Here is a 55553-nt window from a genome sequence, read left to right as displayed (position 1 = left end):
CTATCGCGAAGAAGAGCGCGAGATGATTCCGTTCTGCCGCGATCAGGGCATCGGCGTCTCGGTGTTCAGTCCGCTGGCGCGCGGCCTGCTGACCGGCGACGTGCAGTCGACCCGCAACCAGACCGACTTCTTCACCCAGCAGATGTACAGCGACGAAGCCTCTTTCGAAATCGCGCATTCGGTACAACGCGTGGCCCGCGCCCGTGGCGTGTCGAACGCGCAGATCGCCCAAGCGTGGGTGGCCAACCATCCGGGGGTGGATTGCATGCTGGTCGGCGCGGACACCACCGCGCAGTTCGACAGTGCCCTGGCAGCGCTGGAAACCAGACTCGACGCTGATGAATTGCATGAGCTGGAGCGCAATTACACCCCGTGCGACGTGATCAACGATTACACCGCCGGCAAACGCATCCTGCGCACCGCGCGTCCGGGGCTGGAGCGCTTCACTTTGCAGGGAGCGGTGGCATGAGCGATCTGATCCGTCACGGCCACTTCATCGACGGCCAGTGGGGGCAGGGCGGCGCGACCTATGCGGTGCGCAACCCGGCCAATGGCGAACTGATTGCCGAGGTGCAAAAGGATGGCGCCGAAGCAACCCACCTGGCCATCGATGCGGCCAATCGTGCGCTGCCGGCGTGGCGCAAGCTCACCGCCAAGGAACGCAGCCAGCGCCTGAAACGCTGGAGCGATCTGATGCTCGCCAACCAGAAGGAACTTGCGACGCTGCTCAGTCGCGAGCAGGGCAAACCGCTGGCCGAGGCCATGGGTGAAGTGGTCTATGCCGCGAGTTTCCTCGAGTGGTTCGGCGAGGAAGCCAAGCGTGCCTATGGCGACGTGATCCCCAGCCACAAGGCCGATGCGCGGATCATCGTGGTCAAGGAAGCCATCGGCGTGGTCGCGGCGATCACCCCGTGGAACTTCCCGTTAGCGATGGTCACCCGCAAGGTCGGCCCGGCGTTGGCGGCCGGTTGCACGATGATTCTCAAACCGTCCGAGGAGACGCCATTGTCGGCGTTCGCCCTGGCGGTGTTGGCGGAACAGGCGGGTATTCCGGCAGGCGTATTCAATATCGTTTCCGGCGATGCGGTGGCGATTGGCGGTGCGCTGCAAGCGTCAAGCATCGTGCGAAAACTGTCGTTCACCGGCTCGACCCGCACCGGCAAACTGCTGATGCGCCAGGCTGCCGACACCCTGAAAAAAGTCTCGCTGGAACTGGGTGGCAACGCGCCGTTCATCGTCTTCGACGATGCCGATCTGGACGCGGCAGTCAAAGGCGCGATGGCCTCGAAATTCCGCAACACCGGGCAGACCTGCGTGTGCGTGAATCGCTTCTTCATTCAGGACAGCGTCTACGAAGCCTTCACCGGCAAGCTTGCCGAAGCGGTTGCGGCGATGCGCGTCGGCAGTGCGCTGGACGGTGAAACCGAGCAAGGCCCGCTGATCAACACCGCCGCATTGGCCAAGGTCGAAAGCCATGTCAGCGATGCCCTTGAGAAGGGCGCCACGCTGTTGTGCGGCGGTCGTCGTCACGCACTTGGCGGCACCTTTTATGAGCCGACCATCCTCACCGAAGTCAACGGCGACATGCTGATCGCCCAGGACGAAACCTTCGGCCCGGTGGCTGCGTGTTTCCGCTTCAAGGATGAAGCCGAAGTGCTGGCGCGGGCCAACGACACGCCGTTCGGTTTGTCGGCGTACTTCTACAGCCGCGATATCGGTCGGGTCTGGCGCATGGCCGAAGGGCTGGAAGCCGGCATGGTCGGGATCAATGAAGGGATCATTTCCACGGAAGTGGCGCCGTTCGGTGGCATCAAGGAATCGGGCCTTGGGCGCGAGGGTTCGAAGTACGGTCTGGATGACTATCTGGAGATCAAATACCTGTTGATGGGTGGCCTCTGACCCCCACCGGATCTCCATGTGGGAGCGGGCTTGCTCGCGAAAGCGTTGTATCAGTTGGAGCAAATGGTGACTGACACACCGCATTCGCGAGCAAGCCCGCTCCCACATAAACCAAGCAAGAGCTCTGCGTTTCTCCGTCAATAACAACAATTGGAGACGAACATGTCCGCTCAATCGGTAAAAATCGATGACCTGCCCATCGGCCGGTTTCACCTCAAGATCGCCGGACTGACCTTCGGCGCACACTTCACCGACGGCTACATCCTCGGCCTGATCGGTATCGCCTTCACCTTGCTCAGCCCGCAGATGCACCTGGATGCGTTCTGGCAGGGATTGATCGGCGCATCGGCGTTGATCGGGCTGTTTCTCGGCAGCCTGTTTTTCGGCTGGATCTCGGATAAGGTCGGCCGGCAGAAGATATTCCTGGTCAGCTTCGTGCTGATCACCATTGCCTCGGTGATGCAGTTCTACGTCGAAAGCGCGATGAGCCTGTTCCTTTGCCGGGTGCTGATCGGCATTGGTCTGGGCGGCGATTTCAGCGTCGGTCACGCGATGCTGGCGGAGTTCTCGCCGAAGAAACATCGCGGTGTGCTGCTCGGTTCGTTCAGCGTGATCTGGACCTTCGGTTACGTCGCCGCGACCTTCGTCGGCACGGCCATGCTCAGCCTTGGCGACGATGCCTGGCGCTGGATGCTTGCTTCGTCGGCGATCCCGGCGGCGCTGATTCTGATCGCCCGCATCGGCACCCCGGAATCGCCGCGCTGGCTGGTCAATCAGGGGCGCATCGCCGAGGCGCGGGCGATCGTCAAAAAGCATCTGGGTGACAATGTCGAACTGGATGAAACCCGCACCACGGAAACCCGTTCCGGCTATGCGGTGCTGTTCAGTCGTGAGTACCGCAAGCGCACGGCGTTCAACTGCCTGTTCTTCGTCTGCATCGTGATGCCGTACTTTGCGATCTACACCTTTTTGCCGTCGATCCTGCAGAAGATGGGCCTGGCCGAAGGCTTCGGCACCGAGCTGATGTTGAACATGCTGCTGATCCTCGGCGCGTTGATCGGCATCTGGTGCACGATCAAGTTCAGCCGTCGCGGCTTCCTGATCAACTCGTTCATCATCCTCGCGGTGGCGCTGTTTCTGCTGGCGGTGTTGCCGGGCAGTGCAGCGTGGCTGATGGTGCTGGTGTTCGGCGTGTTTACCCTGGTGCTGTCGGCAGTGAGCAATCTGGTCGGGGTGTTCCCGGCCGAGAGCTTCCCCACCGAAGTCCGCGCCAGCGGCATTGGTCTGGCGACGGCGGTCAGTCGTCTGGGCTCGGCGATCAGCACCTTTCTGTTGCCGGTGAGTGTGGCGGGCATCGGCCTCAGTCCGACCATGGGCATTCTTGCGGCGATCCTGGCGATTGGCGCATGGCTGTCGTGGGCGTGGGCGCCGGAGACCAAGTCGCTGACCTTGAGTCAGGCGTGCAAGGCGCAGAGTCCGGTGGAGGGGAGTTCGATTGCGGTGAGTAAAGTCGCCCCGATCTGACGGCGTGCCATCGAACCCTGTAGGAGCTGCCGCAGGCTGCGATCTTTTGATTTTGCTTTTGAAGATCAAAAGATCGCAGCCTGCGGCAGCTCCTACATGTCAGGGATTGCTCACCAGACTCAGCCACTCGGTAAACAGCTTCACCTTCGACAAACCCTGCTTGTCATTCGCCACATCCAGCCAATAACCATAAGGGCCGATCACTTCAATCGGGGTGATCGGCAGCAGGCTGCCGTTGGCCAGTTCCTTTTCGATCATCTGCCGGTCGATCACTGCCAGACCACCGCCGGCCAGTGCGGTGTGGATCACCTGATCCAGGGTGCTGAATTCCAGGCCTTGTCCGGCATCGACATCATCGCGGCCCATGGCCGCCAGCCAGTTCTCCCAGACCTGCAAACGCTTGCCGTCGTGCAGGATGTGCAGCAGCGGAAATTGCCGCAGATCCGGTGGCTGAGCGCCGTTGAACAACTCCGGGCTGGCGACGGCGATGTGCCGTTCCATCACCAGTAACTGGCTGGCGCACTGGGGGGACGCCGCGAGGCCGAAACGGATGTGGCAATCGATCTCGGCGAGGCTGTCGTGGCTGGCCTGATTGGTCACGCTGAGGCTGATGTCCGGGTAGCGCTGGCAGAAGGCGCGCAGGTGCGGCGACAGCCAGCGCGTGGCCCAGGTCGGTGGCGCCAGCACCCGCAGGCGCTGACGCAGGTTGGGCACGCGAATGGCTTGCAGGGCGCGTTCCATGTGGTCGAAGGCTTCGGCCAGATGCGGCTTTAGATTGCTGCCGGCCTCGGTCAGCGACAGGCCTTGCGGCGTGCGCACGAACAGCGCGACACCGAGGTAGTCTTCGAGTTGTTTGATCTGGCGACTGACTGCGCCCTGGGTGACGTTCAGGCCGAGTGCGGCCTGACTGAAACTGCGATGCCGCGCGACTTCTTCGAACACGCGCAGGGTGTTGAGCGAGGGCAGTTGACGCATGGAGGTGGGACCCCAGGTCGAGCGTGTGGCTCGGTTTTATTTTTGTAGGTTTTGTTGGTAGGGGTTATCTGACTATTGGTGAGGAACGGATGCAAGTGTTGTTTGGCAGGACGCCTTCGCGAGCAAGCCCGCTCCCACAGGTTTTGTGCCTGACATAAATCCATTGTGGGAGCGGGCTTGCTCGCGAAGGCTGACTTTCAGGCGCAGTAAAATCCGGATCAGAAGTAATACCCGACGTTCACATACACCTGATTCTCCCACTGATCCAGCCCGCCCGCGCCCAGGCTCTGGGTGTAGCTGCTGCCACCGATGTACGGATCGTTCTTGCCAAACAGCCACTCGGTCGCCACCCACAATTTGCTCACTGAAAACGAGCTGCCGAGGATCATTCGCTGGGAGGTCTTGAAGCCGCTGGCGGATTTGTCGAAGGCGCTGTAGTTGGCGTAAAGCTTGACGCCGCTGATCTGATCGAACAGGTATTTGCCGGCCACGTCGTAACTCAGATCCGCCACGTACAGATTGCCGCGACTGGCGACGTTGTAAGTGCCGTCGTAACCGCCGAGGGTCACCAGCTCATCGGTGCCGGCATTGCGCGGCGACATCTGCTGGCGTGCCGCCTGCAACTGCACGCCCCACGGGCCGTTCTTGCCCAGGTAGTGCACGGCCACCGCGTTGCGCCGACCGTCGTTATCGGTGTCCTTGTTTTCCAGAGTTGAGGTCAGCCCGGAGATCCCCACTTCGGATTTCCATGGGCCCAGATCCAGGGCTTTCGCCACGCGCAGCACCACGGTGTTGCGTTCCTGGTTGGCGCTGCCGTCAGCCACGTAGCTGTCGGCTTCGGACACGACGCTGGAGTAGGTCACGCCCTTGCTGGTGCCTTTGCCTTGCCACGCCGGGCGCAGGTAGTAACCGGCCTGGATGTTCCAGTCGCCGCTTTGCTGAACGTATTTGGCGCCGACCTGTTGCACGTCTTCGAGGCCGATGACGTTGCCCAGGGTCTCGTAGAAGGTGCTGCCGAAGTACGGCTGCAAGCCGAACGGCACGGTGTTCAGGCCGACTTGCACCTGCTGGTCCGGGTTGAATTTGTAGCCGACCCAGGCGAATTTGGCGAACTGAATGTCGCCGTAATTTTTCGTGTACTGGTAGGGGTAGGAGCGACCATAGAAGCGGTATTGCGCCTCGCCGATCCAGGAATCGGAGTTGTACTTGGCGCTGAGAAAAACCGTATCGAGACCGAACTTCTGAATGTCGCGATCCGGGTCCAGATCCCAGCGCGCACGAATGGCGCCACCCAGGTCGAGGTTGTCGGTAACTTGCACGGCCATCGCCGGAGCGGCAACGCTGCAGAACAGGACGATAGAGGTGGTGCGCAAACGCAAGGAAGCAGAGAAGGGCATGGAGCGGCTCTCGATTGTTTTTATTAGAGATGCCGCGCAGTCTTGCCATCCGCCGGACGTGGGACAAACGATAAAAACGATGCGCAAACCTGCATCGAATGCATGTTACTCAAAAAATCCTGTAGGACAGTCCGGTACGCGCATGGGATGCTCTGCAACTTGTCAGTGGTTTTCGAGTGCCTTGATATGAAACGCAAAATGCCCGGCCTGAACGCGCTCAAGGCGTTCGAAGTGGCCGGCAGCACCGGCAGCTTCACCCGCGCCGCCGAGCTGCTCAATGTCACCCAGAGTGCGGTCAGCCGTCAGGTGCGGCAACTGGAAGAGCAGCTCGGCGAAAGTCTGCTGGAGCGCCGTCATCACCATCTGGAGCTGACCGCCGCCGGCAAGATCCTGCTGCGGGCACTGCATCAGTCGTTCGACAAGATCGAGCTGACGGTGCGCAGCATCCAGCAGAAAACCCATTCCAACCGTCTGCACATCAACGCACCGCCGACGTTCACCAGTCGCTGGCTGATGCCGCGCCTGGGGCGCTTGCGCGAGCAACACCCGGAGCTGGAGCTGAGCATCACCACGCGCTTGCAGGACAGCCTGGCGGAAACCAGTACCCTCGATTGCGCGATCCGCTTTGGCGACGGCGAGTGGGACGGTCTCGACAGTTCGCTGTTGATCCAGGAGCGGCATATCGCGGTGTGCGCGCCATCGCTGTATGCACGGGAGGGAAGCGAACAGGGCATCGACCTCAATCGCCTGACCCTGCTGCATGTGCTGGCCAAGGAAGATCAGCGTTACCTGACCTGGAAACACTGGCTGGACGCGGCGCACATCAGTGGCGTCGATACCCAGGGCGGTTACGAATTCGATTTGCTGGACCTGGCGATTCAGGCAGCGACCGATGGTCTGGGGATCACCATTGCCGACTGGCACATGGTTGCGGCGGAACTGGCCAGCGGGCAATTGACGCAAGTGCTGAATGTGCATGTGGAGGGGCATCAGTCTTATTGGCTGGTGACCCGCCCGGAGCAGACCGAGATGCCGCAGTTGCAGGTGTTTGCGCAATGGCTGCAGGAGGAAATCTGGCTGGCGCAGCGCCAACTGGAGCCTTCGACCGCAGCCACCTGACACACCCCCAATCCCCTGTGGGAGCGAGCTTGCTCGCGAAAGCGTTGGATCAGCCACCATCATCTGTGAATGACACACCCTCTTCGCGAGCAGGCTCGCTCCCACAGGAGTTTGCGGTGGAATCAGGGGTAACCTGCATTTTTCGAATGTTTCCCCGCCCTTTAAATCGTTTGTTCAACCCGCCACCGATGACAAGACTGGTGGCATTGATAAAAACAAACGATGGGCGATGCACATGCGAATCGAGCGAAACTTTGTAAACGGCCACTTCATCGAGCCGGCCAGCGCGGCAATGATCGCGGTGTACAACCCCGCCACTGAAGCGCTGCTCGGCAATGTCTCGGCTGCCACCGCCGAAGAAGCCACCGCAGCCGTCGATGCCGCGGCGGCCGCACAAAAAGTCTGGGGAAAACTGACCAGCATCGAGCGCGCCGAGCACTTGCGCGCATTCGCCGCCGCACTGGAAGAGCGTGCCGAGTCCATCGGCGCCGCGCTCGCCGCCGAGTCCGGCAAGAGTCTCAGCGACGCCAGCAACGAAGCACGCTATGCCGCGCAGATCACCCGTTACCACGCCGAGTGGGCGCGGCGCATCGAAGGCGAGATCATCCCCAGCGACAGCCCCGACGAAAACCTGTTTCTGCACCGCGAGCCGATCGGCGTCGTCGCGTGCCTGATTCCGTTCAACTACCCGGTCTACACCTTGCTGCGCAAAATTGCCCCGGCGCTGATTGCCGGCAACACCGTGGTGGTGCGCCCGAGCAACAACACCCCGACCTCGGCATTCGAAATCGCCAAAGCGGTTCAGCAGTCGGGCATGCCGGCCGGGGTGATCAATATTCTGACCATGGATCACGCCACCGCTGCCACGGTGTGCACGCACAAGGCTGTTGGCTTGATTACGCTGACGGGCAGCGTCAACGCCGGGCGCATCGTGCTCGATTACTGCAAGGCCAACATCGCCAAGCCGTCGCTGGAACTGGGCGGCAAGACGCCGGCCATCATCGAAGCCGATGCCGACCTCGAAGCCGCCGCCAGCGCGATCATCGCTTCCAAGACCACCCACTGCGGGCAGTTGTGCACGGCGGTGGAAAGAGTCTACGTGCAGGAAAGCGTCCACGACCTATTCCTCGCGCTGCTCAAGGCCAAAATCGCCGAGGTGAAATTCGGTGACCGCGCCACCGATGCGAGCCTGATGGGGCCACTGGTCAACGCCAGTTCGCAGCGGAACATTCACGCCATGGTCGAGCGTGCCATGGCCGACGGCGCGGTGCTCGAAAGTGGTGGTGTGTTGCCGCAAGGCCCGGGGCATTTCTATCCGCCGACCCTGCTCAGCCACTGCCGCCAGGACATGGAAATCGTCCAGGAAGAAATCTTCGGCCCGGTGCTGCCGGTGCTCAAGTACCGCGACATCGACGAAGCATTGGCCATGGCCAACGACCATCAGTTCGGCCTGTCGTCGGTGCTCTACACCGAGAACTACCGCACCGCGCAGAAAGTCGCCAACGCCATCGAGGCCGGCGAGTTGTACGTCAATCGCACCCCGGCCGACCCGTATCAGGGCTACCACGCCGGCTGGAAACGCTCGGGCCTGGGCGGTGATGACGGCAAGCACGGCATGCTCGAATTCACCCAGACCCGACTCGTGGTCATGAAGTACTGAAACACCGCAACACGCCTCACGCTGCACCTATAAAAACAATTATCAGGGGCGCCCGGAGCACGGGTTGCCCGAGGTCACTTCAATGTCCAAGCATGCATCCTCTGCTGCCGCTGTTCAGGGTTCCAACTCGGCTGTGAAAAGCCGGAGCGACAAGGGAAGTCGCTATTTCCAATTGATGTTGCTGGTGCTGGCCGCCGGTGCGATCTACCCGATTCTGTACCTGCGTCAGGTCTACCAGACCACGATGCTCGAAGTGTTCCAGATCAACCACAGTGAACTGGGCTATCTGTACTCGATGCTCGGCACGATTTTCCTCCTCAGCTACTTGCCCAGCGGCTGGTTGGCGGATCGCATTGCGCCACGCTTTCTGATTTTCTTCTCGCTGGTGGCGACCGGCGCCTTAGGCCTGTGGTATTCGACGGCGCCATCGATGACCGGGCTGATGATCATCTTCGGTTGCTGGGGCCTGACCACCGGTTTGACCTTCTGGGCGTCGGTGCTCAAGCGGGTGAAGATGATTGCTCACCCTACCGAGCAAGGGCGCTTTTTCGGCATCCTCGACGGTGGTCGCGGTCTGGTCGAGGCGTTGCTGGCGACGGTTGCCCTGGCGCTGTTCGCCTTCGCCACCGAAACCCGTGGTGAGTCCACTGCCGAAGGCTTCAGGCATGTGGTCTATCTCTATGCCTTCACCTGTATCGCCATCGGCTGTGTGCTGGTGCTGATCAAGGATCCGAAGTCGATGGCGGACACGCCTGCGGTGGAGAAGGGCAAGTTCAACCTGCTCACCGATCTGGCGACGCTGGTGAAAATTCCCGAGCTGTGGCTGGTCACCGCCATCGTGTTCTGCGGCTACCACATCTTCTGGGCGACCTACAGTTTCTCGGACTACCTGCAAGGCAGCGGCCTGACCGCGGTCATGGCCGGCACCATCACCACCATCAAATTGTGGATGCGCCCCATCGGCGGCATCGGTGGCGGCTGGCTGGGGGACAAGTTCTCGAACATCTCGGTGCTGATCGTCGCGCTGTTGCTGGCGAGTCTGGCGATTGTCGGGCTGATCGTATTCCCGGCGCTCAACAGCATGGGTTTGCTGATCGCCACGGTGATTTTCATTGGCCTGATGACTTACGCGATTCGCGGTTTGTACTGGGCGATTCTCGACAGCTGCAACATTCCGCTGCGCATCACCGGCCTGGCCATCGGCATCGTCTCGGTGGTCGGCTACATGCCGGATGCCTTCATCCCGTTGATCAATGGCTACCTCACCGAGCAGTTCCCCGGCGCCCTCGGCTACAAGCTGTACTTCGGTTACATCGCCTCCGTTGGTCTGATCGGCACCCTGGCGGCCGTGACCCTGCGTGCCCGAATCAATCGCAAAACTTCAGATAAAGCAGGTGCCTGACATGAAAATCATCGCCCTTGAAACCCATATCGTCGCCGTACCGCCACCGCACATCGGCGGCATGTACTGGCTGTTCGTCAAGCTCAAGACCGATTGCGGCATCGAAGGCGTGGGCGAGATCTACGCGGCGACGTTCGGCCCCAAAGCCATGCTGCCGATCATCGAAGACGTGTTCGAGCGCTACCTGCTCAACCAGGATCCGCACCACATCGAACGCTTCTTCCGTCAGGCCTATTCCAGCGGTTTCACCCAGCGTCCCGACCTGACCATGATGGGCGTGGTCAGCGGTCTGGAGATGGCCTGCTGGGACATCATCGGCAAAGCGGCGAACAAACCGGTCTACGAGTTGCTGGGTGGCAAGGTCAACGAACGCCTGCGCTCCTACACCTACCTGTACCCGGTCAACAGCCGTGGCGAATACGACTACGACGACCCGGATCTGGCGGCTGAATGCGCCGTCGAGAACATGAACAAAGGCTTCACCGCGCTGAAGTTCGACCCGGCCGGCCCATATACCGCGTACTCCGGGCACCAGATCTCGCTGCAGGTGCTGGAACGCTGTGAAACCTTCTGTCGCAAGATCCGCGAAGCGGTGGGCAACCAGTGCGACCTGCTGTTCGGGACTCACGGGCAGATGGTGCCGTCGTCGGCAATCCGTCTGGCCAGGCGTCTGGAAAAGTACGACCCGCTGTGGTTCGAAGAGCCGGTGCCGCCGGGGCAGGAAGAGGCCATGGCGCAAGTCGCGGCCAAGACCAGCATTCCGATTGCCACTGGCGAACGCCTGACCACCAAGTACGAATTCTTCAAGCTGCTGCAGGCCGGCGGCGCGTCGATTCTGCAGATGAACGTCGCCCGCTGCGGCGGCCTGCTCGAGGCGAAGAAGATCGCCAGCATGGCCGAGGCCTACTACGCGCAAATTGCTCCGCATCTTTACAACGGCCCGATCGGCGCGGCGGCGAGTTTCCAGTTGGCGACCTGCACACCGAACTTCCTGATTCAGGAAAGCATCGAGACCTGGGGCGGCTTCCACGCCGAGATCCTGAAGAAGCCGCTGCAGTGGGAGGACGGCTACATCATCCCGTCCGCCGAGCCGGGGCTGGGCGTGGAGCTGAACATGGATGTGGTGCGCAAGCATTCGCCGTACACCGGCGAGCGCCTGCACCTGCAAATGGCACCGACTCCGGTTGACGTCAAAGACACCTCGCCGGCCAAGGGCTGACAGAGGCCCATTGTGGGAGCGGGCTTGCTCGCGAAGGCGCTCGGTCAGCTGACATTTGTGAACCTGACACACCGCTTTCGCGAGCAAGCCCGCTCCCACAGGGGACATGCGTTGCTCATCCGATTTTTTGTACAACGACTTACGCGGTAACCGTGCATGACATACGACTACATCATCGCTGGCGCCGGCGCAGCAGGTTGCGTTCTGGCCAATCGGCTTTCGGCCTCCGGGCAATACACGGTGCTGCTGCTGGAAGCGGGTGGCAAGGACAGCTCGCTGTGGTTCAGGATCCCGGTCGGCTTCGCCAAAATGTATTACAACCCGACCTTCAACTGGATGTACTACAGCCAGCCGCAGAAGCAGTTGGGCAATCGCGAAATCTACGCTCCGCGCGGCAAAGTGCAGGGCGGTTCGGGTTCAATCAACGCGATGATTTACGTGCGCGGCCAGGCCCATGACTTCGATGACTGGGCGGCCAACGGTAACGACGGCTGGGGCTTCAAGGACGTGCTGCCGTACTTCCGCAAACTGGAAAACCATCCGCTGGGTGACAGCGAATACCACGGCGCTAGCGGCCCGATCAGCATCACTCCGATGAAGGGCCAGACTCACCCGATTTGCGATGTGTTCCTCGAGGGCTGTTCAGAGTTGGGCTACCCGCGCAGCGACGATTTCAACGGGGCAAAATTCGAAGGCGCGGGCCTGTACGACGTCAACACCAAAAACGGCCAGCGTTGCTCCAGCAGCTTCGCGCATTTGCATCCGGCACTGAGCCGGCCGAACCTGACCGTCGAGCATTACGCATTGGTCGATCGCGTACTGTTTGACGAGACGCAGCAGCGCGCCACAGGCATCTCGATCACCCAGCATGGTGTGGTGCGGACGTTCACCGCGCGCAAGGAAGTGATCCTGTGTGCCGGCGCCGTCGACACGCCGAAAATCCTGCAATTGTCCGGCGTGGCTGATCGCGCGTTGCTGGAAAAGCACCAGATCCCGCTGGTCAGGCACCTGCCGGCAGTGGGGCAGAACCTGCAAGATCACCTGTGCGTCAGCTACTACTACAAAGCCAATATCCCGACGCTGAACGATGAACTGAGCTCGCTGTTCGGCCAGCTCAAACTGGGCATCAAATACCTGCTGACCCGCAAGGGCGCACTGGCCATGAGCGTCAATCAGGCGGGCGGTTTCTTCCGTGGCAACGCGCAGCAGGCGCATCCCAATTTGCAGCTGTACTTCAACCCGCTGTCGTACCAGATTCCGAAAAACAACAAGGCCAGCCTCAAGCCGGAGCCGTATTCGGGCTTCCTGCTGTGCTTCAACCCGTGCCGGCCGACCAGTCGCGGCTACGTCGAAATTGCGTCGAAGAATCCGCGTGATGCGGCACTGATCGATCCGAACTATCTGAGCACGCAAAAGGACATTGACGAAGTGATTCAGGGCAGTCGCCTGATGCGCAAGATCATGAACGCCCCGGCGCTCAAGAGCATCACCGTTGATGAAGTCCTGCCGGGACCGGCAGTGGAAACCGACGAGCAGATGTTGCAGTACTTCCGCGACAACTGTGGCTCGATCTATCACCTCTGTGGTTCCTGCGCTATGGGGGCGGATGAGCAGACTTCGGTGGTCGACAAGCGTCTGAAGGTGCATGGCCTTGCCGGGTTGCGGATTGTCGATGCGTCGATCTTCCCGAACGTGACCTCGGGCAATACGCATGCGGCGGTGCTGATGGTGGCGGAGAAGGGCGCTGATCTGATTTTGCAGGATGCGTAGGTTTTAGCGGCTGGCGTAATGCGCTGTGACAGTTGCGCGGCGGCATTTTTTCAGCGTGCGCTAGGCTTTGATTGCCGGTCACTTATCGGGCCGGCAAGTCTTTCAAGGAGCCACGGATCATGGATGATCTGGTCAAGGAAGTTATTCCGTTGTTGCAGTATCTGATTCCCGGATTTGTTTCTACCTGGATTTTTTACACGCTCACTTCGTTCAAGCGGCCTGACACCTTTGGGCAGATTGTGCAGGCGTTGATTTTTACGTTTGTGATTCATGGGGTGATAACAGGTATTGGCGTGATCTTTTTGTGGGTGGGGACGAAGGGATTTTCTGTAGGAATATGGGATGGCAAGGCGCAGACGTCATGGGCATTCTTTTGTTCGCTGGTACTTGGATTGCTGTCCTGTTTTTTAGCGACCAATGACAAGTTGCATGGATGGTTGCGTAGCAGAAACGTAACGAAACAATCTTCTTACCCAAGCGAATGGTTCTGCGCATTCGCGCAATTTGATCGGCTCATCACCCTGCATTTGCATGACGAAAGGCGCGTTCTTGGCTGGCCGGCCGAGTGGCCGCCGGAATCATCCAACGGCCAGTTCGTGATCCATAAGCCGCGTTGGCTGCACGAAGATGGCAAAGTGGCGCCTTTTGGCGCTGAATATTTGTTGATAGATTCCGCGAAGGTTAAATGGGTTGAGTTCAGCCCGGCATCAGAGGATTGATTATGAGCGCCCGAGCACCACAACCAATGCCAAAGAAATATGAACACCTGTTCTTTGGGCCAGACGGAAAACCGTTGGATAGTCCGCTGTTGAAAGGGCCGAGTGCGCCTCCACCGTTAAAAAGGCACTGCTGCTGTTCAGAGCGTATCCACCAACCAATCCCTGAACGCTTTCAGTGACGGTAACGCCTCATTCCGCGGCGGATACACCAGGTAATAGCTGCGCCGGCTGGTGATCGGCTCCCCCAGTTGCAGCAGCTCGCCGTTAAGCAATTCATCCTCCACCAGAATCCGCGGCACCAGCCCCACGCCGATATTCGCCCGCACCGCTTGGATCAGGTGCGAAGTCATTTCAAAGCTCGGCCCGATGCGCATGCTGCGGTGTGGCAAGCCATGATGGGTGAACCATTCCGCCCAGGCCTGGGCATTGCTGCTGACATTGAGCAGTAACTGCCCGGCGATGTGTTGTTCCGCTTCATCACGTTCGGCCAATGACAACTGCGCACTGGCAATCACCACCAGTTCTTCAGTGTGCAGGGGCAGGGCGCTCAAGCCCGGCCAGTCTCCCGCACCGACACAGATCGCCGCATCGATCTCGCTGGTGTCGAAGTCAATCGCTTCGATCCGTGAATGCAAGTGCACGGTCATGCCGGGGTGCGCGGTGTAGAAGTCCTTGAGTCGCGGCAGCAGCCATTTCGAGCCGAAGGTCGGCAGCGTCGCCAGACGCAAACTGTGGATGCCTGAACCGAACGCCATGGCCTGCAGGGTCGCGCTGCGGATCTGCCCGAGGGCTTCGGCCAGTTCACGCTGATACATGCGCCCGACGTCGGTCAGCACCACTTGCCGACCTTCGCGGCTGAACAGGCGCATGCCGAGCATCTTTTCCAGAATCTGCACCTGACGGCTGACCGCGCTTTGCGTCAGCGACAGTTCGTGGGCGGCGCGGGTGTAGCTTTCATGGCGTGCGGCGGCCTCGAAGGCCAGCAATAACGACATGGAAGGGGTGAGGGTTCGCGGATTCATTCGTTTTAGTCATGGATTGCGGGTCGATTTTACGTTTGTCCCGACGGCACCAAGCAATGAACATAAGCACCATGAGATGGCGGGAGCGTGACGCAATCATTCATTGCGCACAACTGTTCACCGCCACACGGCCCGATTTTGACCGAGATTTCCTCACCGATGATTGCCCAGCTGTCACCCGCCGCTGCATTGACCACCGATTACCAACTGTTCCTCAACGCCCTGAAAGCCAGTGGTTTTCGTGGCGAGATCAGTGCCGATTACGCCAGCCGCGTAGTGCTCGCCACCGACAACTCGATCTACCAGCGTCTGCCGCAAGCGGCGGTGTTTCCAATGGATGCGGAGGATGTGGCGCGGGTGGCACGGCTGATCGCCGAGCCGGCGTATCAGCAAGTGGTGATTACCCCGCGTGGCGGTGGGACCGGCACCAACGGCCAGTCGCTGACCGACGGCATCGTCGTCGACCTGTCGCGGCACATGAACCGCATTCTGGAAATCAACGTCGAGCAGCGCTGGGTGCGGGTACAGGCCGGGGTGGTCAAGGATCAGCTCAACGCCGCGCTGAAATCCGCCGGGCTGTTTTTCGCCCCGGAACTGTCGACCTCCAACCGCGCCACCGTTGGCGGCATGATCAACACCGACGCCAGCGGCCAGGGCAGTTGCACCTACGGCAAGACCCGCGACCATGTGCTGGAACTCGACATGGTTCTGCGCGGCGGTGAACGCCTGCACGGCGCCGCGCTGGCGGAAGACGACCTGACAGCGCTGTGCGCCCGTGAAGATCGAGTGGGTGAAGTTTATCGCTGTGCGCGGCAGATCATCGACGAGCAGGGCGAGCTGATCCAGCAGCGCTTCCCCGATCTCAACCGCTGCCTGACCGGCTACGACCTGGCGCACCTGCGCGAGGCCGACAACCGCTTCAACCTCAACAGCGTGCTGTGCGGCGCCGAGGGCTCACTCGGCTTTGTGGTCGAGGCAAAGCTCAACGTGCTGCCGATCCCCCAGCACACGATGCTGGTGAACATCCGCTACGCCGGGTTCATGGATGCGCTGCGCGATGCCCGGGCGCTGATGGCGCTCAAGCCGCTGTCGATTGAAACCGTGGATTCCAAGGTGTTGCTGCTGGCGATGCAGGACATCGTCTGGCACGGCGTCGCCGAATACTTCCCGGAAAGTGCCGAGCGGCCAACGCTGGGGATCAACCTGGTGGAGTTCTGTGGCGACGATCCTGAAGATCTGCAGCACCGGGTTCAAGCCTTCCTTGAGCACTTGAGCAGTGACACCACGGTCGAACGCCTTGGCCATACGCTGGCGGTCGGCCAAGCGGCGGTGAACAAGGTATATGGCATGCGCAAGCGCGCCGTCGGCCTGCTCGGCAACGTTGCCGGCGAAGCGCGGCCGCAGCCGTTTGTTGAAGACACCGCGGTGCCGCCGCAGCATCTGGCCGAGTACATCGCCGAGTTGCGCGAACTGCTCGACAGCCACGGTTTGCAGTACGGCATGTTCGGCCACGTCGATGCTGGTGTGCTGCACGTGCGGCCGATTCTCGACATGAAGGACCCGCAGCAAGCGGCGCTGGTGCGTCCGGTGTCCGACGGTGTCGCCGCGCTGACCCAACGCTACGGCGGCCTGTTGTGGGGCGAACATGGCAAAGGTCTGCGCTCGGAATACGCGCCGGCCTTTTTCGGCGAGCTGTACCCGGCGTTGCAGGCACTGAAAGCCGCGTTCGACCCGTTCAACCAGTTCAACCCGGGCAAGATCGCCACCCCGGCCAACACCGCTGCGGCATTGCTGAAGATCGACGAAGTGACCCTGCGCGGCGAACTCGACCGGCAGATCGACGAAAAGGTCTGGCAGAGCTACGGCGCCGCCATGCATTGCAACGGCAACGGCGCCTGCTACAACTTTGATCCCGACGACGCCATGTGCCCGTCGTGGAAAGCCACCCGCGAGCGTGCGCAATCGCCCAAGGGCCGCGCCTCACTGATCCGTGAATGGCTGCGTTTGCAGGGCGAGGCAGGGGTGGATGTGCTGTCGGATGCGATCCGCCGCCCGGCGTTTTTCCGCAACCTGTGGACGCGCTGGCGCAACAGCCGTGGGCAGGCCGCAGACTTTTCCCATGAGGTGTATGACGCCATGGCCGGATGCCTGGCGTGTAAATCCTGCGCGGGGCAATGCCCGGTCAAGGTCAACGTGCCGGAGTTTCGTTCGCGGTTTCTGGAGTTGTATCACAGCCGTTATTTGCGCCCGGCGCGGGATTATCTGATTGCTTCGCTGGAGTACAGCATTCCGTACATGGCGCGAATTCCGGCGCTGTACAACGGTTTGATGGGCGCTTCATTCGTGCGCCAACAGTTGGAGCGTCTCGGTGGAATGGTCGATGTGCCGTTGCTCAGCCGCTTTGACTTCCACGCGGCGATGCGCCGCTGGAAGGTGCAGCCGGCGACGGTTGCCGCGCTGTCGACGCTGACCCAGGCCCAGCGCGAGCGCAGTGTGGTGCTGGTGCAGGATGCCTTCACCCGTTACTTCGAAGCGCCGCTGCTGGCGGATCTGGTGGAGCTGATTTCGCGGCTTGGCTATCAGGTTTATCTGGCGCCTTTCAGCGCCAACGGCAAGCCGCTGCATGTGCAGGGCTTTCTGTCGGCGTTCAACCGCGCGGCACTGCGCAATGCGCGGCAACTGCGAGAGCTGGCGGATGTTGGCGTACCGTTGCTGGGGCTGGATCCGGCGATGACCCTGGTCTATCGCCAGGAATACTTGAAAGTGCCCGGCATGAACCAATGCCCGGAAGTCGCGCTGGTACAGGAATGGCTGCTCAAGGTGGTGCCGGAGCAGGCGAATAACAAATCGGCAAGTGCATTCCGACTCCTGGCGCATTGCACCGAGAAAACCAACGCGCCGGCCGCCACCCGTCAGTGGGAGCAAGTGTTCGAACGGGTCGGCTTGAAACTGGCGACGCAGGCCACCGGTTGCTGCGGCATGTCCGGCACCTACGGCCATGAAGCACGCAACCGTGAAACCTCGGCGGAGATCTACGAGCAATCGTGGGCGCGGCAGGTCGAGGCACCGGCGGAGCAGGGCGAAGCACTGGCCACCGGCTATTCGTGCCGCAGTCAGGTCAAGCGCCAGTCGGATCGGGCGCTGCGCCATCCGTTGCAGGTGCTGCTTGAGGTGGTACGTCGCTGAGCGGTTCGTCGTCCGGGGCGTTGTCCCAGATCAGCCGTGGGTCGAAACTCATCGCCGAGAGCATGGTGAACACCACCACCATGCCGAAAAACAGGATGCCCGGGCGTGGTTCGATATCGCCCAGCGCCTGGAACTTCACCAGCGCCGCGACCAGCGCGACCACCAGCACGTCGAGCATCGACCAGTAGCCGATCAGCTCGACGAAACGGTACAACTTCGAGCGCTCACGGCGCGCCCAGTTGCTGTCGCGCTGCACGGTGATCAGCAGCAGCGACAGGGCCACGAACTTGATGCCCGGCACCGCGATGCTGGCGATGAAAATGATCAGCGCGATGTCCCACGCGCCGCCCTCCCAGAATTCCAGCACGCCGCTCATGATCGTGCTGTCGGCGCCGTTGCCGAGCATCATGGTGTTCATCACCGGGAGCAGATTGGCCGGCACGTAAAACGCCAGCGCGGCAAACAGGAAGGCCCAGGTACGCGCCAGGGAATTGGTCTTGCGCCGATGCAACGGCGCGTCGCAACGCGGGCATTGGTGCGGCTCATCGGTCATGTCGCAGGCCAGCCCGCAGCTGTGGCACAGGCACAGATTCAGTTCGCTGGCGGTCGCTGGACGCTTCATAGGATGTCCCAAAGGTCACGAATGTCGCGCCCGGCAATGCGGATCATCATCAGGCTCAACACGGCCAGGGCAAACAGGCCGATACCCGGCAGCACATCGAGCAGCCCGGCCAGTTTGAACACCGCGACCATCGCCCCCAGCAGACACACTTCGAGCATGCTCCACGGACGCAGGGTTTCCAGCCAGCGCATGCACAGCTTGAACCCCGGCGCGCGGCGCGACGACAGGGCGAAACTCAGCACCCAGATCAACAGCACCAGTTGAAACGCCGGGGCGATGATGATCGAAATCGCCGCGACCATCGCCATGAACGTGATCGGCCCCTGACTCAGCGCCAGCACCGAATCCCACAGCGTCGCGCTGTTTTTCAAACCCTTCATGCTGATGCTCATCACCGGGTAGAAATTGGCGAACAGCCACAGCATCGCCGCGGTGAAACTCAAGGCCAGGCGCTGCTCGACGGTCAAACCGTTATAGCGCTGCAGCACGCCGCCGCAACGTACGCAGAGGGTTTTCTGGTGTTTGCCGAGCACGACTTTTTCGTACACGCAGTCGCAATGCTCGCAGATGATCAGGTGTTCGGTTGAGGTCATGGGCAACGCTCGACGCCAGGGCACAAGACCTGATCACTATAGACCTCACTGTCTGCTCCTGCAGTAAAGCGGATTTTGTTGATGTCAGGTATTGCCGGTAACAATAAGAAAGTTGTCGCGGATCTGAATAAACTCGCGACCGTAAACATGAAATCCCTATTCTGTTTACCCTTTGGTTTTGGCCACCTGTTATCAGGCGGCCTTTTTTTTGCCCGGTTTTTAATGTTGTTATCAACTTGACGGATATCGCAAATGCAAACAGGCCGCTTGAGCGACCTGTTTCTTCGAGCCCTTCAATCAAGTTGTTTTAGTTGTTCCATATGTTTGCTGTACAGCGCCGCTTCTTCTGTCAGCGCCTTGTGCACCGAAGGGCGGGCATCGATGCGATTCTTCCACGCCATCAGGTGTGGCAGGTGTTCGATCTGTGCGCCGGAGCGTTCGTGCCACCAGGTGGCGAAGACGTACGCATCGGCCACGGAGAACTGGTCACCGGTCAGCCAGGTACGGCCGTCGGCCAGGCGTGCGTCGAGTTGGGCATAGGCGCTGACGATCTTGTTGCGTGTCCACTGTGTGCCGTCTTCAGTCAGCAATTTGCGCATCAACGGAATGTGTTTCTGGGCGATCTCGGTGGCGACGAAGGTCAGCAACTGGTCGACCTTGACCCGTTCCAGCGTGCCGCGCGCCGGGATCAGGCCGGACTCTGGATGCTGGTCGGCGAGGTAGGAGGTAATGACGATGGTTTCCGACAGGATATCGTTGAAGGTGTTGTCGAGCAGCAGGGCGGGTACATACAGCAGTGGGTTCACCGCCGCGAAATCTTCGCCGCTGGAGGTGGTCCGGCCGAATACGTCGAAGTGCACCAATTCCGGGGTCAGGCCCAATTCGTTGGCGATGATCTGGACGGCCTGGGAGCAAGTCTGGTTGGCAATGTAGAGCTTCATGGTAGTCACCTTTGGGAGAAAGTCGGGGCCCTGGAGTGGACCGGCAAATCCAGTCTGCACGCCGCGGTTAAGGCGATAAATACCGTGAAAGGTGATGCTCTGTAGCTTTTATGGAGACAATTGGGCCGCACAGCTATCCCTCCGCCAAACCCGCCGGGGCGGGCATTCAGGCCTGATTGTCTCCGCTGGAGCTACTAAGAGTAGCGTCCGGTGTTGTTTATCCGGCGTCAGGTCTCGGCCACCATTCGCTCAACGGCAAATGCCCACCGCAGAGACCACGGCGATGTTGACGAAACAGTTGATCAGCTCAGGCGCTTATCTGGAGAAGTTCAGCGACGTTCCCCCGGAACTGTTGTGGACGCTGGAGCGGATCGGTCAGTCGATGGAAGACACCCTGAACGCGCGTCCCGGCGAGGGCGACATCTGGGTCTTCGGTTACGGCTCGCTGATCTGGAACCCGCTGTTCGAATTTGCCGAGCACCAATTGGCGACCCTGCACGGTTGGCATCGCAGTTTCTGCCTGCGGATGATCGCCGGGCGCGCGACAGTGGCACTGCCGGGTCGGATGCTGGCCCTGCAGCGCGGCGGGGAAACCCACGGCGTCGCGTTCAAGATCAGCCAGGCGGTGGCTCGCGACGAACTGATTTCACTGTGGATCCGCGAAATGCCCACCGGTGCCTACCGGCCGATCTGGACCGGCGTGCAACTGGCCGATGGTCGTGACGTACTGGCGCTGGTGTTTGTCGCGGATCCCGATCACCCGCTGTTCGAGGCGGATGCACGGATTGAGACCATCGCCGGTAGTGTGGCACTCGCCGAAGGACCGATGGGGACGAACGCAGATTATGTGCACCGACTGTGTTGCGCGCTGAGTGAAAGCGGCATTGTCGATGAATACATCGGCGCCTTGTCGGCAGAACTCATGGATTGAACTAATCGCGTATCGGGAAGTTATGCAGTGAAGTTTTATTGCAGGGATGCGTGCGTCTTGAAGTTGCAGTTTTTTAATAAGTTTTGAACATCATCAATAGTTTCGGGAGAAGTGAAATGGTCGCCAGTCGTAAACGGCTTTCCGTCGCATTAAGTGCGCTCTTAGTGGCCGGCACGGCCGGCATCGTCGTCAACTATGGCGATCATTTCGGACCGATAGCCAACGCTCATGCCGACACCGCGCCAGCCGCCAAAGCCGAGGTGGATGTTGCCACCGTCGTGTTCAAGACGATCAGTGAATGGCAAAGCTATTCCGGGCGCCTGGAGGCGGTCGACAAAGTGGATATCCGACCGTTGGTGCCGGGCACCATCGTCGGCGTGCACTTCAAGGATGGCACGCTGGTGAAGAAGGGCGATCTGCTGTTCACCCTCGACCAGCGTCCCTATCTGGCGGAAGTCGATCGCGCCGCCGGGCAACTGGCTGCTGCCGAGTCCCGTGCCGGCTATACCGCCACCGACGCCGGACGTGCCGCCCGGCTGGTGGAACAGAACGCGATCGCCAAGCGTGATTTTGACGAGAAACAAAACGCCGCCCGTGAAGCCGTGGCTCAGGTCAAGGTGGCGAAAGCAGCGCTGGATGCCGCTCGGGTCAACCTGTCGTACACCGAGATCAAGGCACCGGTGGCCGGTCGAGTTTCCCGCGCCGAACTGACGGTCGGCAACGTGGTGTCGAGCGGCGCAACGGCGCCGCTGCTGACCCGCCTGGTATCGGTCTCGCCGATCTACGCCTCGTTCGATGTCGATGAACAAACCTACCTGCGCTACCTCAATCAGGCGTCCGGCAGCGGCGCCCCCGTGTCCCTGGGGCTGGCCGACGAAGACGGCTATTCGCGTCAGGGCGCAGTGGATTCGATCGACAACCAGCTCGACACCCAGTCCGGCACCATCCGCGTCCGGGCGCGTTTCGACAACGCCAACGGCGCGCTGCTGCCGGGTCTGTATGCGCGGATCAAGGTCGGTGGCGGCAAGCCGTTCGAGACCGTGCTGGTTGACGACTCGGCGATCGGCACCGATCAGGCGCGCAAGTTCGTGCTGGTGGTCGGCGCCCAGGATCGCGTCGAGTACCGCGAAGTGACGCTGGGCAACCTGCATGAAGGGCTGCGCATCGTCACGTCCGGCCTCAAGGCAGGAGACCGGGTGATCGTCAGCGGCGTACAGCGTGTACGCCCCAACGACGCCGTTCACGTCAATACCGTCGACATGGTCAGCGTCAATCGCGCCGCCAGGCCTGCGGCTTAATCCGGGAATCGCCATGAACATCTCAAAATTCTTTATCGACCGGCCGATCTTTGCCGGTGTGTTGTCGATGGTAATCGTGCTGGCCGGGCTGATCGCCCTGACCCGGCTGCCGACTGCCGAATACCCCGAAGTGGTGCCACCCTCGGTGGTGGTGCGTGCCGAATACCCTGGCGCCAACCCGAAAGTCATCGCCGAAACCGTGGCCTCGCCAATCGAAGAACAGATCAACGGTGTCGAGGACATGCTGTACATGCAGTCTCTGGCCAACAGTGACGGCAAGATGACCACTACCGTGACGTTCAAGCTCGGCACCGATCCGGACAAGGCTCAGCAGTTCGTGCAGAACCGCGTGGCCCAGGCCCTGCCGCGCTTGCCTGAGGACGTGCAGCGCCTTGGTGTGACCACCATCAAGTCGTCGCCGACCCTGACCATGGGCGTGAGCATTCTTTCGCCCAATCAGCGTTATGACCTGACCTATCTGCGCAACTATGCGCTGATCAACGTCAAGGATCGCCTGGCGCGGATTCCCGGCGTCGGTGAAGTGGTGATGTGGGGTGCGGGCGATTATTCGATGCGCATCTGGCTCGATCCGCAGAAAGTCGCACGTCTGAACATGACCGCGCTGGACGTGGTGAAAGCCATTCGCGAGCAGAACGTACAGGTCGCTGCCGGCATTGTCGGCGGTGCACCGATGCTCACCGACGTGCCAATGCAACTGAGCGTCAACGCCCAGGGCCGACTGAAGACCGAGCAGGAATTTCGCGACATCATCCTCAAGAGCAGCGCCGGCGCGGTGGCGCATCTGTCGGACGTGGCACGGGTGGAAATGGCCGCCTCCGAATACACCTTGCGCGCCATGCTCGACAACAAGCCTGCAGTGCAGATGATCATCTTCCAGCAGCCGGGTGCCAACTCGCTGCAGATTTCCGATGACGTGCGCAAGGTCATGGAGGAAATCAAACAGGACATGCCGGACGGTGTCGATTACGGCATCAAGTACGACCCGACCCAGTTTGTCCGCGACAGCATCCACGCGGTGATCCAGACCCTGCTTGAGGCCATCGCGCTGGTGGTGCTGGTGGTCATCGTGTTCCTGCAAACCTGGCGTGCGTCGCTGATCCCGTTGCTGGCGGTGCCGGTGTCGATCATTGGTACGTTCGCGCTGCTGCTGGGGTTCGGTTACACCATCAACGCCTTGTCGCTGTTCGGCATGGTGCTGGCCATCGGCATCGTGGTCGACGACGCGATCGTGGTGGTGGAGAACGTCGAGCGCAATATTGCAGCCGGTCTGTCGCCCCGTGATGCGACCTATAAAGCCATGCAGGAAGTCAGCGGGCCAATCATCGCGATTGCACTGACGCTGGTGGCGGTGTTTGTGCCGCTGGCGTTCATGTCCGGACTCACCGGGCAGTTCTACCAACAGTTTGCGATGACCATCGCGATTTCGACGGTGATTTCCGCGTTCAATTCGCTGACCTTGTCGCCGGCACTCGCGGCCATCCTGCTCAAGGGGCATGACGCGCCGAAAGATCGTCTGACGCGGATCATGGACACGCTGCTTGGTGGCTTCTTCAACGTCTTCAATCGAGTGTTCAATCGTGGCTCGGACAATTACGGCAAAGGCGTGCGCCATGTGGTCAACCGCAAACTGGTGATGCTGGTGATCTATGGCGTGTTGCTCGGCGCGGCGGTGTGGATGGGCAAAATTGTGCCCGGCGGTTTTGTGCCGGGGCAGGACAAGGATTACGTGGTAGCGATCGCGCAACTGCCGAGCGGCGCGACCCTGGACCGAACCGAGAAAGTCGTGCGCGACATGGGCGATATCGCCCTGGCGATTCCCGGGGTGAAGAACTTGCCGCAGTTCCCCGGTCTGTCGGTCAGCCTGGCCAACTCGCCGAGCAGCGCCCTGGTGTTTCCGGTGCTGGAGCCCTCGAAGTACCGCAGCAAGGAGCAATCCGCCTCGGCGATCGTTGCCCGGTTGAACGCTGAATACGCCGGTATCAAGGACGCCGCGATTGCCGTGTTCCCGCCCCCGCCAGTGGCCGGTCTGGGCACTGTTGGCGGCTTCAAGCTGATGATCGAAGACCGCGGCGCGCTGGGTTACGAGGCGCTGAACAAGGCGACGCGGGACTTCCTCGCCGCAGCCGCCAAAGCGCCGGAACTCGGCCCGGCGTTCTCGACCTTCCAGATCAACATGCCGCAACTGAATGTCGAGCTGGATCGGGTCAAGGCCAAGCAGTTGGGGGTGTCGGTGACGGATGTATTCGACACCCTGCAGATCTATCTGGGCTCGATGTACGTCAACGACTTCAACGCCTTTGGCCGTGTATATCAGGTACGGGCTCAGGCCGATGCCCCGTTCCGTGCCAACGCCGAAAATATCGGCGTGCTGAAAACCCGCAACGACAAGGGCGAGATGGTGCCGCTGTCGTCGCTGATCAAGGTCACCACCACTTACGGCCCGGAAATGGTCGTGCGTTACAACGGCTTCACCGCTGCCGATATCAACGGCGGGCCGGCCCCGGGTTATTCGTCCGGTCAGGCGCAGGCTGCGGTCGACCGGATTGCGAAAGAGGTGTTTCCGCGCGGTATCAGGTACGAATGGACGGACCTGACCTACCAGCAAGTGCTGGCCGGCGATTCGGCGCTGTGGGTGTTCCCGATCAGCGTATTGCTGGTGTTCCTGGTGCTGGCGGCGCTGTACGAAAGCCTGACCTTGCCGCTGGCGATCATCCTGATCGTGCCGATGAGCATTCTCTCGGCGCTGGCCGGGGTGTGGTTGACCCATGGCGACAACAACATCTTCACCCAGATCGGCTTGATGGTGCTGGTGGGGCTGTCGGCGAAGAACGCAATCCTGATCGTCGAATTCGCCCGTGAACTGGAGATGCAGGGCCGCAGCGTGGTGCAAGCCGCGATCGAGGCCAGTCGGCTGCGGCTGCGACCGATTCTGATGACCTCCATCGCGTTCATCATGGGCGTGGTGCCGCTGGTGTTCTCCACCGGCGCCGGTGCCGAGATGCGCCAGGCCATGGGCATCGCGGTGTTCTTCGGCATGCTCGGCGTGACCCTGTTCGGGCTGATGCTGACGCCGGTGTTCTACGTGCTGCTGCGCAAGCTGTCCGGTGTCGAGCATCTGGTCGACACGCACGGCAGGCATCCGCACCCGGGCGCCGACGCAACGGCCCACGATCACAGCATTGTCACTCACGGCGTTTCGACCCACCCGACTTTGCCGCGCACGCCGCAAGCGGCCTACGAGAAGTAAGGAGAACGACATGAAAGTATTTGCCTTGAATCGTTTGCTGGTGGGCAGTGTCTGGCTCGCCGCGGTACTGGCCACCGCCGGTTGCTCGCTGGCGCCGACTTACCTCAAACCCAATGTGTCGATGCCACCGGCCTACAAGGAAGAGAAGACCCAGGAGCCGCGTACCGCGTTGTCTGCCGCTGAAGCCGGGTCTTGGAAAACCGCGCAGCCGTCGGAGGGCATCGCTCGTGGTGAATGGTGGACGGTGTTCGGCGATCAGCAGTTGAACGACTTGCAGCAACAAGCGCGCGATGCCAACCAGAGTCTGCTGGCGGCAGCGGCGCGGTTGAAGGAGGCGCGGGCGTTGAATCAGGCGGAGCGCTCACAACTGTTCCCGACGGTGGACGCCGGTGTCGGTCCGACCCGGCAACGGGTCTCGCCAGCCTCGCAATATGAATCCGATAGCGGCAAGGGTGCCAGCCAGACCTTGTGGCGTGCGCAGGCGGGCGTGTCTTACGAGGTCGACCTGTTCGGTCGGGTGGCCTCGACGGTAGAGGCTGCCGATGCACAAACCCAACGCAGCGAGGCACTCTACCGTTCGGTGTTGCTGGCGTTGCAGGCGGACCTGGCGCAGAACTACTTCACCTTGCGCCAACTCGATGCCGAAAACGAGGTTTATGCCTCGACGGTACGGTTGCGCGAACAAGCGCTGAAGCTGGTGCAGCAGCGCTATTCGCTGGGCGACATCAGCGAACTGGACGTGGCCCGGGCCGAGACCGAGCTGGCCACGGCGCGTTCAGATGCGATGACCGTGCAGCGCTTGCGCGCAGTGTCCGAGCACAGCCTGGCGGTGTTGCTGGGCAAAAGTCCGGCGCAGTTTTCCCTGGCGGCCAGTCCGCTCGATCCAGTGACCTTGCGCATTCCCGCGGGGCTGCCGTCGTCGCTGCTGGAGCGGCGGCCGGACATCGCTGCGGCCGAGCGGGAAATGGCGGCGGCCAATGCGCGGATCGGTGTGGCGAAAGCGGCATTCTTTCCGTCGCTGACATTGACGGGCTCGGCCGGGTTCGAGTCCGGCTCTCTGAGCAATCTGTTCCACTGGAGCAGCCGGACCTTCCTGCTCGGGCCGCTGGCCGGCACTGCGCTGAACTTGCCGATCTTCGACGGCGGCTTGCGCAAGGGCAATCTGGCCAAGGCCAACGCCGAGTATGAAGAGGACGTGGCCAACTATCGGCAGCAGGTGCTGGTGGCGTTCCGCGAAGTGGAAGACAACCTGTCCGACCTGCGGGTGCTGGAAGAGCAGACACAGACTCAGGCGCAAGCCGTGGATGCATCGGCGCGTGCGGCCCGGTTGGCGCAGGCGCAATACACCGAGGGCGATGTGATTTATCTGTCGGTGATCGACGCCGAACGCACGGCGCTGCAATCGCGTCGGGCCGCCGTGCAACTGCAGGGCGCGCAGGCGGTGGCAACGGTCAATCTGATCCGTGCCCTGGGGGGCGGCTGGGGCAATGCTGGGGAGAAATCGATATGAAAACCGCTGCGGTCAATGTGATCGAAGTGCTGGCGGTCAGCGGCCAGTCGCAAGACTTGCGTGCGCCGATCGACCGGCTGCTGCAAACCCTGGGCGAGGTGCCGGGATGTCTGTCCTATCAGGCGGTGCGCAGCCTGGCGGATGCCGATCTGTGGATCATCACCGGCTACTGGGAGTCGACGGCGGCGATGCGTGCGCACTTCGCCCATCCGGCGTTGAATGATCTGGAACGGCTGCTCGATTGTCGCGCGGTCAAGCGCGTCGCGGCCAGCAGTTTCACCGCGAGTCAGGTGTGAGGCAGGGCGATGGCGATCAACGAGGCGAGTTTTCGTGGTGTCGATCTGAACCTGCTGGTGACATTTGTGGTGCTGTTTCGCGAGCGTAATGTTTCGCGCACGGCGGCGCTGCTCAAGGTCGGTCAGCCCGCCGTGAGTGGCGCACTGGCGCGGTTGCGGGTGCGGTTTGCCGATCCCTTGTTTGTACGCACGGGCCGGGGCGTACGCCCGACGGCCCGGGCCGTTGAACTCGCAGCGACGCTGCTCCCGGCGATGCACACGATCGAATGCCTGATTACCTGTGGGAGCGGGCTTGCTCGCCAATGCGCTGTGTCAGGTGAACGTGATGGTGACTGACCCGGACTCTTCGCGAGCAAGCCCGTTCCCGCAGTGATGTATTGCAAGGCTAGCGCAAGCGATCGGCGAGGTAGTTGAGCACGGCGCGGGTTTTCGCCGGCATGCGATTGCCGAGAGGGATCAGCGCGTGCACCGGAGGCCCGGGCGAATCCAGTGCCGGCAATACCGGGACCAGACGTCCGCAATCGACATAGGGCTGGGCGACCTGGTTGAACAGCTGTGAAATGCCGAGGCCCACCACCGTCGCATCGATCATCGCCTGACCGTCGGAAAGCACCAGCACCGGCGGTGGCGCCAGTTCGCGAAAGTGCCCGTTTTCGGTCAGCGACCATGGCCGCAGCTTCCCGGTGAAACCACGGAAAATCACCGCATCGTGGTGCACCAGGTCCGCCGCCGTTTCAATCGGCGCATGGCGGGCCAGATAGTCCGGCGATGCGTACAGGCTCAACGTGGTGTTGCACAGTTTGCGCACGGTCATTTCGCTGTCCTGGGGCAGGACGCCGGCACGCACGACGATGTCCCAGCCTTCGCCCACGGCATCTGACATGCGATCGGTCATCGACAGCTCAAGCGTGACCTGTGGGTAACGATGACGCAGCTCGGAAAGGGTTGGCAGAAACAACTGGCGAAAACCCGAGGGAATGTCGAGACGCACACGGCCGATCGGTTCTTCCTTGCGTGCTGCCAGCGCCTGGGCGGCGTCGCGCAAGCCATCGAGTGCGGCTTGCGCGGCCAGCAGATAAGTCTCGCCGTCTTCGGTCAGACGCACCGCGCGGGTGGTGCGTTGAAACAGCTTGGTGCCCAGGCGTGATTCCAGGCGCTGAACGGCCTTTCCGACGTTGGATTTGCTGGTCGCCAGGTTCTCCGCTGCGCGGGTGAAGCTGCCGGTCTGGGCGACGCCGACAAACGCAGCGATGTCGGGAAATGAAGTATCGGCACGTTCCATGATTGTCTCCCCTTGAGCGACTAAGCGTCTCGATTGGCGGAGTTTATCAATAGCTTGGCGTCATCAACAATGGCCTTCCAACGGCGTCCCCCTACAGGGATCGGGCTGTTTACGCGTTGCCTTCGAGCAGCGATTTTTCCTTCTGACACAGGATTGACTCATGACATCTGTTGCTCAACAGCGGGGTGAGCGCGACAAGCTGCTGATCCTCGCGGCCATCTGCCTGTCGGCACTGGTTCTTCCGTTAAGTTTTACCGGCGGCGCGGTGGCAACCCCCGCCATCGGCCGTGATCTGGGCGGCAGCCCTGTCGCCCTGACGTGGATCACCAACGCGTTCATGTTGTCTTTCGGCAGCTTGCTGATGGCCGCAGGTGCACTGGCTGATGTCTACGGCCGCAAGCGCCTGTTTACCTTCGGCATGTTGCTGTTTACCGCAGCCTCGCTGGCGCAAAGCCTAGCGCCGTCGGTGTTCTGGCTCGACGTGCTGCGCGCCGTTCAGGGTGTGGCGGGGGCTGCAGCGCTGGCCAGTGGTTCAGCGGCCTTGGCCCAGGAGTTCGAAGGCCATGCCCGCACTCGTGCGTACAGCATGCTCGGTACTACGTTTGGTATCGGTCTGGCCTTCGGTCCGTTGACGGCCGGGGCCTTGATCGAAGCGTTCAATTGGCGGGCGATTTTCGTGTTCACCGCGTTGATCGGTGTGATCGCCATGGTCTTCGGCCTGCCCCGCATGCGCGAAACCCGTGACCCGGACGCCACGGGCCTGGACTGGCCGGGTACTGTCACCTTCAGCGCGATGCTGGCGCTGTTCACGTTCGGCGTGATCCAGGCCCCGGAAAGCGGTTGGGGCAGCCCGCTGGTGGTCGGTCTGCTTGGTGCGTCGGCATTGTTGCTGGCGTTGTTCGTGATCATCGAAATGCGCGTCGAACGGCCGATGCTTGACCTGACCCTGTTCCGTTTTCCGCGTTTCATCGGCGTGCAAATGCTGCCGATCGGTACCTGCTACTGCTACATCGTGCTGGTTGTAATGCTGCCGCTGCGCTTTATCGGGGTTGAAGGCTTGAGTGAAATCGACGCCGGTCTGCTGTTGCTCGCGCTGTCCGCACCGATGCTGGTGGTTCCGATGCTGGCGGCGTCGATGACCCGGTTTGTCTCGGCGGGCATCCTGTCGGGGATCGGTTTTCTGATCGCCGCGCTGGGGCTGCACTGGCTGAGTCTGTACAACGTTGGCGAGCCGAAATTCGCTCTGGTCATTCCAATGGTGTTGATCGGTGTTGATCGGTGTTGGCGCCGGCCTGCCATGGGGCTTGATGGATGGCTTGTCGGTCAGCGTGGTGCCGAAAGAACGTGCAGGGATGGCCGCGGGGATTTTCAATACGGTGCGCGTGGCGGGTGAGGGCATTGCCCTGGCAAGTGTCGCGGCGATTCTCGCTTCGCTGCTGCACACCGATCTGTCGAGCGCGGTGGCTGGCAGTGTCGACACGGGGTTGATTGCCGAGACCGCGCACCGGGTTACCACGGGCGACATGGCGCACGCGATCAACGCCATTGCGGGGCTGGCCAGCGAGCGTCTGGTGCAAGGTTATGCCTCGGCGTTCCAGTACCTGCTGCACATCCTGACCGTGATCACGCTGGCTTCGGCGGCAGTGGTGCTGGGGCTGCTGAGCAAGGATCGGGCGGTTGCGCAGCCGCAAAAAGCAACGCCCGACTTGCTATAGCGGTGTGTGCGGAATTTTCGAGTGTGGGAGCGGGCTTGCTCGCGAAGGCGTCAGATCAGTCACTATCAATGCTGAACATGCCGACCCCTTCGTGAGCAAGCCCACTCCCACCAGTGCGTGTTGGAGTCCTGATTATTTGCGATCCAGCCACACGGTCTGCGCGTTGCAGAACTCGCGCACGCCGAAGTGCGACAGTTCGCGGCCGAAACCGCTTTTCTTCACGCCGCCGAAGGTCACGCGCGGGTCGCTGGCGGAGTAGCCGTTGATGAACACGCCGCCGGTTTCCAGTTCGCTGGTCAGCTGCTGGGCCAGTTGCACGTTGGCGGTGTAGATCGTCGCGGTCAGGCCGAAGTCGCTGTCGTTGGCCAGGGCGATGGCGTGGGCGCAATCGCGGGCGGTGATGATCGAGGCGACCGGGCCGAACAGTTCCTGTTTGAACGAGGTCATGCGGTCGGTGACATCGGCCAGCACGGTCGGCTCGTAGTAGTTGCCCGGGCCTTGGGCCTTGCCGCCGCCGAGCAACAGGGTGGCGCCTTCTTCGAGGGTGTCGCGCACTTGCTGGTCGAGTTCGTCACGCAGATCGAAACGCGCCATTGGGCCGATGTAGGTGTCGGCGGACAGCGGATCACCGACATTCAATTGACGGGTGGCCTCAACGAATTTGCGGGTGAACTCCTCGACCACACCTTCTTCGATGATCAGACGCTTGGCCGCGGCGCAGACCTGGCCGGAGTTCTGGTAGCGGCCGACGACGGCAGCCTGCACGGCTTCGTCCAGATCAGCGTCATTGAGCACGATGAACGGGTCGGAACCGCCCAACTCCAGCACGCATTTCTTCAGCGCGGCACCCGCCTGGGCACCGATGGCCATGCCGGCGCGGACGCTGCCAGTCAGGGTGACGGCGGCGATGCGCGGGTCGGCGATGGCGCTGGAAACACCTTCAGGGGTGACGTTGATCACTTCAAACACGCCGTCAGCGAAACCGGCGCGCTTGAACGCGTCGCGCAGCAGGTAGGCGCTGCCCATCACGTTCGGCGCGTGCTTGAGCACGTAAGTGTTGCCGGCGATCAGCGCCGGAACCGCACCGCGCAGCACTTGCCAGATCGGGAAGTTCCAAGGCATCACCGCGAGGATCGGGCCCAACGGACGGTACTCGATGCGCGCCTTGCCGCCTTCGACCTGAGTCGGTTCGGCGTCGAGCATCGCCGGGCCGTTTTCGGCGTACCACTCGCAAAGCTTGGCGCATTTCTCGATTTCGCCACGGGCCTGGGCGATCGGCTTGCCCATTTCCAAAGTGATCATGGTCGCCATGGCTTCGGCAGTTTCGCGTAGAGCGCCGGCAAGGGCGGTCAAGGCGCGGGAGCGATCCTGCAGCGGCTTGCGTTTCCATTTCGAGAAACCGAACGCGGCGCGGGTCAGCGCAGCGTCGAGAGCCTCGGCTGATTCAAAGGCGTAGTGACCGATCTGCTCGCCGGTGGCGGGGTTGATCGAGATGGCGTGGGTCTGGCTGGAAATCTGGCTCATGGCTGGCTCCTGCGAGTTCAGTGGATGGGCCTAGAGTAGGGTGGCGTTTGTTTTCTGGAAACTGAATAATAAAGATCGTTTCTTTCACGATTGGAGAATGACTGTGGATCTGGTGCAGCTGGAAATCTTCAAGGCCGTTGCCGAGCACGGCAGCATCAGCGCTGCGGCGGCGCAGATTCATCGCGTGCCATCGAACCTGACCACGCGGATCAAGCAACTGGAGCAGGACTTGGGCGTCGACCTGTTCATCCGCGAGAAAAGCCGTCTGCGTTTGTCGCCCGCCGGCTGGAGTTTTCTCGAATATGCGCGGCGTATTCTCGATCTGGTACAGGAGGCGCGGGCCACCGTCGCTGGCGAAGAGCCGCAGGGCGCGTTTCCTCTCGGCTCGCTGGAAAGTACCGCAGCGGTGCGCATTCCCGAACTGCTGGCGGCGTACAACCAGCTTCACCCGAAAGTCGATCTGGATCTGTCGACCGGGCCATCCGGGACGATGATCGACGGCGTACTTTCTGGGCGTCTGGCCGCTGCGTTTGTCGACGGCCCAGTGTTGCATCCAACGCTCGAAGGCGTGCCGGCGTTCGAGGAAGAGATGGTCATCATCGCGCCGCTCAATCACGCGCCGGTGCAGCGCGCGGCGGATGTGAACGGCGAGAACATCTATGCGTTTCGCTCCAACTGCTCCTATCGTCATCACTTCGAAAAATGGTTCAGCACCGACGCTGCGGTGCCGGGCAAGATCTTCGAGATGGAGTCCTATCACGGCATGCTCGCCTGCGTCAGCGCCGGGGCCGGGCTGGCGTTGATGCCGCGCAAAATGCTGCAGAGCATGCCCGGCAGCGCGACGGTCAGCGTCTGGCCGCTGGCAGCGGATTTTCGCTATCTGACCACGTGGCTGGTTTGGCGCCGGGGCACGGTGTCGCGCAGCTTGAGCATGTTCGTGCGTTTGCTGGAGGAGCGCGGCGTGGTGCGCGCAGAAGAGTAATTGACACGTTGTGTCATGGCTGTATCTTGATCGGCGTTTCGCAATATAAAAAACTATACAGCGTAGCCATGAGGACAAGGACATGAGTGCAGCCCTGAGCGGTAAAGAAGCAGTCGGTGAGCGGTTTGTGTTGGAAACGATGCGTCATGCGCAGGACCTGACCTGGAACGCCGTTGATGCCATCGCCAAGGTGATCAAGCCCGGCATGCGTGAATCCGAAGCCCAGGAACAGGGCAAACAGATCCTCGCCGAACTGGGCATGGACCGCATCTGGCACCCGCTGCTGATCCGCTTTGGCGCCAACACGCTGAAGGCGTTCAAGGAACGTTCCGAGGGCGATCCGGTACTCGGTGAGAACGATATTTTCTTCATCGACATGGGCGTGGTCTGGCAGGGGCACGAAGGCGATGCCGGCGAAACCTTCACCACCGGATCCGATCCGGAAATGATCGCCTGTGCAGCGGCGTCCAAAGAGCTGTTCAAGCGCGTCGAGGCGTTATGGCGCCAAGGCGTGAGCGGTGTCGAGTTGTACCGTTACGCCAGCGATCAGGCCGAAGCCATGGGCTGGAAACTCAATCTCGACATCAAGGGCCACCGCGTCAGCGATTTCCCTCATGCGATCCATCGCGGCGGCAATCTCGGCGATTTCGAGCAGACGCCAAATGCCGGGGTGTGGATTCTGGAAATCCAGATCGCCCACCCGCAGCGACCGTTTGGCGCGTTTTATGAAGATCTGTTGATCTGATCTATTGTTGCTCGACAGGTGTTTGCACAGTGCAAGTGTGACAACAGAGCGCAGCGCTGTAGTTGTTTCTACATAACGCTAACTCTGATGATGCAGGCTGTTTTTCCTAACTCTAAAGTCAAAAAAGGAAGCCCGTCATGAAAGTCAGCGCACGCAACGTATTCAAAGGCAACGTCAGCCAGGTGCAGGCCGGTGCGGTCAACGCCGAAGTGGTTCTGACCCTGGCCGGGGGCGAGCAACTGGTTGCCGTCGTGACCATGGAAAGCATCAAGAACCTTGGCATCGCCGTTGGCAAGGAAGCCGTTGCGCTGGTCAAGGCACCTTGGGTGATGCTGATGACCGAATCCAGCGACATTCGCCTGTCGGCGCGTAACTGCCTGGAAGGCAAAGTGTTGAGCGTCACCGACGGTGCGGTCAATGCTGAAGTGGTGATCGAGCTGGCCGGCGGTTCGAAGGTTTATTCGATCGTCACGCGTGATGCGGTTGCCGAGCTGGGTCTGGCCAAAGGTGTGAGCGCCACGGCGGTGATCAAGGCTTCGCATATCATTCTCGGCGTTCCGGCCTGATCTACATTTCAGGCCAATAAAAACCTCTGGTTCCGGGATCGAGAACCAGAGGTTTTTTCGTTATGGCGTACCGTTTCTGCCGTGCAGGCGAAAGCCTTCGCGTTGGCTCAGACGCTGGTAATACGCGCTGACGGCGGGATAGTCCGGATGCGCGAGCGGCGTTTCGAACCAGCGGTTGACTGACAGCCCAATGGGGATATCGGCGAGGGAAAACTGCTCGCCACTGACGTAGGCGCCCGTTTTCTGCAACTGCTGATCGAGGATGCCCATGGTCTTCGACCATTGCTCGATGCCCTTGGCCAGAGCGGCGCTGTCCTGATAATCCGCTGACTGGCGCACCAGCGACATGAACGCATACGACCACGACCGGTTCAGCTCCGACGCCTGCCAGTCGATCCACTGATCGACGCGCGCGCGGGTTCGCGGCTCGGCGGGGTAGAGGTCAGCGCCAGCATAGGTGCCCGCCAGATAACGAATGATCGTATTGGATTCCCACAGAGTGAAATCGCCGTCCTGAATTACCGGCACCATGGCGCAAGGGTTGAGGGCGAGGAACTCCGGGGTGTCGGTGGGTTTGAAGCCCGAGCCCCAATCCTCACGCTCGAACGGGATCTGCAGTTCGGCGCAGGTCCATAGCACTTTGCGTACGTTGATCGATGTGGCCTTGCCCAGTATTCGCAGCATGAGTTTTCCCTGCCTCGTGGGTGCCTGTCGTGGGGTATCAAGAAATACCACACGACAACGCAGAAGGCCCGCGCATGGCGGGCCTTCTTTTTACATCGAATCAATCTCAGAGACTGCCCACCAGTTTCCCGCCCATCATCCGCCGCCGATAAGCGCTGTCACGGTTGGCCAGCCAGAAGTACAGCGGCGAAGTCACCAGCAGCCCGACCAGCCAAGACAGGTCCGCGCCGTTGATGTGCGCCGAGACCGGGCCGACATACAACGGGGTGTTCATGAACGGGATCTGCACCGCGATGCCGATCGCGTAGGCCAGCAGCGCCTGCGGGTTGTAGCGTCCGTAGATGCCGCCGTCGACCTGGAAGATCGACTGGATGTCGTACTTGCCTTTGTGAATGGCGTAGAAGTCGATCAGGTTGATCGCGGTCCACGGCACCAACACCACCAGCAGCACCAGCACCATGTCGACGAAGTGGCCGATGAAGTCCTTCGAGGCGCCGACGGCGGCGAAGCAGCAGGCCAGCAGGACGATTACCGAGATCACCGCACGGCTTTTCGCGGTGGGGATCCAGCGGTAGGCGAAGGTCTGCACCAGGGTGATCAGCGACAGCACGGCGCCGTACAGGTTGAGGGCGTTGTGGCTGATCACGCTGAGCAGGAACAGCACCAGCATCAGCGGCCCGATCGAGCCAGTGGCGAGCTTGACCGCATCCATGGTGTCCATGCCCACGGGTGTCGCCAGCACGGCGACGGCACCGAAAATGAACGCCAAACTCGAGCCCAGTGCCGACCCCAGATACGTCGTCCAGAACGTCGACGAGACTTTTACATCGGCCGGCAAATAACGCGAATAGTCGGACACGTAAGGCGCAAACGCGATCTGCCACAGTGCAGCGAGCGACACGGTGGCGAGCCAGCCGGAGAGGTTGAAGCTGCCGCGGGTGAGGAAGTCATCGGTTTGTATATGGGTGAAGATGTAGCCGAAACCGACGACGATGCCGATCCCCAGCACCCAGGTGCCGATGCGGTTGAGCACGTGAATGAAGCGGTAGCCGATGATGCCGATGATCCCCGAACCGAACGCGCCGATGACGATGCCGACCGGCACCGGCACGCTGTCGACCACGCCGTGTAGCGACTTGCCGGCCAGCACGATGTTGGAGGCGAAAAAGCCGATGTACATGACCCCGGCAATCAGCACCACCAGCAATGCGCCCAGCGAGCCGAACTGCGCGCGGCTCTGGATCATCTGCGGAATGCCCATCTGCGGGCCTTGCGCCGAGTGCAGCGCCATCAGCACGCCGCCGACCAGATGGCCGACCAGAATCGCGACGATGCCCCAGACCAGATTCAAGTGGAACAACTGCACGCCCAGCGCGCCGGTGACGATGGGCAACGGCGCGATGTTGCCGCCGAACCACAGCGTGAACAGATCCCTGACCTTTCCGTGGCGATCTTCGGGGGGCACGTATCCTATCGTGTGTTTTTCAATGAGCGGCGCGGACGTTGTTGCAGAGGTGGACATGACGAACTCCAAGGCAAGGATGAGTACGTGGACGTACTTCGGTAAGCGCCGACACGGACGGCGCATTTCTTGTTGAAGCGATCATGTGCAAAGGCCCGGGATAGATAAATTAGTAAGTTTGTTGCTTCAGACCTTAAAAAATATATGCCCCGGGTTTGGGGGCTGTCCGGTATGTTCAACCGTGATCAACAACAAAAACTTTCAGAGGCGAACCCTTTCCTGTGGCGAGGGAGCTTGCTCCCGCTGGGCTGCGCAGCGGCCCCCAAAACTGCGCCACGCCCGCTGATGTTGTGAGTGCTGCGCACTCAAGCGGGAGCAAGCTCCCTCACCACAAAAGCGTCGTCTTACTTGCAGAGGTTTTATATGGCCGCCTACAACCTGCGCCAGCTCAAATACTTCGTCACCACCGCCGATTGCGGCAGCGTCGCCGAAGCCTCGCGCAAGCTCTACATCGCCCAGCCGTCGGTCTCCACCGCGATCAAGCATCTGGAAGAAAGCTTCGGCGTGCAGCTGTTCATCCGCCATCACGCCCAGGGCGTGTCGCTGACGCCCAGTGGTTCGCGGTTTTATCGCAAGGCGCTGGAGTTGCTGCGGGTGGCGCATGAGTTCGAGCAGAACGCGCTGGCCGACAACGACGTGGTCGCCGGGCAGATCGATATCGGCTGTTTCGAAACGGTGGCGCCGCTGTACCTGCCGCGCCTGATCGCCGGTTTCAAGCAGCGCTGGCCGGGCGTGGAAATCCGTATTCGCGATGGCGAACAACAGGAATTGGTGCAGGCGCTGACCGCCGGCAGCATCGATGTCGCGATGCTGTTCGAGCACGACCTCGACACCACCATCGACACCACGCCGCTGATGCCGCCGCAGCAGCCCTATGCGTTGCTGCCGGCCGACCACCGCTTTGCGCAACAGGCGAAAGTCTCGCTGCACGATCTGGTGCTGGAGCCGATGATCCTGCTCGACGTGGTGCCCAGCCGCACCTATTTCGTGAGCATTTTCGAGGAGCGCGGACTGACCCCGCACATCGTCTTCAGCTCGCCGTCGATCGAGATGGTGCGCGGCATGGTCGGGCGCGGTTTCGGCTTTTCGATTCTGGTGACCCGGCCGTTCGGCGAATACACCTACGACGGGCAGAAAGTGGTGTGCGTGCCGCTGGCGGAAACCGTGACCGGTTCGGGCTTGTCGGCAGCCTGGCTGCGTCGGGTGCAACTGACCAAACCGGTGCAGTTGTTCGTCGATCATTGCCGTGAGGAGTTGGCTCGACTCTACGCCTGAGCGTGCGTCGAGCCGTGTTTCAAGCGCGGATCGAGGTCAGCATCCGCTGCAGCATTGCATCGCAGGCATCGAGTTGCGCACGACTGACAAACTCGTCCGGTTTGTGCCCCTGATCCATGCTGCCGGGGCCGCAGACCACCGTGGGAATACCCACCGCATCGAACAGCCCGCCCTCGGTGCCGAACGCCACGGTGCCGAATTCCCGTGAACCGCAGAACGCCGCAATCAGCTCGGCCGCCTGACTCTGCGCATCGGTGGCCAGGCCCGGATAGGCCGACAATTCACTGAAACGAATCGCGCTGTGCTCGCTGACCGCACGCATGCGCGGCAGCACTTGCTGCTCGGCGTAGGCCTGCAACTGTTGTGCGACCTGGGTTGGATCCTGCGAGGGCAGGGCGCGGATTTCGAAGTCGAAGCGGCAATCGGCAGGCACGATGTTCAAGGCCTTGCCGCCGCTGATCAACCCGGTCTGCACCGTGCTGTAGGGCGGATCGAAGCGCGCGTCGTGATGCTCGGGCGCTTTCAGTTGCTGGCCGATACGCCCCAGCTCGCCGATCAGCTCGGCGGCGTATTCGATGGCGTTTACTCCCAGCGGTGCGTAGGCCGAATGGCACGGATGACCATGCACGTCGCAGCGCATCGCCAGTTTGCCTTTGTGGCCGAGCACCGGTTTCAGTTCGGTGGGCTCGCCGATGATGCACAGCAGCGGTTTGACCGGGCGCTGCTGCAGCTCGGCGAGCAACGAGCGCACGCCGAGGCAGCCGACTTCTTCGTCATAGGACAGGGCGATGTGCACCGGCATGCGCAGGTCTGCAGCGACCAGCGCCGGCACCGAGGCCAACACGCAGGCGATGTAGCCCTTCATGTCGGCGGTGCCACGGCCGAACAGCTTGCCGTCACGCTCGCTGAGTTCGAACGGCGCCACCGTCCACGGTTGGCCGTCGACTGGCACCACATCAGTGTGTCCGGAGAGCACGATGCCCGGTTGCTCGGCCGGGCCAATCGTCGCGAACAGATTGGCCTTGCTGCGCTCGGCGTTGTAGATCAGCTCGCACGGCACGCCGAAGCCAGCGAGGTAGTCACGCACGAACTCGATCAACTGCAGGTTGGATTCGCGGCTGGTGGTGTCGAAGCCCACCAGCGTCTTGAGCAACGCGACGCTGTTCATCGATCATCACCGGCAACGCCATAGCCCGGCGCTTTGGCCGGGTCGAGGGCACGATCAATGTAGTCCTGCAGCTGCGGCTGATAGGCGTCCCAGAGTTTCTGCAACTGGCCGATCGGGTCTGCGTCTGCCCAGTCGACTCGCAAATTGACGATCGGCCACGTCTGTTCGCCGACCACCACCACAGCCGCCGAATGCACCGGCCCGGCTTCGCCACCGAGGGCTTGTGCGGCGTGCAAGGCCTTGAGCAAGCGGTCGGCCAACTGGCCTTCGCCGTCCTCAAAGGCACTGACCATCGCTTCGATTACCGAGCGCCCGGCGAGCATGTTGCCGGCGGCCACGCATTGTTCGCCGGAGACCGCGTTGTGCACGCCGAGGGTCTGCGCGCCGCTGAAATGCGCGGTCTGGCCGAGGTGGTTGATCGCGGTGATCTGCCGGTATTGGCTGTAGCCGTTGCGAGTCAGCACCTGGTCCAGCGCAGCGTCGGGCGCGTGGCCTTGCTCCATCAATGCAAGGACTTCCGGGCCGAGGGACGGCAGGGTGATGTTCTGGCTCGACACCGCGCCGACACCCGGCAGCAGCCACGGACAACGCGCGCCGACGGCGATGCTGGAGGAACTGATGGCGACACCGAACTGGCCGGTTTCGGGGCAACGGGCTGCGATTGAAAAGGTCATGGTCTAACTCCTTTCGAGGAATTTGTTGTCCTTGCGGGCCTCTTCGCGAGCAAGCTCGCTCCCACAGTTGGCATGTATTTCCCTGTGGGAGCGAGCTTGCTCGCGAATGTCGCGACTCGGTTTTCAGGGTTAATCGGGAATCACCGCCACCACATCAATCTCCATCAGCCACTGCGGCTGCCCCAGTGCCGACACCACCAGCCCGGTGGAGATCGGGAACACGCCTTTGAGCCACTTGCCGACTTCCTGATACACCGGCTCGCGGTAGCGCGGATCGATCAGGTAGGTGGTGGTCTTGACGATATGGCTCATGTCGCTGCCGGCTTCTTCCAGCAGTTGCTTGACGTTGCGCATTGCCTGTTCGGCCTGCGCACGCGGATCCCCGAGGCCCACCAGATTACCGTCGAAATCGGTGCCGACCTGACCTCGGACGTACACCGTGTTGCCGGCGCGCACGGCCTGGCACAGGTCGTTGTCCAGGGTCTGGTTAGGGTAGGTGTCCTTGGTGTTGAACATACGGATGCGGGTGTGGGTTGGCTTGCTCATGTACAGCTCCAGACTAGGTGTTCAGCGGCGCACCGGGCACCGCCGCGAAAAAGGGAAATCAAGCGTCGACGGTGCCGACGGCTTTGCTGTGAATCTGCGCATGCAGGGCGGCTTCACGCTGCTCGGCATCCTGGTAGTCGAGGTATTTGCGCTGGGTGGCGATGTGGTCGGCCACGTGTTTGGCGTCGTGCCACACGCCCCAGATGAACGACGAACCGCGCCGCGACTGCCATGGCAGCCCAAGGAAATACACCCCCGGCTCGCTGGACACGCCACGCTGATGCTGCGGTTTGCCCTTGTCGTCAAACGCGGCGACCTGCAGCCAGGAATAATCCACGGCGAACCCGGTGGCCCAGATGATCGAAGTGATCCCGGCCTTGGCCAGATCCAGATCGAGCAGCGGATTTTTCACGCACTCGGGATCCGGGTAGGTTTCGCGTGCTTCGGGTTCTTCCGGCAGATCGAGACCGTTGCGCTCGATGTAGGCATCGGCGGCATCCAGCAGCGCCAGATAGTTCTCGTCACCGCGCTTGAGGTTGTCGCGCAGGTCCTGCTTGAAGGTCACCACGCCGTTGTTGAACGACTCGGTCACGCCGACCAGGGTCATGCCGCGATGGGCCAGACCACGGAAGTCGATGGTGCGCCCGCCATGCGCGCCGCTGACCGCGATGGTCACGTGCTCGCGACCGGGTTTCATCGCCGCCTGATCCCACTCGCCGAGCACCCCCAGCCACCAGCAGAAATCACGGTTGCGATAGGCACGCGGCGGACGGTCATGCGCACCTACCGACAGGTACACCTGCTTGCCGGAGCGTTGCAGTTCATCGGCGATCTGCACGCCTGACGAACCGGCGCCAACCACCAGCACTGCGCCTGCGGGCAGTTGCTGCGGATTGCGATAGTCGGCGGAGTGGATCTGCAACAGACGCGGGTCTTGCGGCGCAATCGGCGGGATCACCGGGCGCTGGAACGGGCCGGTGGCCGCGACGACGCGGCTGGCCTCGATCACTCCTTCGGAAGTCTCAATGGTGAAGCCCGGACGCCCGACATTGCGCACCACGCTTTTGACTTCAACGCCGGTGCGGATCGGCGCGTTGAACTTCTTCGCATAGGCTTCGAAGTAGTCCGCTACGCGCTCCTTATGGGCGAAACCGTCGGGATCGACATCATCGAATTCCAGCCCCGGAAAGCGGTCGTGCCACGCCGGACCGTTGGCCACCAACGAGTCCCAGCGCCCGGTGCGCCAGCGTTCGGCGATGCGGCTGCGCTCAAGCACCAGGTGCGGCACGCCGAGTTTGCTCAGGTGCTCGCTCATCGCCACACCGGCCTGTCCGGCCCCCACGACAAGCGTGTCTGTTTTTATTATTTCAGTGGTCATTTCTACATCCTTCCTGGCAAGGCAAGTGGATTCGGATCGCTTCAGGCTTGTCCGTTTTGCTTGCGGTCAGACTAGGCAGGAGGGGGGTATCGGTAAAATATTATTAAGCTGGGATGTGAATACAAATTGCTGAAGCAGAAGGGGCGAAGCCAGTAAAAACGCGGCTTGCAGGACAGGGGGAGGGTTGTCCCGGGCAGGAAAACCCGGGACAGGAAGGTGAAAATTCACTTTAAGGAGGGGGGAGCGTCGCGTCAGTTACCGTCGGCAACCTTGCGTTCGATCGCATCGGTCTTACGCTTGAGTTCCTCGGTGTCCTGTTCCATGACGCGGGTGGAGGTGGGGGTAATCACCTCGTCCACGGCGCGGGTGTCGTCGTCGCTGTCCTGCAGATCGCGGTTCACCACATCCACCGGTTTGCCCGAGGAGTCGAGCGCTGGCGCGTTATGAGGTGTTGCAGGCTTGATATCGTCGGTGCTTTTCATTTTTCATACCTCCATTGACCTACAACGTTGGATACGAAGCCATGACGGGAGTTCGAGAAATTTCACGGGTGACCGCAGCCGCCCTCGGCTGTGCGCTGCTGATCGCTGCAAATTCGACGCAAGCCGCCAGTTTCGACTGCGACAAGGCCAAATCCATGGACGAAAAAGCCGTCTGCGCCAACCGCGCCTTGAACGACCTGGACGTCACCATGGGCGAGCTGTTCAGCCTCGATAAACGCCTGCTGCCGATGGGCGGGCGCGATGCTCTGATCGGCGAACAACAGGCCTTCCTCAAAAGCCGCAAGGCCTGTGGCGCGAAGCTCGATTGTTTGACCGATCTGTATCAGAAGCGGGTCGTTGCGCTGCGCAGCATCATCGAGACGCGGGTGATGACGCAGGGGCCGTTTTGACGGACGGGTTGACCCTCTGGTCGATGCATAGCAGCATCCCGGGCAAACCCATTCACCAACAGGAATTTGCCACGATGTCTGCGCCTGATGATCTTGATGAGTTGCTGGAACGCGTGAACGACGAGCAATCGTTCATTACGTTTATTCAGGCACTGGGTGCCGATTTCGCCCGTGAGCGGACAATGAACGAACCGCTGTCACCCTATGGTCGGGACGCCTTGGGTTGGGAAAATGGATCTGTGGATGCGTTTTTTGAGGCCGCAGGTGCCTGGGCGATCGACAGTTCCAGGCAGGTGGCAGCAGATGTCTCTTCGGCCAACGTATGGCAGCGCTGTGCGAGCATTTTGCTGGCCGGCAAGTTTTATGAGTGAACCGGGCGAGCATCAAGAACAGAGCAGGAAAATGATTGATGAGTAGGCCGTTGAGTGAAGCCGATCTTTATCTGGTCATGCTGGAAGCGATTGAAGAAGGCTTGAACATCGATCTGCAACCCTTTTGTGAGCGGCTGCAGGTCGAGCGTCGCGATCTGCTTAATCAAGTCGCGATCGCCGTAGCCAGAGATTTCCTGTCAAACACGCGTGATTTTGAGTTTGGCGATGAAGTGATGAATGCACTTATCAACCCCATCGTTGATGTGTCGATGCACGCAGAAATGCCCCAGCCAGCCTTTGACATCTATCAGGCATTTGATTCCGGCGAGTATCTGCACACAGGCGATGCGCAGGATGTTTGCCCTTGGGAGAAACATACGCGGCCGGGGCTGGAGAATATTTTGCGTAATCATTTGCCTACGTTGGAGTAGTAACCCGGCGGGTTGCCGAGTATGCAAACCGTCAGAGCAAACTCCACGACACCCCGACATAAACCCCCAGCCCTTCACCCGGCGTAGACCGCGCCGCATCCAGGCCCTTGTCGTCATACCCCGGCGTGACCGTCGCGGCGTAGTGTTTGTTGGTCAGGTTGCGCAGGTCCAGCCAGGTCTGCCAGTCGTTTTTCGGCGCGTTGTAGCCGACAGTGGCGCCGAACAGTGCGTAGGGATCGGCGTAGTAGCTGTTGGCGTAATCCACCGCGACCTTGGACACCAGTTGCGTGTTGACCGCCGCGAAGAAACCCTGCGGCCAGTCGTGGCGCAGTTCGCCCTGGTAGTAGTGCATCGGCAGGCCGGGCAGGCGGTTGTCGCCGAAGCGCTGGTCGTCGCGGTAGTGGAAATCGCTGAAGGTGTAGGCCTGGCGCAGGCTCAATTTACGTCCGTCGGCGGCTGACCACAGCGTGCTTTGCAGACTGGCTTCCACGCCTTGGTGCACGGTGGGGCTGGCGTTGAGTTCATACGGGGTGACGGCGTTGGCGTCCGGCAGTACCGAAAGCAATTCGTGGCGCACCTGCGCGTAGTACCACGCCAGGCTCCACTGGCCGAGTGCGCTGTCGCCGCGACCGCCGAGTTCGAGGGTGGTTGCGGTCTGGTTTTGCAGTTTGATCGGGTCGCTCTGGGTGCCGGTCGCCGCACCGTTGCCGGCGGGGAAGCGGATGTTCGAGCTGTAGATCAGCGACCACGGGTGTGGTGCCTCGACTGAGCGGCTGAGGTTGCCGAACAGTTGCAGATCCGGCGTGACCTGATAGCGCAGGCCCAGACGCGGGGCGTAATCCCAGTCATTCAGGCTGGTTTTGCCGCCGCTTTGCGGATAGGTGACGGCGCTTTCGCGGCGGGTGTAGATGGCGGCGAGGCCGGTGGTCAGCCACAGGTCGTCGGCGAGTTCCAGGTCGTTGCCCACATGCAGCACGGTGTCCGAACCCTGATAGGTGAAGTTGCGCATGCGTGTGCCCGGCACATACGCGGCGGTGTTGCCGGACGGGATGCGCACGAATTCACTGGCGCCGTCGTTGGGCAGGTGTTTGGTGGTGCGCAGGCCCACGGTGCTGCGGCTTTCCATGCCGAACAAAGTGTCGCGGCGCTTGTAGTCGAACGTGCCGCTGACATCGGTGTAGGCCACTTTCAGACGGTTCGGGCCTTCGCGCAGGTCCATCGGGTAATCGTGATAGACCAGCCCGGTCTGAATGCTCGAATCGTCGTCGATGTAGTAGGTGGTCTTGTTGCCGATGAAGGTGCTGCCCGGTTGTTTGCGGCTGTCGTCGCGCGACACATAAGCCGGGTTGGCCGCCCGTGGATCGTGCTCGATCGAGTGCTTGGTCACGCGGCCGGCGAGGTCGTTGTCGGTCTCGCGATAGCGGATATAGAAGCGGGTTTCCAGGTTCGGATTGAAGCGATAGCCGAAGTTGGCGATCATGCCTTTGCTCTCGCTGGCGGTGTGATCCTGATAGCCGTCGGCGTTCGAGTCGGTCAGCGACACGTAGTAATCGAAGTCGCCCAGCACTTGCCCGGAGCTGACTTGCCGCTGCTGATAACCATGGCTGCCGGTGGCATAGCGCACCTGCAGTTTCGGCGCGTCGTAACCGGTGTGGCTGACGTAATCGACGGCGCCGCCCAGCGCCAGGGCGCCGCGATCAAAGCCGTTGGCGCCGCGCAGCACCTCCACATGGTCGAGCCACAGCGGTTCGAGCAATTCGTAGGGCGTGCCGCCGGGGCCGGTCAGCGGCAGACCGTCGAGCATCGTGTACAACCCCGAAGCGTGCGCGCCCGGCGCCCGGTTGATCCCCGAACCACGGATCGAAATCTTCACCCCTTCGTTGCCCGCCGACTGCGCGTAAACCCCCGGCTGATATGCCAGCACGTCCTGATTGCTCGCCACACGACCCTGCAATGGTTGGCGCATGTCGACCACGTTGCTGCCGCCGGGCACTTGCGCCAGACGCGCTTCGGCCTCGGCCACGGAGGCATCTGCGCCGCTTTGTTCTTCAGCCGAAATCAGCACCTGCCCCAACTCCATGCCTTTGGGTTCCTCGGCCATGACCGGGCAGGCGAGGGCCAGGCCCAGCAGGGCAGAGGGCAGGGATTTGGGCGACGGCATCGAGAAACTCCAGACAGACAGGGACGGGCAATGAACAGTGCGACGCAAGAAGGAACGATGGAAACACATGGCAATTTTGCTTTTTTTGCCGGGGAGCGGGGTGACAGTAGCGGCGTGGATTTTTCAGGAGACGGCATTAAACGCCGTAAATGCAGGCGGCTGGCCGCTTTCGATCACGGCCAGTCGCACGGTTTGCCTGCACGTCAGCCGACGCGCATGGAAGGATCAGGCAATTTTCAACGCCATGAGAATATCCAGCGGAGTCTGGGCAAATGCCCGCGCCTGTTCGGTCATCTCGGCCAGGTTTTCTTCGGGCGTGAGCAGCGGCTGGTCACCCTTGAGCAGCACTTCGCCTTGATCACCGATGACGGCCCATGCCAACTGCGCCCACTCGCTCGGTTGTGTCATGCCTTGCTTGATCGAAATCAGGAACAACTGCTGAACGCGGCTGATCGGTACGCCACCACCGGTGACCGGGCTGGCCAGCACCTGAATGTTGTTGTTGAACAGCGCGCGTTTGCACAGTTGCAGGTTGAGAGTGTCGCAACGTTCCTGCACCTGCCTTTCGGCGGCTTCGCTCTGGCACGGGGCGGCGACGCCCATGCCGATCAGCACGGTGACAGCCTGCACCAGGTCGTCGTAAGACACGGAGCCGACGGCCATCGACAACTGCTGCAGGGTTTTCGGTGCGTAAGCACTGGCGGCGAGCGCTTCGAGCACCGGGCTGTAAATCTCTGTTTGCAGCGCAGCCTCGCCGGCGGGACCAGTGACCGTGCCGGGAATGCTCTCAATCGCTTGCAGCAGGACAAAACGCGTTCTCAGCAGGCCATCGCGCTGCTCGGCAGCAGACAGCCGATTGGCGCCACGTACGTACAGATCCCGGCGGAAATTCTGATTGATGAAGTAGTCGCGCGCCTGTTCCCGCATGATCGGGTGCTCGATACCTTCCAGAAAGTCCATGCCTTCTGCACTCAAATTCAGCGGGGCCACTGTGTCCAGCGGCACGGCCGTGGTGGCGTAGTCGAGTTTGGCTGCGGTCATGGCGTCGACCACGTCAGTGAAGTACATGCAGTCCCAATTGCGGTTGAAGTACTCATGGGCCACGTACTGACGATTCTGGCCCTTGATGCTCTGCAACTGGGCACCGAGGGCCGGCGCCGCTTTGGCGTACTTCGGATTGGCCGCCAACAGCGCTTCGGAAAACTGCATCGCGGCATCGATGCGCTTGGCCGGGCTGGTCGAGGCCTGGCTGGCAAAGCGGTTGTGCAGGCTGAACAGATTGCGCAAGGGTGCCGAAGGTGACCAGCCCGGGAAGCAGTTGTAGCTGACGTACAACATGCCCCCTGGCTTGAGGTGGCGCCGGGCGAATTCGACGATCAGTTTCTGGTTGTCACGGCTGACCCAGGTCCAGATGCCATGCAGGCTGATGCTGTCGAAGGCCGGCAGGTCATTACGGGCCAGCAACTGTTCGAAGCTGTCGTCATACAGTCTTGCCTGGCTGTTCCAGTCATTCGCCAGCGCAATGGCATGCGCGGCCTGGGACGGTGTGAAGTCGGTGCCGACGTAGTTGCCCGGGTTGGCGGCGGCGTGGATGTTGATTGAAACACCCTGGCCGAAGCCCAGTTCGCAGTGGTAACCGCCGGTGTCTTCGAGGGTGGCAAAACCGCGCAACAACAAACAATAACGCTGGAACACCGGGTTGATTTCCCGGCTATACGAGTAGGTGTAGCCCTCGTCGGTGAAATACCCTTCGTTCCAGGCATTGCTCATGTTTACATCCTTCAATTCGCGAGTGAGCCGCTCTTATAAAGGGTTGTCATTACGCACCACAAGCGGAAAAACATGTAAGTGAATCTTACGATTGCAAAGGCACATAGATGTCCGTCTGCCATTGCTCCTGCGGGGTCTCGGGATACACGCTCAGGTAATGGAAAAACAGCGGATGATCGCGCAATTCCTCACCGCTGGCCGGCAACCAGTCACGGTAGACCGGATAGATGGTTTCGCCGATATGATCCGGCGAACCGACGTGCCGCACCACCACGCAACGCCCACCGGGAATGACGAGTTCCCCCACGCCGAACGTATTGGGTGCTACCGGCTCTTCGATCTCGCCACAGATGGCGAAGCGAAAATCCTGCGCCGCAGTGGTGTCGGGGTTGTTGTAGGGAATGCCGAAGGTGCGACTCGACGCCACGGGCGACTGTCCGCTGTGCATGCGCCAGGCGATGAATTTCTGCACGCTTTGCTGAACCTCCCCCGGTGCGCCGCAGTGCTCAAGCGCAGCGACGCGCACGGTCGGGAAATCGACGATTCTGGTTTGCATGATGACGCTCCTGGAAAAATGAGGGATGGCAAACACCGCATTCCAGATCTGCCAGTTCGGTTGCTTCCTGAAGGCACTCGGCGACAGGCCGAAATCGCGCCGGAACGCCCGGCTGAAAGCTTCCGGACTTTCGAAACCGGCGCCAGACGCGACATCCAGTATCGAATGCTCCGGCTGCGCGGCCAGCCGATGCGCAGCCCGGCGCAAGCGCATCAGTTGCACATAGCGCGACACCGGCACGCCAACGAACGCGCTGAATTGCCGATGGAAGTGAAACACCGAAAAGTTCGCCAGCTGACTCAACGTACTCACCGAGAGGTCGCCTTCGAGATGCGCGTCGATATAGGCGAGTACGGCGTTGAAGCGCCGGGTGTAGGCGCGCTGGGTCGGCAGGTCGGACACTGGGTGGAGACTCCTGGAAGTGCGGTCGGCTATAGCCTCGTCGATTTTGGCGTAGGCGCGCCTAGCCGGGTTTGCTCAAGTATCGGTTCTGTAGGAGCTGCCGAAGGCTGCGATCTTTTGAGGTTGATTTTTGGCGTCCTCCATCAAGGTCAAAATCAAAAGATCGCAGCCTCGTTGCACTCGACAGCTCCTACAGGGGAGCGTGCGGAGTCAGCGGCCGTGCGCCGCGTCCGCTAACTGTCCGGTGTCGACTCGCACGAACACCGAATCACCTACCGCCGTCAGCACTTCCCCGGCGTACACCTCGCAGATCACCCGTGTCTTGCGTCCGACTTCGCCTTCGACCCTGGCGCACAAGGTCAGGGTGACGCCCATCGGCGTGGGTTTGATGAATTTGATGCCGAGGTTGCCGGTCACGCAGTCGATGCGCGGCAGGCTGCCTGGTTCACGTTGTTCATGGCGGTAGTGCCAGGCCATGGCGGTCCAGTTGGAATGGCAGTCGATCAGCATCGCCAGCAGGCCGCCGTACACCAGGTCCGGCCAGCCACAGTATTTGTCGGCCGGCAGGTGTTCAGCCATGACGTGCACACCGTCCTCGTGCCAGTAGCTTTTGACGTGCAGGCCATGGGGATTGCGGCCGCCGCAGCCGTAGCAGACGCCTTCGGGGGCGGCGAGGTCTTGCAGGGGCGTCTCGGAACGGGTCATCGGTCTGGTCATCCTGAAGTGGTAAGCCCGGTCAGGCGCAGGCGGTTGCGGCCGCCGCGCTTGGATTCGTAGAGCGCGGCGTCGCCTTGCTCGATCAGTGCCGCGAGGCTGGCCGGCGGCTGGTTGAACAGGGTGGCGCCGATGCTCAGCGTCACCGGTTCGGCGGTGGGGAAGGTCTGGGCGGCGCTGCGCTGGAACTGATCGCGCAGGGCGTCGCCCAGTCTGACGATGTGATCACTGGGCGCGTTGCTCAGCAAAATCACGAACTCGTCACCGCCCAAGCGCGCGGCCAATGTCTCATCGGTGGTCTCGGTGCGAATCATTTCGCTCAAGGCGACGAGCAAACGGTCGCCGGCGCTGTGACCGTACTGGTCGTTGACCAGTTTGAAGTTGTCGATGTCGATCAGCAGCAGGGCGCCGGGATGCGCCGGGGAGACGTCCTGCAGCAGGCGCGGCGCGCGCACGTCGAGCGCGCGCCGGTTGTACAGGGCGGTCAGCGGGTCGCGGGCGGCCAATCGGGCGATCTGCTCTTCGCGCCGGTAACGTTCGGTGCCGGTCATCGACAGCGCGATCAGCATGATCGCCATCGCGCCCTCGACCAGCGAGATCTGGATGATGACGCCACGGAACGCGGCGAGGTCGATCAGCGTCCCCGGGATCATCACGGTCAGGGCCTTGGCCACATAGAACATCCCATGGCCCAGCAGCACGTAGCGCAATTGCACCGCGCCGACGCTCAGCGATTTGCCATGCGGGCGCAGCAGCAGACTGGCCTTGAGCGTCGAGGCGGCCACCAGCAGCGAGTTGGCCGCCAGCATGACTTTCGACCACAGCGGCCCGTCCGGCAGCAACAGCATCACCAGCCAGCAGACGAAAATCAGGTACCAGGCGCGGGACAGGCGAATCTGGGTGAAGCGCGCCACACCGAGCAGAAACAGGAAATGCGCGGTCACCAGCAAGCCGTTGGCAAACCAGATACCGACCAGCAGAAAGCCGTTGCTGCGTAGCAGTGCCAGGGTGGAACCGACGGTAATCGTGGCGAAACCGGCACTCCAGAACAGCAGCGAAGGCTCACGAATGCTGCGCCACTCGACCGCCAGATACAGCGCGGCAGCGGCGGCGAGAGCGATCGAGATGGTCAGCATCGTTGGTGGATCGAGCAGCATTTCTTGAAGCGCCTGTCTGAGGGGGCGGTTAGACGGGCGATTGTAAGCGTTCGGGGCTGTTTTGGCAGGAGGTGCGGCGGCTGCCCTCGCAGGCGCCGCACAGGATCGTCACTGACTGGCGTCCAGCACCACGCGATAGCGCGCCTTGCCACTGCGCAGATGATCGACGGCCTCGTTGACCTTGCTCATGGGAAACATCTCGACCTGCGGCAGAATCTGATGCCGGGCGCAGAATTCAAGCATGGTCGCCATCGTGCCGGGCGAGCCGACCGGGGAAGCGGACAGGGATTTCTGCTGGGGGATCAGGTCGAACACATGCACCGGAATCGCGTTGGGCACGATCCCGACGAAATGCAGCCGCCCATTGCCGCGCAGGGTGGCGAGCATCGCGGTCCAGTCGAGGTCGGCGTTGGCGCTGATCAGCAGGAAGTCCAGGGTGCCGGCAATCGCTTTCAGCGCGTGGCTGTCAGTCGAGGCGACCACGTTATGCGCGCCCAGACGCCTGGCTTCATCCTGTTTGTTCAAGGACGAGGTAAACGCAGTGACTTCGCAGCCCCACGCGTTGAGAAACCGCAGTGCCAGATGACCGAGGCCACCAATGCCGACCACGCCGACCCGGTCGGTGGGTTTGACGCCGAACTGCAGCAACGGGTTGAACACGGTGGAACCGGCGCAGAACAACGGGCCGACCATCGCCGGATCAAGATTGGCCGGCACCGGAATCGCCCACGCCCAGTGCGAACGCAAGCGATCGGCAAAGCCGCCGTTGCTGCCGATAATGGTCGGTTGGGCGGTGCCGCACAGTTGCTGCGAGCCGCTGATGCACGACGAACAATGCATGCAGCTGCCCTTGTACCAGCCGATGCCGACGCGCTGGCCGAGTTCGAGGCCGCGCACTTGCGGGCCCATGCGCACGATTTTGCCGACCACCTCGTGACCCGGCACGAACGGGTAGCGGCTGATGCCCCAGTCGTTGTCGATCAGCGACTGATCGGAGTGACAGACGCCGCAATATTCCACCGCGACTTCCACGTCCTCTTCGCCCAAGGGGCCGGGATCGTAGCTGTAGCGTTCCAGCGGGGCGCGGGCGGCGGTGGCGGCCCAGCCGTTGAAAGTTGCAGGTTCGCTGTTGCTCATGGGGGACACCTCCGGTTCGACTGACGGGACATTGGCAGCCCGGCAAGTCTAGTCGGTCATCGCTGTGGCGCGAGCCAGGTGTCGACGATCCGCCGATCCAGTTCTTCCCAGTAGGCCATGCCCAGCACGCGCGTGGTGTTCAGCCCGCGCAGATAGCCGCGCAACTGGTTGGCGGTATCGCGCTTGAGCTGCGCATTGGTGATGTTTTTGTCCAGCAACACGCTTTCGTACTGCACCAGGTATTCGGCCACCCGCTCGCGAAAGTCGGGCAAAACCGCGTCGCGGATCAGGTCAAAGGTTCTCAAATCGGCTTCCTCACTGTTGTTTTAGTCATTAGGGATGAGCGCGCATCAAACTTTATCGTCGGTAACTATCGCTAGAAGTAATAGTGACCATCACGAAACGCAAGTTCAGCTTTGCATTCAATAGGCGGAAAATCGCTTTCATTGAACACGCAGCTCAAGGAAATTGCGCGATGAAGACACTGACCCGACTGGCGCTGATCGCTCTGCTGATGAGCGGCGTGGTAGCCACGGCACCGTCTTACGCAGACGACGCCTGTGAGTGTCATCTTCAACCGATCGCCGGCAGCAGCGCGACCTTGCAGCATTCACAGACCGTGGGTGTGCTGTACAGCGAAAACACCCGGGAAAACCTGCAGTACCTGACGCGTTACCACGACATGGCGCTGCACGGTGCCAAGGATGCGCTGGACTCGCGGATTCGTGCAGCGTTTGTCCGCAGCTCCGATCCGGAGCTGGCCATCGACTGGTTGCTCAGCTCGCTGCAGCGTCAGTTCATGTCGGTGACCGTTTACGACAACCTTGATGCATTGATTCTGGCGCATCCGGATATCGTGGTGAAACTCGACACCTTCAACCGCTTGCTGACCCAGCAGAACAGCCTGTTCGAAGCGCACTTCATCGCGCGTTTCTACGATGCCGACCTGCAGTACATCGGCAAGGCCGAGGGCTCGGTGGAGAAACAGATCCCGTCGGTCTGGGTCCACGACAAAGCGGCGCAAGAGATTGCCGCGCAGATCGAGAAACAACGTGACCTGCAACTCAATGCCTTGAAGCAGTTCGACGCCTCGCTCAAGGCGCTGGTGGCTTCCAGCTGAACACTCAAAACCAAAAGGGCAGCGGGGGCGCCGTGACGCTGAACCGCTGCCAGTTGAACCGGACCTTTATTTTCAGGATTACCCCGATGCGTGCTTTGTTTGCCCCGACCCTGGCCGTTGCCTCCTTGCTGCTCGGCGGTTGCGCCTCCGCACCGAACGACCCGACGCTGACCTTGCACACCAACAAGACCCCGGCGCAATACGCCGATTGCGTGGTGCCGAAGCTGCAGGGCAGTGCGCTGAACCCGACCGTCTCGCAAACCCAGCGCAGCTACCGGATCGTGGTGCCGAGCAAGGTGTCGGCAGACAACGTGCTGGAAGCCTACAAGGCCGGCAGTGGCGGCAAGGTGTTCATCTACGAGCGCCATTTGCTGGCCTCGAATTTCCTGCCGTCCAGTTTTGAACGCGCCGCCCAGGATTGCATCTGACCGGCTGCGCAAACCGTTCTGACCGAGCTCCTTTGGTTGGCCGCAACCAACCAATACTTTGCCCCGCACCTCATTCGGTTGCGGGGCTTTTTTTTGCCGGAGTTTGTGTGGTTCAGGCGACTTGATTCAGCGCCACTATGTAGGCGCTGAACATGTCCGCCAACCCATCGGCGAAAGCCGTGATTTCCTGATCGCTGCGTGCAGTACCGGAAAAGTCTTTGCCCACCGAACTGAGCGTGGTCAGGATCAGATCACAAGTTGCGGTGCGGCTTGCCTCATCAACATCCGGCAGCAATTGCAGCATGAACTCGGCAAAGATCTGCCGTCCGGCGGCGCGCACTTCGTGGGCCTCGGGCGCATCGCGATACAGCGGCGCCGCGTCATTCAGCGCACCGCGCATCTGCGCTTCCTCGCACTCCGAACGAATGAACGCCTGTACCAGTGTGCGCAGACGAAGCAGGGGTGGCTGTTCGGGATTTTCCAGAATTCGCTGCAGCATCTGCGTGGTCTGCAGCCACTCATCGCTCTGTAAACGAAACAGGATCGCCGCCTTGTTGGGGAAGTATTGATACAGCGAACCGATGCTCACGCCAGCCTTTTCCGCGACCCGTGCGGTGGTGAATCGGGTCGCGCCATGCTCGGTCAAAACCTGAATAGCCGCCTGCAGAATCGCCGCGACCAAGTCAGCCGAGCGTGCCTGCTGCGGCTGTTTGCGCGAGGAAATACGGGCGGTCTGACGATTGCTCATGGGCGGCTCGGGCCTCGGGGGAAACGCGAATAGCGGATCGAGTGAATCACTCGCATCATTTAAATGCGACGAATCACTCGCATCTTAATCCCCTATTGACGGAAAGCAATCATGACCACCCTGACTTCTGAGCCATTGGCCAGCCTGATCGAACGCCTCTACAGCCAAGCCAGCGCTGCCACCAGCCCGGTGCTGGAAACGGTGTCGGGCGAGGAGCGCGAGCGCCTGATGCACAGCAAGACCGAGTACCTGAAACTCTACGCCATGCTCAAGGATCTGTGGCTGCCGGTCTCGCGCGACACCGGCAAACTGCTGTACATGCTGGCGCGCAATACCAAGGCCAAAGCGATTGTCGAGTTCGGGACCTCCTTCGGCCTGTCCACTCTGCACCTAGCGGCGGCACTGCGCGACAACGGTGGCGGCGTACTGATCGGCAGCGAATTCGAATCGTCGAAAATCGCCCTGGCCCGCCATCACTTCATCGAGGGCGGCGTCAGCGATCTGGTGGAAATCCGCGAAGGCGATGCACTCGTCACCCTCGCCAGCGACCTGCCGCCGTCAGTCGACTTGCTCCTGCTCGATGGGGCCAAGGCGTTGTACGGCGACGTGTTGAGGCTGGTGGAAAAACACCTGAAGCCTGGCGCACTGGTGGTGGCGGATAACACCAACTATTGCCCGGAATATCTGGCTTATGTGCGCGCGCCGCAGAACGGTTACCTGTCGGTGCCGTTTGCGGATGACATCGAGCTGTCGATGCGATTGGGTGATTACGCGTGAGCCGCGAACGGCCCTGATGATCGCTATTGTTTCAGCCAGTCAGGCTTCCTGCGCCTTGGAGCTGGCGATTGAAAACTCTTTCGGCAGGCTGGCGCCGTTCTTCGCGGCAAGGATCTCGGCCATCACGCTGACGGCGATCTCCGCCGGAGTCTTGCTGCCAATGTAGATGCCGATCGGCCCGTGCAGGCGCTCGAGTGACGCTTGGGTTTCACCAAAATGCTCGATCAGACGTTCGCGACGCAGCTGACTATTGCGCCGCGAACCGATGGCGCCGATGTAAAACGCCGGGCTGTGCAGGGCTTCGAGCAGCGCCAGATCGTCGAGTCGCGGATCATGACTCAAGGCGACGATGCAGGTGCGCAGATCGACCGCGAAGTCGCGCACCACGTCATCCGGCATGCCGATGATCCGCTCCACGCCGTTCACCGCCCAGGTTTCGATGTATTCCGCACGTGGGTCGCAAACCGCGACCTTGAAGCCGTTGAACAGCGCCATGGTCGCCAGATACTCGGCCAGCGCGCCGGCACCGATCATCAGCAGCCGATACCCCGGCCCGAGGGTATTGAGCATCCGCTGGCCGTCGAAACTGAATTGCTCCGGGGTTGCCGTGGCTTGCAGTGTGACCTGACCGTTATCCAGTGCCAGGCAGCGGCGCACCAGTTGCCCGGCATCCAGTTGCACCAGCAGTTCGTCGAGCACCTGCCAGGACGGGTTGAACTCCAGAATCAGCTCAAGCGTGCCGCCACAGGGCAAACCGAAACGATGCGCCTCGTCGGCGCTGACGCCGTAGCGCACCACCTCGGGCGCAGCGTCCTTGAAGCCGCTGCCACCATGCGCGGTGGTGTAGCGATGGATCAGGTCGTCCTCGATGCAGCCGCCGGACACGCTGCCGATCACGCGGCCGTCGTTACGCAAGGCCATCATCGACCCTGTCGGACGTGGCGAAGAGCCCCAGGTGCGCGCCACCGTGGCGAGCAATACTCGCTCGCCAGCGGCGAGCCAGTCCCGCGCGGTGCGCAGGACCAGCAAGTCGATGCTTTCCATCAAAGTTCCTCTAGCGCATTTGCAGGATGATCGGGCTGCTGCTGGCCGGATCGGTGTGTTCACGCAGCTTGTTGACTGCCTGCGCTTCAACGGCACTGCCCTGATTGCCCCAGGTGCTGCGCATGAAGGTCAGCACTTCGGCGATCTGCTGATCCGACAATTGCTCACGGAAGGCCGGCATGCGATAGGCGTCCGGCACTCCGGCGGCCACCACCCGCTGCGAACCGTTGAGGGTGATGTTGATCGCCGAAGCACTTTCCTTGGCCAGTGCCGAAGTGGCGCCGGCCAGCGGCGGCATCCATTGCGACTGGCCCTTGCCGTCGAGGCCGTGGCACGAGGCGCAGCGCGTGACGTAGGTATGAGCACCGGGCGCATCCAGACGTTCCGTCGCCGAAACCGCTTGGTACTGCCATGGCTGGCCGTCGCGCTGAGG

General features: G+C 61.4%; 51 protein-coding genes and 1 pseudogene (2 of these 52 cut by a window edge). 27 read left to right on the top strand and 25 right to left on the bottom strand.

The window, feature by feature from the left end; genetic code table 11:
• The 3 genes from ACVHNU_RS13180 to ACVHNU_RS13170 form a co-directional block, all read left to right on the top strand.
• Nucleotides 1-469, top strand: the 3' portion of a protein-coding gene (locus ACVHNU_RS13180; RefSeq protein ID WP_473019943.1) for an aldo/keto reductase. The gene continues 566 nt to the left of window position 1, outside the view; only the last 469 of its 1035 coding nucleotides appear in the window; the start codon falls outside the window, past its left edge; the stop codon is at nucleotides 467-469.
• Nucleotides 466-1899 carry an NAD-dependent succinate-semialdehyde dehydrogenase gene (locus ACVHNU_RS13175; RefSeq protein WP_473019942.1) on the top strand — a complete coding sequence of 478 codons (1434 nt, stop codon included), beginning with the start codon at nucleotides 466-468 and terminating at the stop codon, nucleotides 1897-1899. The genes ACVHNU_RS13180 and ACVHNU_RS13175 overlap by 4 nt, the downstream gene beginning before the upstream one ends.
• Before the next feature lie 162 nt (nucleotides 1900-2061).
• Nucleotides 2062-3423: an MFS transporter gene (locus tag ACVHNU_RS13170; RefSeq protein ID WP_400495750.1), complete on the top strand. Its 1362-nt coding sequence runs from the start codon at nucleotides 2062-2064 to the stop codon at nucleotides 3421-3423.
• Nucleotides 3424-3522: 99 nt separating this feature from the next.
• Here ACVHNU_RS13170 and ACVHNU_RS13165 read toward each other — a convergent pair whose 3' ends face one another.
• Both ACVHNU_RS13165 and ACVHNU_RS13160 read right to left on the bottom strand, forming a co-directional pair.
• Nucleotides 3523-4398 carry a LysR substrate-binding domain-containing protein gene (locus ACVHNU_RS13165; RefSeq protein WP_045122513.1) on the bottom strand — a complete coding sequence of 292 codons (876 nt, stop codon included), beginning with the start codon at nucleotides 4396-4398 and terminating at the stop codon, nucleotides 3523-3525.
• Between the two features lie 218 nt (nucleotides 4399-4616).
• Nucleotides 4617-5795, bottom strand: a complete 1179-nt coding sequence (locus ACVHNU_RS13160) for a hypothetical protein (protein ID WP_473019941.1) — start codon at nucleotides 5793-5795, stop codon at nucleotides 4617-4619.
• Nucleotides 5796-5981: 186 nt separating this feature from the next.
• Here ACVHNU_RS13160 and ACVHNU_RS13155 point away from each other — a divergent pair, with 186 nt between their 5' ends.
• From ACVHNU_RS13155 to ACVHNU_RS13130, 6 genes are all read left to right on the top strand, one after another.
• Nucleotides 5982-6914: a LysR substrate-binding domain-containing protein gene (locus ACVHNU_RS13155; RefSeq protein ID WP_045122512.1), complete on the top strand. Its 933-nt coding sequence runs from the start codon at nucleotides 5982-5984 to the stop codon at nucleotides 6912-6914.
• A gap of 235 nt (nucleotides 6915-7149) precedes the next feature.
• The gene (gene aldA, locus ACVHNU_RS13150; RefSeq protein ID WP_473019940.1) at nucleotides 7150-8574 is read left to right on the top strand and encodes an aldehyde dehydrogenase; all 1425 of its coding nucleotides are present in this window, start codon (nucleotides 7150-7152) and stop codon (nucleotides 8572-8574) included.
• A gap of 82 nt (nucleotides 8575-8656) precedes the next feature.
• A complete protein-coding gene (locus ACVHNU_RS13145; protein ID WP_473019939.1) occupies nucleotides 8657-9976 on the top strand; it encodes an MFS transporter in 1320 nt (439 codons plus the stop codon).
• 1 nt (nucleotide 9977) lies between these two features.
• Nucleotides 9978-11195, top strand: a complete 1218-nt coding sequence (locus ACVHNU_RS13140) for a mandelate racemase/muconate lactonizing enzyme family protein (protein ID WP_473019938.1) — start codon at nucleotides 9978-9980, stop codon at nucleotides 11193-11195.
• Nucleotides 11196-11351: 156 nt separating this feature from the next.
• Nucleotides 11352-12965 (top strand): GMC family oxidoreductase, encoded by a 1614-nt coding sequence (locus ACVHNU_RS13135; protein WP_473019937.1) that lies wholly within the window; start codon nucleotides 11352-11354, stop codon nucleotides 12963-12965.
• A gap of 119 nt (nucleotides 12966-13084) precedes the next feature.
• Nucleotides 13085-13684, top strand: a complete 600-nt coding sequence (locus ACVHNU_RS13130) for a DUF6338 family protein (protein WP_473019936.1) — start codon at nucleotides 13085-13087, stop codon at nucleotides 13682-13684.
• Between the two features lie 137 nt (nucleotides 13685-13821).
• On the opposite strand, the gene ACVHNU_RS13125 is transcribed toward ACVHNU_RS13130, so the two are convergent.
• Complete coding sequence (locus ACVHNU_RS13125) at nucleotides 13822-14706, bottom strand: LysR substrate-binding domain-containing protein (RefSeq protein ID WP_045122511.1); 885 nt, start codon at nucleotides 14704-14706, stop codon at nucleotides 13822-13824.
• A gap of 159 nt (nucleotides 14707-14865) precedes the next feature.
• Between ACVHNU_RS13125 and ydiJ the strand changes: the two genes are divergently transcribed.
• Entirely contained in the window at nucleotides 14866-17892 is a 3027-nt protein-coding gene (gene ydiJ, locus ACVHNU_RS13120; RefSeq protein WP_473020070.1) for a D-2-hydroxyglutarate dehydrogenase YdiJ, read from the top strand.
• Here the strand turns inward: ydiJ and ACVHNU_RS13115 are convergent.
• The 3 genes from ACVHNU_RS13115 to ACVHNU_RS13105 all read right to left on the bottom strand — a co-directional run bounded on the left by ACVHNU_RS13115 (nucleotide 17825) and on the right by ACVHNU_RS13105 (nucleotide 20048).
• Nucleotides 17825-18514 (bottom strand): paraquat-inducible protein A, encoded by a 690-nt coding sequence (locus tag ACVHNU_RS13115; protein WP_103484172.1) that lies wholly within the window; start codon nucleotides 18512-18514, stop codon nucleotides 17825-17827. The two genes, ydiJ and ACVHNU_RS13115, sit on opposite strands and share 68 nt — an antisense overlap.
• Entirely contained in the window at nucleotides 18511-19107 is a 597-nt protein-coding gene (locus tag ACVHNU_RS13110) for a paraquat-inducible protein A (RefSeq protein ID WP_003225887.1), read from the bottom strand. Before ACVHNU_RS13110 ends, ACVHNU_RS13115 begins: the two co-directional genes overlap by 4 nt.
• 293 nt (nucleotides 19108-19400) lie before the next feature.
• A complete protein-coding gene (locus tag ACVHNU_RS13105) occupies nucleotides 19401-20048 on the bottom strand; it encodes a glutathione S-transferase family protein (protein ID WP_003225885.1) in 648 nt (215 codons plus the stop codon).
• Between the two features lie 283 nt (nucleotides 20049-20331).
• Here ACVHNU_RS13105 and ACVHNU_RS13100 point away from each other — a divergent pair, with 283 nt between their 5' ends.
• The 6 genes from ACVHNU_RS13100 (at nucleotide 20332) to ACVHNU_RS13075 (ending at nucleotide 27687) form a co-directional block, all read left to right on the top strand.
• A complete protein-coding gene (locus ACVHNU_RS13100; protein WP_003225884.1) occupies nucleotides 20332-20979 on the top strand; it encodes a gamma-glutamylcyclotransferase in 648 nt (215 codons plus the stop codon).
• 116 nt (nucleotides 20980-21095) lie between these two features.
• A complete protein-coding gene (locus tag ACVHNU_RS13095) occupies nucleotides 21096-22277 on the top strand; it encodes an efflux RND transporter periplasmic adaptor subunit (RefSeq protein WP_103484171.1) in 1182 nt (393 codons plus the stop codon).
• 13 nt (nucleotides 22278-22290) lie between these two features.
• Nucleotides 22291-25545, top strand: coding sequence for an efflux RND transporter permease subunit (locus tag ACVHNU_RS13090; RefSeq protein WP_473019935.1), 3255 nt, complete (start codon nucleotides 22291-22293; stop codon nucleotides 25543-25545).
• A gap of 10 nt (nucleotides 25546-25555) precedes the next feature.
• Complete coding sequence (locus tag ACVHNU_RS13085) at nucleotides 25556-27055, top strand: efflux transporter outer membrane subunit (protein WP_003225878.1); 1500 nt, start codon at nucleotides 25556-25558, stop codon at nucleotides 27053-27055.
• Nucleotides 27052-27351, top strand: a complete 300-nt coding sequence (locus ACVHNU_RS13080; protein WP_473019934.1) for an antibiotic biosynthesis monooxygenase family protein — start codon at nucleotides 27052-27054, stop codon at nucleotides 27349-27351. The genes ACVHNU_RS13085 and ACVHNU_RS13080 overlap by 4 nt, the downstream gene beginning before the upstream one ends.
• Nucleotides 27352-27360: 9 nt before the next feature.
• On the top strand, nucleotides 27361-27687 hold the full coding sequence (locus ACVHNU_RS13075) for a LysR family transcriptional regulator (RefSeq protein ID WP_103484169.1): 327 nt from the start codon (nucleotides 27361-27363) through the stop codon (nucleotides 27685-27687).
• 49 nt (nucleotides 27688-27736) lie between these two features.
• On the opposite strand, the gene ACVHNU_RS13070 is transcribed toward ACVHNU_RS13075, so the two are convergent.
• The gene (locus ACVHNU_RS13070) at nucleotides 27737-28633 is read right to left on the bottom strand and encodes a LysR family transcriptional regulator (protein ID WP_051018084.1); all 897 of its coding nucleotides are present in this window, start codon (nucleotides 28631-28633) and stop codon (nucleotides 27737-27739) included.
• A gap of 160 nt (nucleotides 28634-28793) precedes the next feature.
• Here ACVHNU_RS13070 and ACVHNU_RS13065 point away from each other — a divergent pair.
• Nucleotides 28794-30348: pseudogene (locus ACVHNU_RS13065) on the top strand (MFS transporter).
• A gap of 132 nt (nucleotides 30349-30480) precedes the next feature.
• On the opposite strand, the gene ACVHNU_RS13060 reads toward ACVHNU_RS13065, so the two are convergent.
• Complete coding sequence (locus ACVHNU_RS13060; RefSeq protein ID WP_473019933.1) at nucleotides 30481-31872, bottom strand: aldehyde dehydrogenase family protein; 1392 nt, start codon at nucleotides 31870-31872, stop codon at nucleotides 30481-30483.
• Nucleotides 31873-31975: 103 nt separating this feature from the next.
• On the opposite strand from ACVHNU_RS13060, the gene ptrR reads away from it, so the two are divergent.
• From ptrR to ACVHNU_RS13045, 3 genes are all read left to right on the top strand, one after another.
• The gene (ptrR, locus tag ACVHNU_RS13055; RefSeq protein WP_045122799.1) at nucleotides 31976-32854 is read left to right on the top strand and encodes a putrescine utilization regulator PtrR; all 879 of its coding nucleotides are present in this window, start codon (nucleotides 31976-31978) and stop codon (nucleotides 32852-32854) included.
• 82 nt (nucleotides 32855-32936) lie between these two features.
• Nucleotides 32937-33599 (top strand): M24 family metallopeptidase, encoded by a 663-nt coding sequence (locus tag ACVHNU_RS13050; RefSeq protein WP_473019932.1) that lies wholly within the window; start codon nucleotides 32937-32939, stop codon nucleotides 33597-33599.
• Nucleotides 33600-33736: 137 nt separating this feature from the next.
• The gene (locus ACVHNU_RS13045; protein WP_262143537.1) at nucleotides 33737-34165 is read left to right on the top strand and encodes a TOBE domain-containing protein; all 429 of its coding nucleotides are present in this window, start codon (nucleotides 33737-33739) and stop codon (nucleotides 34163-34165) included.
• Nucleotides 34166-34225: 60 nt separating this feature from the next.
• Here the strand turns inward: ACVHNU_RS13045 and ACVHNU_RS13040 are convergent, their stop codons facing one another.
• Both ACVHNU_RS13040 and ACVHNU_RS13035 read right to left on the bottom strand, forming a co-directional pair.
• Entirely contained in the window at nucleotides 34226-34849 is a 624-nt protein-coding gene (locus tag ACVHNU_RS13040; protein WP_473019931.1) for a glutathione S-transferase family protein, read from the bottom strand.
• A gap of 106 nt (nucleotides 34850-34955) precedes the next feature.
• On the bottom strand, nucleotides 34956-36371 hold the full coding sequence (locus ACVHNU_RS13035) for a purine-cytosine permease family protein (protein ID WP_003225872.1): 1416 nt from the start codon (nucleotides 36369-36371) through the stop codon (nucleotides 34956-34958).
• 363 nt (nucleotides 36372-36734) lie between these two features.
• Here ACVHNU_RS13035 and ACVHNU_RS13030 point away from each other — a divergent pair, with 363 nt between their 5' ends.
• On the top strand, nucleotides 36735-37646 hold the full coding sequence (locus tag ACVHNU_RS13030; protein ID WP_400505508.1) for a LysR family transcriptional regulator: 912 nt from the start codon (nucleotides 36735-36737) through the stop codon (nucleotides 37644-37646).
• 19 nt (nucleotides 37647-37665) lie between these two features.
• On the opposite strand, the gene argE is transcribed toward ACVHNU_RS13030, so the two are convergent.
• The 5 genes from argE to ACVHNU_RS13005 form a co-directional block, all read right to left on the bottom strand.
• Nucleotides 37666-38814, bottom strand: a complete 1149-nt coding sequence (argE, locus tag ACVHNU_RS13025) for an acetylornithine deacetylase (protein ID WP_473019930.1) — start codon at nucleotides 38812-38814, stop codon at nucleotides 37666-37668.
• The gene (locus tag ACVHNU_RS13020; RefSeq protein WP_400495776.1) at nucleotides 38811-39488 is read right to left on the bottom strand and encodes a DUF1028 domain-containing protein; all 678 of its coding nucleotides are present in this window, start codon (nucleotides 39486-39488) and stop codon (nucleotides 38811-38813) included. Before ACVHNU_RS13020 ends, argE begins: the two co-directional genes overlap by 4 nt.
• 129 nt (nucleotides 39489-39617) lie before the next feature.
• Nucleotides 39618-40034, bottom strand: coding sequence for a RidA family protein (locus ACVHNU_RS13015; protein ID WP_095136459.1), 417 nt, complete (start codon nucleotides 40032-40034; stop codon nucleotides 39618-39620).
• 58 nt (nucleotides 40035-40092) lie between these two features.
• Nucleotides 40093-41412 carry a flavin-containing monooxygenase gene (locus ACVHNU_RS13010; protein ID WP_473019929.1) on the bottom strand — a complete coding sequence of 440 codons (1320 nt, stop codon included), beginning with the start codon at nucleotides 41410-41412 and terminating at the stop codon, nucleotides 40093-40095.
• 251 nt (nucleotides 41413-41663) lie between these two features.
• On the bottom strand, nucleotides 41664-41894 hold the full coding sequence (locus ACVHNU_RS13005) for a hypothetical protein (protein WP_473019928.1): 231 nt from the start codon (nucleotides 41892-41894) through the stop codon (nucleotides 41664-41666).
• A gap of 41 nt (nucleotides 41895-41935) precedes the next feature.
• Between ACVHNU_RS13005 and ACVHNU_RS13000 the strand changes: the two genes are divergently transcribed.
• From ACVHNU_RS13000 to ACVHNU_RS12990, 3 genes are all read left to right on the top strand, one after another.
• Nucleotides 41936-42304, top strand: a complete 369-nt coding sequence (locus ACVHNU_RS13000) for a lysozyme inhibitor LprI family protein (RefSeq protein ID WP_003225866.1) — start codon at nucleotides 41936-41938, stop codon at nucleotides 42302-42304.
• Nucleotides 42305-42378: 74 nt separating this feature from the next.
• Nucleotides 42379-42675 carry a DUF7660 family protein gene (locus ACVHNU_RS12995; protein WP_139054758.1) on the top strand — a complete coding sequence of 99 codons (297 nt, stop codon included), beginning with the start codon at nucleotides 42379-42381 and terminating at the stop codon, nucleotides 42673-42675.
• Nucleotides 42676-42713: 38 nt separating this feature from the next.
• The gene (locus ACVHNU_RS12990) at nucleotides 42714-43106 is read left to right on the top strand and encodes a hypothetical protein (RefSeq protein WP_473019927.1); all 393 of its coding nucleotides are present in this window, start codon (nucleotides 42714-42716) and stop codon (nucleotides 43104-43106) included.
• A gap of 31 nt (nucleotides 43107-43137) precedes the next feature.
• Here ACVHNU_RS12990 and ACVHNU_RS12985 read toward each other — a convergent pair whose 3' ends face one another.
• From ACVHNU_RS12985 to ACVHNU_RS12955, 7 genes are all read right to left on the bottom strand, one after another.
• The gene (locus ACVHNU_RS12985; protein ID WP_473019926.1) at nucleotides 43138-45267 is read right to left on the bottom strand and encodes a TonB-dependent receptor family protein; all 2130 of its coding nucleotides are present in this window, start codon (nucleotides 45265-45267) and stop codon (nucleotides 43138-43140) included.
• 225 nt (nucleotides 45268-45492) lie between these two features.
• On the bottom strand, nucleotides 45493-47037 hold the full coding sequence (locus ACVHNU_RS12980) for a methyltransferase regulatory domain-containing protein (RefSeq protein WP_473019925.1): 1545 nt from the start codon (nucleotides 47035-47037) through the stop codon (nucleotides 45493-45495).
• 85 nt (nucleotides 47038-47122) lie between these two features.
• Complete coding sequence (locus ACVHNU_RS12975; RefSeq protein WP_226500241.1) at nucleotides 47123-47995, bottom strand: AraC family transcriptional regulator; 873 nt, start codon at nucleotides 47993-47995, stop codon at nucleotides 47123-47125.
• 210 nt (nucleotides 47996-48205) lie between these two features.
• Complete coding sequence (locus ACVHNU_RS12970; RefSeq protein ID WP_473019924.1) at nucleotides 48206-48700, bottom strand: PaaI family thioesterase; 495 nt, start codon at nucleotides 48698-48700, stop codon at nucleotides 48206-48208.
• A gap of 8 nt (nucleotides 48701-48708) precedes the next feature.
• Entirely contained in the window at nucleotides 48709-49866 is a 1158-nt protein-coding gene (locus tag ACVHNU_RS12965) for a GGDEF domain-containing protein (RefSeq protein WP_473019923.1), read from the bottom strand.
• Between the two features lie 108 nt (nucleotides 49867-49974).
• On the bottom strand, nucleotides 49975-51003 hold the full coding sequence (gene ahr / locus ACVHNU_RS12960; RefSeq protein ID WP_473019922.1) for an NADPH-dependent aldehyde reductase Ahr: 1029 nt from the start codon (nucleotides 51001-51003) through the stop codon (nucleotides 49975-49977).
• Between the two features lie 56 nt (nucleotides 51004-51059).
• Nucleotides 51060-51308 carry a hypothetical protein gene (locus tag ACVHNU_RS12955; RefSeq protein ID WP_103521989.1) on the bottom strand — a complete coding sequence of 83 codons (249 nt, stop codon included), beginning with the start codon at nucleotides 51306-51308 and terminating at the stop codon, nucleotides 51060-51062.
• A 170-nt stretch (nucleotides 51309-51478) separates the two neighbouring features.
• Here ACVHNU_RS12955 and ACVHNU_RS12950 point away from each other — a divergent pair, with 170 nt between their 5' ends.
• A complete protein-coding gene (locus ACVHNU_RS12950; RefSeq protein ID WP_003225851.1) occupies nucleotides 51479-52123 on the top strand; it encodes a hypothetical protein in 645 nt (214 codons plus the stop codon).
• Between the two features lie 86 nt (nucleotides 52124-52209).
• Entirely contained in the window at nucleotides 52210-52551 is a 342-nt protein-coding gene (locus ACVHNU_RS12945) for a YajG family lipoprotein (protein WP_103484147.1), read from the top strand.
• Between the two features lie 112 nt (nucleotides 52552-52663).
• On the opposite strand, the gene ACVHNU_RS12940 is transcribed toward ACVHNU_RS12945, so the two are convergent.
• Entirely contained in the window at nucleotides 52664-53299 is a 636-nt protein-coding gene (locus ACVHNU_RS12940; RefSeq protein ID WP_201137342.1) for a TetR/AcrR family transcriptional regulator, read from the bottom strand.
• 111 nt (nucleotides 53300-53410) lie between these two features.
• Between ACVHNU_RS12940 and ACVHNU_RS12935 the strand changes: the two genes are divergently transcribed.
• Nucleotides 53411-54076 carry an O-methyltransferase gene (locus ACVHNU_RS12935; RefSeq protein ID WP_473019921.1) on the top strand — a complete coding sequence of 222 codons (666 nt, stop codon included), beginning with the start codon at nucleotides 53411-53413 and terminating at the stop codon, nucleotides 54074-54076.
• Between the two features lie 39 nt (nucleotides 54077-54115).
• Here the strand turns inward: ACVHNU_RS12935 and ACVHNU_RS12930 are convergent, their stop codons facing one another.
• Both ACVHNU_RS12930 and ACVHNU_RS12925 read right to left on the bottom strand, forming a co-directional pair.
• Nucleotides 54116-55120: an XdhC family protein gene (locus tag ACVHNU_RS12930; RefSeq protein ID WP_473019920.1), complete on the bottom strand. Its 1005-nt coding sequence runs from the start codon at nucleotides 55118-55120 to the stop codon at nucleotides 54116-54118.
• Between the two features lie 10 nt (nucleotides 55121-55130).
• Nucleotides 55131-55553, bottom strand: the 3' end of a protein-coding gene (locus tag ACVHNU_RS12925; protein ID WP_473019919.1) for a c-type cytochrome. 930 nt of this gene lie beyond the right edge of the window; the window shows 423 of its 1353 coding nt (coding positions 931-1353); its start codon lies beyond the right edge, outside the window — the gene reads right to left on this strand; the stop codon is at nucleotides 55131-55133.

Source organism: Pseudomonas sp. Ors-4-3C (assembly GCF_055755035.1).
Note: the sequence above shows the minus strand (reverse complement) of the source record. Positions and strands in the feature narration are given on the sequence as shown.

What these genes read in the sequence shown, in the direction of transcription:
- ACVHNU_RS13175 (WP_473019942.1), top strand. Translation starts at nt 466, where the DNA reads ATGAGCGATCTGATCCGTCACGGCCACTTCATCGACGGCCAGTGGGGG.
- ACVHNU_RS13170 (WP_400495750.1), top strand. Translation starts at nt 2,062, where the DNA reads ATGTCCGCTCAATCGGTAAAAATCGATGACCTGCCCATCGGCCGGTTT.
- ACVHNU_RS13165 (WP_045122513.1), bottom strand. Translation starts at nt 4,398, where the DNA reads ATGCGTCAACTGCCCTCGCTCAACACCCTGCGCGTGTTCGAAGAAGTC.
- ACVHNU_RS13160 (WP_473019941.1), bottom strand. Translation starts at nt 5,795, where the DNA reads ATGCCCTTCTCTGCTTCCTTGCGTTTGCGCACCACCTCTATCGTCCTG.
- ACVHNU_RS13155 (WP_045122512.1), top strand. Translation starts at nt 5,982, where the DNA reads ATGAAACGCAAAATGCCCGGCCTGAACGCGCTCAAGGCGTTCGAAGTG.
- aldA (WP_473019940.1), top strand. Translation starts at nt 7,150, where the DNA reads ATGCGAATCGAGCGAAACTTTGTAAACGGCCACTTCATCGAGCCGGCC.
- ACVHNU_RS13145 (WP_473019939.1), top strand. Translation starts at nt 8,657, where the DNA reads ATGTCCAAGCATGCATCCTCTGCTGCCGCTGTTCAGGGTTCCAACTCG.
- ACVHNU_RS13140 (WP_473019938.1), top strand. Translation starts at nt 9,978, where the DNA reads ATGAAAATCATCGCCCTTGAAACCCATATCGTCGCCGTACCGCCACCG.
- ACVHNU_RS13135 (WP_473019937.1), top strand. Translation starts at nt 11,352, where the DNA reads ATGACATACGACTACATCATCGCTGGCGCCGGCGCAGCAGGTTGCGTT.
- ACVHNU_RS13130 (WP_473019936.1), top strand. Translation starts at nt 13,085, where the DNA reads ATGGATGATCTGGTCAAGGAAGTTATTCCGTTGTTGCAGTATCTGATT.
- ACVHNU_RS13125 (WP_045122511.1), bottom strand. Translation starts at nt 14,706, where the DNA reads ATGAATCCGCGAACCCTCACCCCTTCCATGTCGTTATTGCTGGCCTTC.
- ydiJ (WP_473020070.1), top strand. Translation starts at nt 14,866, where the DNA reads ATGATTGCCCAGCTGTCACCCGCCGCTGCATTGACCACCGATTACCAA.
- ACVHNU_RS13115 (WP_103484172.1), bottom strand. Translation starts at nt 18,514, where the DNA reads ATGAAGCGTCCAGCGACCGCCAGCGAACTGAATCTGTGCCTGTGCCAC.
- ACVHNU_RS13110 (WP_003225887.1), bottom strand. Translation starts at nt 19,107, where the DNA reads ATGACCTCAACCGAACACCTGATCATCTGCGAGCATTGCGACTGCGTG.
- ACVHNU_RS13105 (WP_003225885.1), bottom strand. Translation starts at nt 20,048, where the DNA reads ATGAAGCTCTACATTGCCAACCAGACTTGCTCCCAGGCCGTCCAGATC.
- ACVHNU_RS13100 (WP_003225884.1), top strand. Translation starts at nt 20,332, where the DNA reads ATGTTGACGAAACAGTTGATCAGCTCAGGCGCTTATCTGGAGAAGTTC.
- ACVHNU_RS13095 (WP_103484171.1), top strand. Translation starts at nt 21,096, where the DNA reads ATGGTCGCCAGTCGTAAACGGCTTTCCGTCGCATTAAGTGCGCTCTTA.
- ACVHNU_RS13090 (WP_473019935.1), top strand. Translation starts at nt 22,291, where the DNA reads ATGAACATCTCAAAATTCTTTATCGACCGGCCGATCTTTGCCGGTGTG.
- ACVHNU_RS13085 (WP_003225878.1), top strand. Translation starts at nt 25,556, where the DNA reads ATGAAAGTATTTGCCTTGAATCGTTTGCTGGTGGGCAGTGTCTGGCTC.
- ACVHNU_RS13080 (WP_473019934.1), top strand. Translation starts at nt 27,052, where the DNA reads ATGAAAACCGCTGCGGTCAATGTGATCGAAGTGCTGGCGGTCAGCGGC.
- ACVHNU_RS13075 (WP_103484169.1), top strand. Translation starts at nt 27,361, where the DNA reads ATGGCGATCAACGAGGCGAGTTTTCGTGGTGTCGATCTGAACCTGCTG.
- ACVHNU_RS13070 (WP_051018084.1), bottom strand. Translation starts at nt 28,633, where the DNA reads ATGGAACGTGCCGATACTTCATTTCCCGACATCGCTGCGTTTGTCGGC.
- ACVHNU_RS13060 (WP_473019933.1), bottom strand. Translation starts at nt 31,872, where the DNA reads ATGAGCCAGATTTCCAGCCAGACCCACGCCATCTCGATCAACCCCGCC.
- ACVHNU_RS13050 (WP_473019932.1), top strand. Translation starts at nt 32,937, where the DNA reads ATGAGTGCAGCCCTGAGCGGTAAAGAAGCAGTCGGTGAGCGGTTTGTG.
- ACVHNU_RS13045 (WP_262143537.1), top strand. Translation starts at nt 33,737, where the DNA reads ATGAAAGTCAGCGCACGCAACGTATTCAAAGGCAACGTCAGCCAGGTG.
- ACVHNU_RS13040 (WP_473019931.1), bottom strand. Translation starts at nt 34,849, where the DNA reads ATGCTGCGAATACTGGGCAAGGCCACATCGATCAACGTACGCAAAGTG.
- ACVHNU_RS13035 (WP_003225872.1), bottom strand. Translation starts at nt 36,371, where the DNA reads ATGTCCACCTCTGCAACAACGTCCGCGCCGCTCATTGAAAAACACACG.
- ACVHNU_RS13030 (WP_400505508.1), top strand. Translation starts at nt 36,735, where the DNA reads ATGGCCGCCTACAACCTGCGCCAGCTCAAATACTTCGTCACCACCGCC.
- argE (WP_473019930.1), bottom strand. Translation starts at nt 38,814, where the DNA reads ATGAACAGCGTCGCGTTGCTCAAGACGCTGGTGGGCTTCGACACCACC.
- ACVHNU_RS13020 (WP_400495776.1), bottom strand. Translation starts at nt 39,488, where the DNA reads ATGACCTTTTCAATCGCAGCCCGTTGCCCCGAAACCGGCCAGTTCGGT.
- ACVHNU_RS13015 (WP_095136459.1), bottom strand. Translation starts at nt 40,034, where the DNA reads ATGAGCAAGCCAACCCACACCCGCATCCGTATGTTCAACACCAAGGAC.
- ACVHNU_RS13010 (WP_473019929.1), bottom strand. Translation starts at nt 41,412, where the DNA reads ATGACCACTGAAATAATAAAAACAGACACGCTTGTCGTGGGGGCCGGA.
- ACVHNU_RS13005 (WP_473019928.1), bottom strand. Translation starts at nt 41,894, where the DNA reads ATGAAAAGCACCGACGATATCAAGCCTGCAACACCTCATAACGCGCCA.
- ACVHNU_RS13000 (WP_003225866.1), top strand. Translation starts at nt 41,936, where the DNA reads ATGACGGGAGTTCGAGAAATTTCACGGGTGACCGCAGCCGCCCTCGGC.
- ACVHNU_RS12995 (WP_139054758.1), top strand. Translation starts at nt 42,379, where the DNA reads ATGTCTGCGCCTGATGATCTTGATGAGTTGCTGGAACGCGTGAACGAC.
- ACVHNU_RS12990 (WP_473019927.1), top strand. Translation starts at nt 42,714, where the DNA reads ATGAGTAGGCCGTTGAGTGAAGCCGATCTTTATCTGGTCATGCTGGAA.
- ACVHNU_RS12985 (WP_473019926.1), bottom strand. Translation starts at nt 45,267, where the DNA reads ATGCCGTCGCCCAAATCCCTGCCCTCTGCCCTGCTGGGCCTGGCCCTC.
- ACVHNU_RS12980 (WP_473019925.1), bottom strand. Translation starts at nt 47,037, where the DNA reads ATGAGCAATGCCTGGAACGAAGGGTATTTCACCGACGAGGGCTACACC.
- ACVHNU_RS12970 (WP_473019924.1), bottom strand. Translation starts at nt 48,700, where the DNA reads ATGACCCGTTCCGAGACGCCCCTGCAAGACCTCGCCGCCCCCGAAGGC.
- ACVHNU_RS12965 (WP_473019923.1), bottom strand. Translation starts at nt 49,866, where the DNA reads ATGCTGCTCGATCCACCAACGATGCTGACCATCTCGATCGCTCTCGCC.
- ahr (WP_473019922.1), bottom strand. Translation starts at nt 51,003, where the DNA reads ATGAGCAACAGCGAACCTGCAACTTTCAACGGCTGGGCCGCCACCGCC.
- ACVHNU_RS12950 (WP_003225851.1), top strand. Translation starts at nt 51,479, where the DNA reads ATGAAGACACTGACCCGACTGGCGCTGATCGCTCTGCTGATGAGCGGC.
- ACVHNU_RS12945 (WP_103484147.1), top strand. Translation starts at nt 52,210, where the DNA reads ATGCGTGCTTTGTTTGCCCCGACCCTGGCCGTTGCCTCCTTGCTGCTC.
- ACVHNU_RS12940 (WP_201137342.1), bottom strand. Translation starts at nt 53,299, where the DNA reads ATGAGCAATCGTCAGACCGCCCGTATTTCCTCGCGCAAACAGCCGCAG.
- ACVHNU_RS12935 (WP_473019921.1), top strand. Translation starts at nt 53,411, where the DNA reads ATGACCACCCTGACTTCTGAGCCATTGGCCAGCCTGATCGAACGCCTC.
- ACVHNU_RS12930 (WP_473019920.1), bottom strand. Translation starts at nt 55,120, where the DNA reads ATGGAAAGCATCGACTTGCTGGTCCTGCGCACCGCGCGGGACTGGCTC.